General features: G+C 41.7%; 51 protein-coding genes and 1 pseudogene (1 of these 52 running past the window's edge). 26 read left to right on the top strand and 26 right to left on the bottom strand.

Going from position 1 to position 57,671, the window contains the following annotated elements; genetic code table 11:
• Nucleotides 1-215, top strand: partial view of a pentapeptide repeat-containing protein gene (locus TOL9009_RS41865; RefSeq protein WP_221928624.1) — the end only. The gene continues 1,222 nt to the left of window position 1, outside the view; only the last 215 of its 1,437 coding nucleotides appear in the window; its start codon lies beyond the left edge, outside the window; it ends in the stop codon at nt 213-215.
• A gap of 35 nt (nt 216-250) precedes the next feature.
• A complete protein-coding gene (locus TOL9009_RS37460; protein WP_051502737.1) occupies nt 251-1,414 on the top strand; it encodes a pentapeptide repeat-containing protein in 1,164 nt (387 codons plus the stop codon).
• A gap of 146 nt (nt 1,415-1,560) precedes the next feature.
• Here the strand turns inward: TOL9009_RS37460 and mobV are convergent, their stop codons facing one another.
• Nucleotides 1,561-3,384 carry a MobV family relaxase gene (gene mobV / locus TOL9009_RS0101685; RefSeq protein ID WP_029630747.1) on the bottom strand — a complete coding sequence of 608 codons (1,824 nt, stop codon included), beginning with the start codon at nt 3,382-3,384 and terminating at the stop codon, nt 1,561-1,563.
• A gap of 811 nt (nt 3,385-4,195) precedes the next feature.
• Here mobV and TOL9009_RS0101680 point away from each other — a divergent pair.
• Nucleotides 4,196-7,741 carry a serine/threonine-protein kinase gene (locus TOL9009_RS0101680; RefSeq protein WP_242055407.1) on the top strand — a complete coding sequence of 1,182 codons (3,546 nt, stop codon included), beginning with the start codon at nt 4,196-4,198 and terminating at the stop codon, nt 7,739-7,741.
• A gap of 97 nt (nt 7,742-7,838) precedes the next feature.
• Nucleotides 7,839-9,401, top strand: a complete 1,563-nt coding sequence (locus tag TOL9009_RS0101675; RefSeq protein WP_029630744.1) for a phospholipase D-like domain-containing protein — start codon at nt 7,839-7,841, stop codon at nt 9,399-9,401.
• Between the two features lie 219 nt (nt 9,402-9,620).
• Here TOL9009_RS0101675 and TOL9009_RS46765 read toward each other — a convergent pair whose 3' ends face one another.
• Both TOL9009_RS46765 and TOL9009_RS0101665 read right to left on the bottom strand, forming a co-directional pair.
• A complete protein-coding gene (locus TOL9009_RS46765) occupies nt 9,621-9,788 on the bottom strand; it encodes a hypothetical protein (RefSeq protein ID WP_186227450.1) in 168 nt (55 codons plus the stop codon).
• Nucleotides 9,789-9,791: 3 nt separating this feature from the next.
• Entirely contained in the window at nt 9,792-11,000 is a 1,209-nt protein-coding gene (locus TOL9009_RS0101665) for a nuclease-related domain-containing protein (RefSeq protein WP_029630742.1), read from the bottom strand.
• Nucleotides 11,001-11,115: 115 nt separating this feature from the next.
• Between TOL9009_RS0101665 and TOL9009_RS37455 the strand changes: the two genes are divergently transcribed.
• Complete coding sequence (locus tag TOL9009_RS37455; protein ID WP_038295698.1) at nt 11,116-11,763, top strand: tyrosine-type recombinase/integrase; 648 nt, start codon at nt 11,116-11,118, stop codon at nt 11,761-11,763.
• Nucleotides 11,764-11,944: 181 nt separating this feature from the next.
• Here the strand turns inward: TOL9009_RS37455 and TOL9009_RS37450 are convergent, their stop codons facing one another.
• The gene (locus tag TOL9009_RS37450; RefSeq protein ID WP_038295695.1) at nt 11,945-12,268 is read right to left on the bottom strand and encodes an addiction module antidote protein; all 324 of its coding nucleotides are present in this window, start codon (nt 12,266-12,268) and stop codon (nt 11,945-11,947) included.
• Nucleotides 12,243-12,605 (bottom strand): type II toxin-antitoxin system RelE/ParE family toxin, encoded by a 363-nt coding sequence (locus TOL9009_RS0101650; RefSeq protein WP_029630740.1) that lies wholly within the window; start codon nt 12,603-12,605, stop codon nt 12,243-12,245. Before TOL9009_RS0101650 ends, TOL9009_RS37450 begins: the two co-directional genes overlap by 26 nt.
• Before the next feature lie 161 nt (nt 12,606-12,766).
• Between TOL9009_RS0101650 and TOL9009_RS37445 the strand changes: the two genes are divergently transcribed.
• Entirely contained in the window at nt 12,767-12,976 is a 210-nt protein-coding gene (locus tag TOL9009_RS37445; RefSeq protein WP_038295692.1) for a hypothetical protein, read from the top strand.
• 40 nt (nt 12,977-13,016) lie between these two features.
• Here the strand turns inward: TOL9009_RS37445 and TOL9009_RS0101640 are convergent, their stop codons facing one another.
• The 3 genes from TOL9009_RS0101640 to TOL9009_RS46760 form a co-directional block, all read right to left on the bottom strand.
• Nucleotides 13,017-13,478, bottom strand: a complete 462-nt coding sequence (locus TOL9009_RS0101640; protein ID WP_029630738.1) for a hypothetical protein — start codon at nt 13,476-13,478, stop codon at nt 13,017-13,019.
• Between the two features lie 27 nt (nt 13,479-13,505).
• The gene (locus TOL9009_RS37440; protein WP_051502736.1) at nt 13,506-15,905 is read right to left on the bottom strand and encodes a hypothetical protein; all 2,400 of its coding nucleotides are present in this window, start codon (nt 15,903-15,905) and stop codon (nt 13,506-13,508) included.
• Nucleotides 15,906-16,408: 503 nt separating this feature from the next.
• The gene (locus TOL9009_RS46760) at nt 16,409-16,597 is read right to left on the bottom strand and encodes a hypothetical protein (protein WP_186227449.1); all 189 of its coding nucleotides are present in this window, start codon (nt 16,595-16,597) and stop codon (nt 16,409-16,411) included.
• A 1,041-nt stretch (nt 16,598-17,638) separates the two neighbouring features.
• Here TOL9009_RS46760 and TOL9009_RS0101630 point away from each other — a divergent pair.
• The 4 genes from TOL9009_RS0101630 to TOL9009_RS0101615 all read left to right on the top strand — a co-directional run bounded on the left by TOL9009_RS0101630 (nt 17,639) and on the right by TOL9009_RS0101615 (nt 25,321).
• Complete coding sequence (locus TOL9009_RS0101630; RefSeq protein WP_029630737.1) at nt 17,639-17,956, top strand: hypothetical protein; 318 nt, start codon at nt 17,639-17,641, stop codon at nt 17,954-17,956.
• Nucleotides 17,953-20,358, top strand: coding sequence for an AAA family ATPase (locus TOL9009_RS0101625; protein ID WP_029630735.1), 2,406 nt, complete (start codon nt 17,953-17,955; stop codon nt 20,356-20,358). Before TOL9009_RS0101630 ends, TOL9009_RS0101625 begins: the two co-directional genes overlap by 4 nt.
• Nucleotides 20,359-20,533: 175 nt before the next feature.
• Nucleotides 20,534-21,388 carry a hypothetical protein gene (locus TOL9009_RS37435; RefSeq protein ID WP_051502735.1) on the top strand — a complete coding sequence of 285 codons (855 nt, stop codon included), beginning with the start codon at nt 20,534-20,536 and terminating at the stop codon, nt 21,386-21,388.
• Nucleotides 21,389-21,628: 240 nt separating this feature from the next.
• Nucleotides 21,629-25,321, top strand: coding sequence for an NACHT and WD repeat domain-containing protein (locus tag TOL9009_RS0101615; RefSeq protein WP_029630733.1), 3,693 nt, complete (start codon nt 21,629-21,631; stop codon nt 25,319-25,321).
• 129 nt (nt 25,322-25,450) lie between these two features.
• Here TOL9009_RS0101615 and TOL9009_RS48705 read toward each other — a convergent pair whose 3' ends face one another.
• The 5 genes from TOL9009_RS48705 to TOL9009_RS41860 form a co-directional block, all read right to left on the bottom strand.
• Nucleotides 25,451-25,576, bottom strand: coding sequence for a hypothetical protein (locus TOL9009_RS48705; RefSeq protein ID WP_260675814.1), 126 nt, complete (start codon nt 25,574-25,576; stop codon nt 25,451-25,453).
• A 66-nt stretch (nt 25,577-25,642) separates the two neighbouring features.
• Nucleotides 25,643-28,810, bottom strand: a complete 3,168-nt coding sequence (locus TOL9009_RS0101610; RefSeq protein ID WP_029630731.1) for a type I restriction endonuclease subunit R — start codon at nt 28,808-28,810, stop codon at nt 25,643-25,645.
• A gap of 48 nt (nt 28,811-28,858) precedes the next feature.
• A complete protein-coding gene (locus tag TOL9009_RS0101605) occupies nt 28,859-29,233 on the bottom strand; it encodes a DUF5615 family PIN-like protein (RefSeq protein WP_029630729.1) in 375 nt (124 codons plus the stop codon).
• Nucleotides 29,230-29,460, bottom strand: a complete 231-nt coding sequence (locus TOL9009_RS0101600) for a DUF433 domain-containing protein (protein WP_029630727.1) — start codon at nt 29,458-29,460, stop codon at nt 29,230-29,232. Before TOL9009_RS0101600 ends, TOL9009_RS0101605 begins: the two co-directional genes overlap by 4 nt.
• A gap of 43 nt (nt 29,461-29,503) precedes the next feature.
• The gene (locus tag TOL9009_RS41860) at nt 29,504-30,475 is read right to left on the bottom strand and encodes a restriction endonuclease subunit S (RefSeq protein WP_051502734.1); all 972 of its coding nucleotides are present in this window, start codon (nt 30,473-30,475) and stop codon (nt 29,504-29,506) included.
• Nucleotides 30,476-30,706: 231 nt separating this feature from the next.
• Between TOL9009_RS41860 and TOL9009_RS37425 the strand changes: the two genes are divergently transcribed.
• The 6 genes and pseudogenes from TOL9009_RS37425 to TOL9009_RS48700 all read left to right on the top strand — a co-directional run.
• Entirely contained in the window at nt 30,707-30,955 is a 249-nt protein-coding gene (locus TOL9009_RS37425) for a hypothetical protein (protein ID WP_144238110.1), read from the top strand.
• A gap of 450 nt (nt 30,956-31,405) precedes the next feature.
• A complete protein-coding gene (locus TOL9009_RS0101580; protein WP_029630723.1) occupies nt 31,406-31,666 on the top strand; it encodes a DUF4160 domain-containing protein in 261 nt (86 codons plus the stop codon).
• Between the two features lie 3 nt (nt 31,667-31,669).
• Complete coding sequence (locus tag TOL9009_RS0101575) at nt 31,670-31,963, top strand: DUF2442 domain-containing protein (protein ID WP_029630722.1); 294 nt, start codon at nt 31,670-31,672, stop codon at nt 31,961-31,963.
• A 270-nt stretch (nt 31,964-32,233) separates the two neighbouring features.
• Nucleotides 32,234-32,827 (top strand): ParA family protein, encoded by a 594-nt coding sequence (locus tag TOL9009_RS0101570; RefSeq protein WP_029630720.1) that lies wholly within the window; start codon nt 32,234-32,236, stop codon nt 32,825-32,827.
• Nucleotides 32,824-33,219: a hypothetical protein gene (locus tag TOL9009_RS41855; RefSeq protein ID WP_051502733.1), complete on the top strand. Its 396-nt coding sequence runs from the start codon at nt 32,824-32,826 to the stop codon at nt 33,217-33,219. Before TOL9009_RS0101570 ends, TOL9009_RS41855 begins: the two co-directional genes overlap by 4 nt.
• Nucleotides 33,220-33,917: 698 nt before the next feature.
• Nucleotides 33,918-35,219, top strand: a pseudogene (locus TOL9009_RS48700) (IS4 family transposase); the annotation flags it as partial.
• A 476-nt stretch (nt 35,220-35,695) separates the two neighbouring features.
• Here TOL9009_RS48700 and TOL9009_RS0101540 read toward each other — a convergent pair.
• The 8 genes from TOL9009_RS0101540 to TOL9009_RS0101500 form a co-directional block, all read right to left on the bottom strand.
• On the bottom strand, nt 35,696-36,016 hold the full coding sequence (locus tag TOL9009_RS0101540; RefSeq protein WP_029630714.1) for a hypothetical protein: 321 nt from the start codon (nt 36,014-36,016) through the stop codon (nt 35,696-35,698).
• 121 nt (nt 36,017-36,137) lie between these two features.
• Nucleotides 36,138-36,482, bottom strand: coding sequence for a hypothetical protein (locus tag TOL9009_RS0101535; protein ID WP_029630712.1), 345 nt, complete (start codon nt 36,480-36,482; stop codon nt 36,138-36,140).
• 26 nt (nt 36,483-36,508) lie between these two features.
• Complete coding sequence (locus TOL9009_RS0101530; RefSeq protein ID WP_029630710.1) at nt 36,509-37,081, bottom strand: IS630 family transposase; 573 nt, start codon at nt 37,079-37,081, stop codon at nt 36,509-36,511.
• Nucleotides 37,036-37,464, bottom strand: a complete 429-nt coding sequence (locus TOL9009_RS0101525) for a helix-turn-helix domain-containing protein (protein WP_029630708.1) — start codon at nt 37,462-37,464, stop codon at nt 37,036-37,038. The genes TOL9009_RS0101530 and TOL9009_RS0101525 overlap by 46 nt, the downstream gene beginning before the upstream one ends.
• Nucleotides 37,465-37,531: 67 nt before the next feature.
• The gene (locus tag TOL9009_RS0101520) at nt 37,532-37,792 is read right to left on the bottom strand and encodes a hypothetical protein (protein WP_029630706.1); all 261 of its coding nucleotides are present in this window, start codon (nt 37,790-37,792) and stop codon (nt 37,532-37,534) included.
• A complete protein-coding gene (locus tag TOL9009_RS0101515) occupies nt 37,793-38,014 on the bottom strand; it encodes a hypothetical protein (RefSeq protein WP_029630704.1) in 222 nt (73 codons plus the stop codon). It abuts the gene before it with no gap.
• Between the two features lie 266 nt (nt 38,015-38,280).
• Nucleotides 38,281-38,916 carry a hypothetical protein gene (locus tag TOL9009_RS0101505; protein WP_144238109.1) on the bottom strand — a complete coding sequence of 212 codons (636 nt, stop codon included), beginning with the start codon at nt 38,914-38,916 and terminating at the stop codon, nt 38,281-38,283.
• Complete coding sequence (locus tag TOL9009_RS0101500) at nt 38,846-39,232, bottom strand: hypothetical protein (RefSeq protein WP_144238108.1); 387 nt, start codon at nt 39,230-39,232, stop codon at nt 38,846-38,848. Before TOL9009_RS0101500 ends, TOL9009_RS0101505 begins: the two co-directional genes overlap by 71 nt.
• A gap of 192 nt (nt 39,233-39,424) precedes the next feature.
• On the opposite strand from TOL9009_RS0101500, the gene TOL9009_RS41840 reads away from it, so the two are divergent.
• Nucleotides 39,425-39,937 (top strand): hypothetical protein, encoded by a 513-nt coding sequence (locus tag TOL9009_RS41840; protein ID WP_051502731.1) that lies wholly within the window; start codon nt 39,425-39,427, stop codon nt 39,935-39,937.
• A 297-nt stretch (nt 39,938-40,234) separates the two neighbouring features.
• On the opposite strand, the gene TOL9009_RS37400 is transcribed toward TOL9009_RS41840, so the two are convergent.
• Nucleotides 40,235-40,465, bottom strand: a complete 231-nt coding sequence (locus TOL9009_RS37400; RefSeq protein ID WP_038295680.1) for a helix-turn-helix domain-containing protein — start codon at nt 40,463-40,465, stop codon at nt 40,235-40,237.
• Between the two features lie 359 nt (nt 40,466-40,824).
• Here TOL9009_RS37400 and TOL9009_RS0101485 point away from each other — a divergent pair, with 359 nt between their 5' ends.
• Genes TOL9009_RS0101485 through TOL9009_RS0101475 form a run of 3 tightly spaced genes read left to right on the top strand, consistent with a single transcriptional unit; the run spans nt 40,825 to nt 44,377 of the window.
• A complete protein-coding gene (locus TOL9009_RS0101485; protein WP_029630696.1) occupies nt 40,825-41,520 on the top strand; it encodes a hypothetical protein in 696 nt (231 codons plus the stop codon).
• Between the two features lie 3 nt (nt 41,521-41,523).
• Nucleotides 41,524-42,141, top strand: coding sequence for a hypothetical protein (locus tag TOL9009_RS0101480; RefSeq protein WP_029630694.1), 618 nt, complete (start codon nt 41,524-41,526; stop codon nt 42,139-42,141).
• A gap of 46 nt (nt 42,142-42,187) precedes the next feature.
• Nucleotides 42,188-44,377, top strand: a complete 2,190-nt coding sequence (locus TOL9009_RS0101475) for a vWA domain-containing protein (RefSeq protein WP_029630692.1) — start codon at nt 42,188-42,190, stop codon at nt 44,375-44,377.
• Nucleotides 44,378-44,509: 132 nt separating this feature from the next.
• Here the strand turns inward: TOL9009_RS0101475 and TOL9009_RS0101470 are convergent, their stop codons facing one another.
• From TOL9009_RS0101470 to TOL9009_RS0101450, 4 genes are all read right to left on the bottom strand, one after another.
• Nucleotides 44,510-45,157, bottom strand: a complete 648-nt coding sequence (locus TOL9009_RS0101470) for a DUF4276 family protein (RefSeq protein ID WP_029630690.1) — start codon at nt 45,155-45,157, stop codon at nt 44,510-44,512.
• The gene (locus tag TOL9009_RS0101465; RefSeq protein ID WP_029630688.1) at nt 45,154-46,242 is read right to left on the bottom strand and encodes an AAA family ATPase; all 1,089 of its coding nucleotides are present in this window, start codon (nt 46,240-46,242) and stop codon (nt 45,154-45,156) included. The genes TOL9009_RS0101470 and TOL9009_RS0101465 overlap by 4 nt, the downstream gene beginning before the upstream one ends.
• 745 nt (nt 46,243-46,987) lie before the next feature.
• Nucleotides 46,988-48,331 (bottom strand): KamA family radical SAM protein, encoded by a 1,344-nt coding sequence (locus tag TOL9009_RS0101455; RefSeq protein WP_029630685.1) that lies wholly within the window; start codon nt 48,329-48,331, stop codon nt 46,988-46,990.
• Between the two features lie 278 nt (nt 48,332-48,609).
• On the bottom strand, nt 48,610-52,170 hold the full coding sequence (locus tag TOL9009_RS0101450; RefSeq protein WP_051502730.1) for a WD40 domain-containing protein: 3,561 nt from the start codon (nt 52,168-52,170) through the stop codon (nt 48,610-48,612).
• 510 nt (nt 52,171-52,680) lie between these two features.
• Here TOL9009_RS0101450 and TOL9009_RS0101445 point away from each other — a divergent pair.
• The 6 genes from TOL9009_RS0101445 (at nt 52,681) to TOL9009_RS0101420 (ending at nt 57,375) form a co-directional block, all read left to right on the top strand.
• The gene (locus TOL9009_RS0101445) at nt 52,681-53,070 is read left to right on the top strand and encodes a hypothetical protein (protein WP_029630682.1); all 390 of its coding nucleotides are present in this window, start codon (nt 52,681-52,683) and stop codon (nt 53,068-53,070) included.
• A 224-nt stretch (nt 53,071-53,294) separates the two neighbouring features.
• Complete coding sequence (locus TOL9009_RS0101440) at nt 53,295-53,525, top strand: hypothetical protein (RefSeq protein WP_029630681.1); 231 nt, start codon at nt 53,295-53,297, stop codon at nt 53,523-53,525.
• A 170-nt stretch (nt 53,526-53,695) separates the two neighbouring features.
• Nucleotides 53,696-54,034 (top strand): hypothetical protein, encoded by a 339-nt coding sequence (locus TOL9009_RS37395; RefSeq protein WP_038295677.1) that lies wholly within the window; start codon nt 53,696-53,698, stop codon nt 54,032-54,034.
• 46 nt (nt 54,035-54,080) lie between these two features.
• Nucleotides 54,081-55,214 (top strand): tetratricopeptide repeat protein, encoded by a 1,134-nt coding sequence (locus tag TOL9009_RS37390; RefSeq protein WP_260675815.1) that lies wholly within the window; start codon nt 54,081-54,083, stop codon nt 55,212-55,214.
• A gap of 200 nt (nt 55,215-55,414) precedes the next feature.
• On the top strand, nt 55,415-56,170 hold the full coding sequence (locus tag TOL9009_RS0101425; protein ID WP_029630680.1) for a ParA family protein: 756 nt from the start codon (nt 55,415-55,417) through the stop codon (nt 56,168-56,170).
• Nucleotides 56,167-57,375 carry a ParB/RepB/Spo0J family partition protein gene (locus TOL9009_RS0101420; RefSeq protein WP_029630679.1) on the top strand — a complete coding sequence of 403 codons (1,209 nt, stop codon included), beginning with the start codon at nt 56,167-56,169 and terminating at the stop codon, nt 57,373-57,375. Before TOL9009_RS0101425 ends, TOL9009_RS0101420 begins: the two co-directional genes overlap by 4 nt.
• Nucleotides 57,376-57,671 lie beyond the last annotated feature (296 nt).

Raw genomic sequence — 57,671 nt, 5'->3', positions numbered from 1 at the left:
ACATTAATCAGCCAGAAAAGAGGCAACCGCAACGGCTCAGAACTCGTCTTATGACTTTACTGTCAATCGCTGCTATTGTTGGAGGTGCTGTAGCTACAGCTACTGACTTTACAAACAATATCTTTGAATTATCAGAAAAACTAGGAATCCCAATCCCAGTTGAAGTCAGTCAGCCTCAAACTCTAAAACAACCACCTCGATCAGGAACTCAATAGCTTTCGAGAAGTGGCTCATTAGAAAGGAAAATTCTATGGCGAATGAGGAGCATCTTGCCATAATTAAGCAAGGCGTGAGCATTTGGAATAAATGGAGGAGTGAGAATCCTTTAATTAAACCCAATCTTGCTGAAATTAATCTCAGTAACACTAATCTTAGAAACGCTAATCTAGATGAAGTTGATTTGAGCAAGGCTCATCTTGGAGCAGTTGATTTCACAAGAGCTAGTTTAGTGGGCGCTAACTTGAGAGAAGCAGATATTTCGATTGCTTATTTGAAAGAAGCCACTCTCGAAGATGCTGACCTAACAAGTGCAAGACTCATGATGTCCGATCTCAGGATGTCCAATTTCAGTAATGCTTTACTTATTAATGCTAATTTAAACAAAGCTAATCTTACTTCTTCCAATTTTACTGAAGCCAATCTTATTGCTGTCAGCCTGCGAGAGTCCAATCTTACAGGTGCTAATTTCACAAGGGCTAATCTTTCAGAGGTCAATTTCTCAGCAGCAAATCTAACAGCAACTAATTTTTCTAATGCCAACCTTACAGAAGCTAATATCTCCAGAGTTAAAGCACTAGAAACCAACTTCACCAACGCTATCTTGACCGGAGTTTCGTTGGAAGACTGGCTCATTAACAACGCCACAAAGCTGGATGATGTAATTTGTGATTATGTTTACCTAAAAAGCGGAAAGCAAGAGCGTCTACCTATTAATCGAATCTTTGATAAGGGAGAATTCACCAAGCTGTTTCAAAAAGCCTCCAGTATCATTGAATTAATTTTTCATAATGGAGTTGATTGGATAGCTTTTGCTTATTCATTTGGGAAACTAAAGATTGAGAATGAAAGCGCTGAACTAGTTATTCAAAGTATTGAGAATAAAGGAGAAGGAATTGTTGTCGTCAAAGTTAAAACTTCTTTTAGTGTAGACAAAACTAAAATCAATCAAGAATTCCTTGCAGGCTATGAATATGCCTGTAAAATACTTGAGCCACAGTATCGGGCTAGGATCGAAGATAAAGACAAGCATATTAATCAACTGTTTGTTCTATTACAACAGTTACAGGATAAGTTCATTGAGATTCCAAGGCTGATGGCAGAACAACCTAGAGTTCAGCAAAATCTCAGCGGTCAATTTTATGGTGTTACAGGTAACATTGAGAATGATCTTAATGTCAATGCGTCAGAACAGTAGCAACCTTATTGCTAGAGGATGGCGCAGCAGAATGACAAGATGCGTTTGTCCTGGTTTCGGGGTTATCTGTTGATGCCAATCGTAAATAAGGGTAGAAAGTGAAAAACTTTTTAGCAGCAGCACTGCGCCATCTGCACGGTTATTTACTAGCGTTCTAGTCCCCGATTCTTTTTCTTTTCTACATCCGCCCGCCGCAGTTGCATTTGCCGCGAATACTCCAACAGTTCCGCATTCCAATCAAGTGCTTGTGGTTGCACTATATTGGAATGCGGCAGTAATTCTTTAATAGCTTGTGCCATCTCCCGTCCTGTGTCATCGTTATCGCAGGCAACAGTAATGGCTCTTACTTTAGAGAGAAATTCCAACGGCAGGCTTTTAGGACTATCCACCGCCAAAAACATTGTTCGCGTTTGGGACATACCAGAATGTGCAGTAACTCCTAGCGCAGCGCACGAGAGCGCATCGATGGGGGATTTACAGAGGACACATGAATGTACTTCATCCGCTGTTTCACCGCCCAAATGAAAGTGGAACCATCCCCCGGTTCGTTTCGTGCCAAGCGCGTATCCCATAAACGAATTGTCTTCTCCCCGCGTCCCACGCAAAAATGCGCCAGTGGTAGTTTCTCCATCAAGCGATCGCATCACAAAAACAGCATTTTGCTGGTCGTCAGCATAAAGCCATCCCCGTTGGTGAAGGGCATCGATAAAGTTTTCTGGCAGTCCCCTAGCTTTAGTCAAATAATTCTGTACATAAAGCCACTTTGATTCATCCTCAAATGGTAGGACAAACTGTGGTACAGGTTCTTCTGCAACAATTTTAGTTGCCTGTGTTTGTACGTAAGCTCTAGTAGCACGCAGCATCCCCTCTTCATTAAAGCGATCGTGCAACCAGGCTAAAGCTTGTCGAAAATTACAAGAGTTTACGTGCATCACCAAATCAATAGCCCCACCGCCACCTTTTTCTGCTGTAAAGTCGTACCATTTAGAATCAGTAATATTGATAACATTCCCCAGTCCCTTCCAACGTTTCTTTCCAATATCTGCTTTATCTAGTCCTAAATGCCATGCCACATCTTCTAGGGGCAAATCCCTTAATTGGTCAGCTTGCTGCTTCCAGTAAAAGTTTTCTTCCTCCAGTTCCTGGACACGGTTTTCTAACTGTTGCCGTAATTTATCACTGGCGATCGCCTTCTGTGATGCCCGTTTTTCTAACTCAATTACACGAGTGCGCGAGGCTTGTTGGTGATTGATAGTTTGAATTGTGGGGTCTGATTTTATCCGCTCAAATAGTTGCTGTGCTGTTTCACCTGGTTGTGGTGCCAGTCGGTCTAATTCCATCAGCAGGGGGTCTGAGTTGACTGCCGCATAATATTTCTTAACTTTGGTGTGGGTGGCTTTGCTGCCCTTTACCCCACGTTCAATTCCCAAAGGTGCCAGCGCAGTTGCATAAGAATCTTGAAGCTTGGATAATTTGATAGCGGCTGCGCGTCCATCACCCCCAAACATCGCTTTGTGGCTGAGTTGTTTGGTTTTGTCGTTGATGGGAACGATGTAAGCGTGGATGTGGGGGGTCGCTTCATCTAAGTGCAATTCAGCCCTAACGCATTTTGAGCCATAATTTTCTTGCAACCACGTTTTTGAAGCATTGGCAAAATCCCACATCAATGAGTCATCCCACTCTCCATACAGTTGAGGGTTATGGGGACGAAAATATTCTGGGGATGCACTCAAAAATATTTCGCTGCACAGCACTGCATCTTTACGCGGCTTGTGCTTAGTAGATGAGGCTATTTTGGTTAGAACCAATTCGGACAGTGGTAGGTCATCAACGTTGCCAATCAGCCGAATATTGGTTTTAGTGCGATCGGCATTTGGGGTATCCTGAATCCGGGCGGTGTGTGCTTCACTGCCACCAACATTACCAAAACTCTTCAACTTCTCAACGCGCAAGATAGCTAATGCTGTCATCGTTCCCCAAGAGCTGTTGCTCCAACCACTGTTTGTCTTGTATGGAGTATTCCCACTCAAAGCAGCGAAACTACACAACGCGCGAGCTTCACTCAACCCAACGCAAGCACTACAATAACAACAACAACAGCAGCACGCGACAACTGGCAACAACCCCGGAGGGCGAACGAAACTTCTGTGTCACGAGCGATAGCGAGGGATGCCATAGGCACCCGCAAGGGCGCAGAAGTGTAGTGAGTACACTACTATCGTAGTCCACCCACCCGAAATCGTCTTTGCGGTAGCGCCCGAGGCATCCGAGGCATCCGATGCACTTCTGCTTAATGACAAGCAGACAAGCTACATTCCTTGCGTGGAGCATTTTACCGGATTTATCAGGTTTGGAGCACGCGTGCAGTGCTGTATATGCACAGTACTGCACGTGCTTGTTTGTGCTGACACCTGGGGGGATACTACTGCAATGCGGGAGTATAGCCAAAGTATGCGTAACTATACCAGAGTTTTTATAATACTTATGTACTAGGGATATTTCTACTATGCTGGGGGTTGGTGTAGGTGTGGTTGGGGATAGTCAGAGATGACATTTTCTCAGTACAGGTTATGGGTATATGGAAATACCTCATATTACTGATAATCTCTCATTTATCGGTAGGAACTATGTGGTTAATTGTCTAGATTATGCAGCACCTCAGTCACTCGTCTTCATTTTTTTGTTCTATTATATACACTTTTTCTTAAGTCCAGTTTGAAGAGAGGGAAGATTACTCCAGTCCCAGCCCAGATTCCCGAACTTCATGCTGAACTAAGAGGTATGTTACAAAAGAAAAAATCCTCTACGGGTAGCAAAGTTATGCCGCCAGTTCGCTTCATCAACAATCGCTACGCTCTATCTCCCAAACCGCGCTCTGGTGGGATGGCTGATGTCTACCGGGCAATAGACTACGAACAAGAAGAACTACGGGTTGCAGTAAAGCTCTTCAAACATGGGCAGCTTGAAGGCGACATCCTAGAAGAGTCCTTTCGGCGTGAAACCCAAGCACTCAAAGAGTTAAAGCATCCGGGAATCGTAGAACTTCTTGACTCAGGCAAGGATGAAAGTACGGGTGAGTATTTCCTTGTTTTGGAGTGGATGGAAAAAGACTTGGCAACATTTTTGAAAGAATCTCCACCTGAGGGGTGGGATTATTTCTGGCAAGCTGTAGCTCTTCCCGTGCTGGAAGCTCTTGCTTTCTCCCACAATCGCAACTACATCCACCGAGATATCAAGCCCAACAACATTTTAATTAGTAGTGACGGTAAACCAAAACTCGCTGACTTTGGAATATCCAAACTCAGAAGTTACTTTCAACCTAGTGTTACCCTTAGAGAATTTGTATCTCGCCCTTTCACACCGCCGGAAGCGGATGATGGCTCTTATCCTTACACCCGCGATGTCTTCAGTTTTGGTGTATTGGTGCTTAAGTGCTTAACAGATGCAGAAATTGCCGATTACAATGCCATACCTCAAGCACTCGCAGAGTTTGATGCACCGCCTGAAATTGTGGAAGTAATCGAACGTGCTGTTTCCCGAAATCCAGCAGAACGTCCTCACAATGCAGAGGTGCTGCTAGCAGAAATTAATGCGATCCAACAGAAGCGATCGCAAGCACAGCCAAGTAGAAAGCGCACTTGTTACCTGCAACTTACTAACAAAGCTTTGAATAATCTTCGGAATGAGCTTCAAGTGTCAGAACGTCAAGTGTCTGAAAATGAAATCGAGAAGATTATTCTGGAAGATTTAAATAGTTTATGTGGAATCAGTCCTTTTAAGCAATCTAGTGAAGCAAATACAGAGCAAAAATCCTCTCAATACTCCATTTTTGGTAGTTCCTACAGATACCATATAGCGGCAGAAAAAGATTGTTTAGTCATCATCAATGCCCAACAATTTTCCAGCGCAATCCTAGAACAAAATCGAGACCGTTCCTGGGTTACACCCTACGAATTTAAGTTTGGAAAACCCTTAATTAAATGGGAAGCAGAAGAAGTTATTAGAGAAATAAAGCTTCAAGTAGAAACACACGAAGCTAACCTGCGACAAACAATAGCGGAACAAGAAAAACAACGATTATTCCGAATTTGGTCTGATATTCTTAGAGCTAAAAAAGATTGGGAGAAAAACCGAGAAAAGCCCATTAAATATACAAGCTTTACTCGTGATGGAAACCGCATTAAATTTCAAATATCAGAGCTTCCAGAAAATGACATAGCAGGACAACCCCGGCATATAACTCGCAAAGATGGATTTAGTATTTTGGTGGGAGATGTTGTTGAAATCACCCGTAAAAATAAATTTAGCATATTGGAGGGAGAGGTTTCCCAAGTAACAGGTGATGAATTGGTTCTCTATGTTAAATACGGACAACCAGACAAACTGCCAAAATCTGGTGAGTTAGTTTTTGATACTCGTGCTGCTGAAACAGCCTTATCTCGTCAAAAATATGCCCTAGATGCGATTAGATTTGACCGCGCAGTTCGCGCTGATATGCGTCAGTTGCTCGTAAACTCCCAAGAAATCCGTACTCCTGAAATAGAAGCAGATATACAGTTTTTCCAATCACTTAATGAATCACAGCAAGAAGTTGTTAAAGCAGCGCTGGCTACACAAGATTTTCTCATAGTTCAAGGTCCCCCAGGCACAGGGAAGACAACCTTTATTACAGAAATTATTTTGCAAACTCTTAAGCAAAACAGTAATGCACGAATTTTGCTTAGTTCGCAGACTCATGTAGCACTGGATAACGCACTAGAACGAATTCAAACTCAAAATTCTAACTTCAAGTTGGTGCGACTTGGCAACCATGAACGGGTGTCAGAGAATGTTCACTCCCTTTTGCTAGAAGAACAGATGGAGAAATGGAGAGAACAAGCGCTGGCTACAAGTAAAAATTTTATAGCTGAGTGGTCAGCTAAAAGAGGTGTCTCTCCCAGAGAATTGGAAAAAGCCATCCTATTTCAGGAGTTAAAAACTATATTCTCAAAGCTTGAAGATTTGAGGACAGAAGTAGCAACTCGAAAAGAGGAAATAGATGAAATATTGCCTACAGACTACGATATAGAAAATCCAAAATCTCCTTCTCAACTGAAGATACCAAAAAACAGAGTAGATGAATTTCAACGCCTCAGAGATGAAATTGAAGAACTGCGCCAGCAACAAAAACTAGCGCGTGATGAGCAAAAGATAAAAGCAAAACGCCTCCAAGAATTGACGGAAATTTCTACGAATGAATTGTTGAAACTAAATGCTGAACAATTAGAGGAAAGGAGCAATAAACTGATTAATCCCAATGCTACAGACGCGAAAATATTCCAACAACTGATTAGTATTCAAGCCGAGTGGTTTGACTGTTTTGGTCGAAATGATAAATTTAATACCCCATTAATAAAACGTTCTGCTGTAGTAGCAGGAACCTGTATTGGCATTCCCAGATACATTCAGGATATAGAATTTGACCTTTGCATTGTCGATGAGGCATCAAAAGCTACGGCGACAGAAGTGCTAGTTCCAATGTCGCGATCGCATCGGTGGATACTCGTTGGCGACACCAAACAACTCCCACCCTTCCAAGATGAAGCCAGCCGCGATGCAGAGTTTCTAGAAAAATATGAATTAACTCAGGATGACATCCGAGAGACTTTGTTTGATAGGCTATTGAGGACTCTCCCTGAAGGTTGCTGTAAAATGCTGGAAATTCAGCACCGGATGGTTGCGCCAATCGGCAACCTTATCAGTGAGTGCTTTTATGAAGGTAATCTCCAAAGCGCCAGAACCGATGTCGATAAAAACCTGATCGAAATTTTACCACAACCTGTTACTTGGTTAACCACAAGCAACCAGCCTAATTATCAAGAACAATCTGCTAATTCTAGCTTTAGTAATATCTGTGAAGTAAATGTAATAGTTCAGCTGCTTCACAGGCTAAATAAAATGGCTTCCGAAGCTGGAAAAAACTATAACGTTGCAGTGTTAAGTGGGTATTCAGCACAGCTAAAATTATTGAATCGCGGAATTAATGCAGAATTAAACAACTGGAAAGGATTAACAATTGAGTGCGATACAGTTGACGCTTTCCAAGGACGCGAAGCTGATATAGCCGTCTACTCCATCACCCGTTCTAATAAACAAGGCAAGATTGGTTTTCTGCGGGATGAAGCGCGACTGAATGTGGCTTTATCCAGAGGAAAAGTCGGCTTGGTCATTGTGGGAGACCATTATTTTTGTCGTACCTCACAAGACAACCCCTTATATCTAGTCTTAGATTACATTGAACGCCACCCGGAAAATTGCGCCTTAATAGAAGCGGTTCCCAGCAATTAGATAACTTGATAGCTTTGTATACACTTTGTGTTTATATAAGCACAATATCTCTTTTCTAAAAGATAACAAATATAGTTGATAAACACAGTTAAAAATCATGATTTTAAATGAAATAACACCTCTTACAGCCGATGAACTACGTCGTTACAACAACAGAGCTGGTTTTGATTTAGTAGGCTGTAAAGCAGTAGGATTACCTGTTTATAAAATAACAGTTCAAGCTCTAACACAATTACGTAAGCCGATCCCCCCGATAGAAGAATACGTTTTAAAAGCTATTGATGCAGGTCTTTCCTCAGAAGAAGATATTGGTGCTTTCCTTGGTATAGAAAAGCCAATTATAAAAGATGCAATGGTCAATTTAAGAATGAGCGAGAATATAGACCTAATAGCACCTGATGGCTCACTGATGCAAGTTTGGAAATTGACCAAAAAAGGTGTAACAACTCTCCGCGATGCTAAAATAATTGTCCCAGAGGAGCGAACATTTGATATTAACTTTGATGGGCTATTGCGTTATCCTTGCTGGTATGGGCGCTTCGAGTCATATTTTTTTAAGCCAAAAGACTTGCGTGCAAAAGGAATTATAGAAATTGAAGCTTTTCCAAACAAGCCACCAGAATTGTCTGATATCAAAATCAAAGATGTAGACGTAATTATTCGCCAAATTGAGGGAGCTAGTAAAGCAAAATTTAAAGAAGAGAGAGATTTGCTGGCATTAAAAGCCATTGAGGGTAGACAGAGACTTTTTCAACCAGCATTAGCACTACTATATAAAGCAAAAGACAGTGACGATGTTCAAGTTGCATTTGTAATTGATGGTGTTCTCTCTAGCGAACATGAAGCAGCTTTTGCTCGCTCCAATGGTGTCAAAAAACTTCGCATTGTTGAGACTCTAAAGGAAAGCTCACCCAGGAAACTAGCTGAAGAAGTTTTAGGACGTAATTTTGTAGCCTTAGCTCCATTACAAAAAATTGAGGCTATTAAAGAAGAAGTCTATACTGCTCAAGCAAAGATTGAAGCACAAATAGAAATAACTCAAAACAGCCTTGAGCAGACTGAAAATGAAGAAGAAAAAATCATACTTGAACAGCAACTTCAATCTGCACAACAAAAAATCGAGCAACTCCAGACACAGCTAAATTCTCTCCTAACTTCGGTTCCTATGCGTTGGCTAGAAATGTACGAACACCGTCCGCTTTTGGAGGAGGCTCTCCGCAACACCAAAGACCGTTTAATGATTATCTCACCTTGGATTCGAGCTAGTTCTGTAAATAAACAATTTTTTACAGATTTTGAAAATCTCCTCAAGAGGGGAGTGCAAGTTTACATTGGATACGGTTTGGGAGAAGAGGATAACGATAAAAAGTACCCAGCCGATATTCAAGCTGAGAAGACAATACAACAATTAGCCAGCCAGTACAAAAATAACTTCCAACTCAAGCGTTTGGGAGATACCCACGCGAAAATCCTCATCTCCGATACAAAATTCGCTGTCACGACAAGTTTTAACTGGCTATCCTTTCGAGGTGCAAGCGATCGCACCTTCCGGGATGAACGAGGTACGCTTGTATCAGACCCACAGAAAATTAACGAACTGTTCGACAGCTACAGAAAGCGATTTGACGAGTCAATTGTAGGGAGGAAGGTCATATTATAAAGTTTCTGTGCAACAAATCATCGCCGTTATTAGGTCGCTGATGAATGCACGTTCAACAAGCCTTGCTGTTTTACCCCTTGTAAGTAGACGACAAGACGGAACCTTGTTTTTTTTGCAGATGTAACCAACCTCAACAAAGTTACTACTGCAAAAATGCGAAAAATTCAGGACGTAACGGGGATAACAGCGTATAGGGAGCCTGTTTTCAGGGATTCTCTATTATCTCCACTCTTCAAAACGCCCTCTGGTTTGTCGATCAGCTTCGCTGCGCTTTATGCGCTCGCAACCTTCATGATATCCAGCCATGCCGACCAAGAACGCAGTTTCGGGGATATCGCGCCCGACATAGACGGGGATAATCACCTCGAATACTTCAATGATGTTCATAATTTAATTGGTTGGATACTCGTCCTCATGAACTGATTTTTGTTGCGGACTTGCAAACCATCCAAATTCTCTCTGTGCGTACTCCAAATTTTTTTGGTCTTCTTCTGTCCAAATTTCTTTGTTTAGGTAAATTACATCTATTGAAAACCCTTTACCGGGTTGATATCGCTCTGTTGCGATACCAATAACTGTCTTACAACTCTGTTGCAATCCACGCACTACAAAGCATCTTCCATGCAACTCCTTTACGCGGTATTGGCGGTCTTCTCCGTGTGGCTTTGTCAGAAACACATAAGCTACATTCGACTGTGGTGAAACTAAGGTTCTTGACTCGACAATCTCTTGAGCAGCCAAATCCATAAACTCCGCGAAACCTTTTCCTAATAATCGCCGAGAGAATCTACATTCTCTTGCCATAGTGCGAAGCGCAAGTTCGGACTGATCTAAAGTGGAACCAAATTCCAAATTACCTTTTAAGACATCTTGACTTATTATCTCCAGGAGTTTATCCCACACATAACTTTCTTTATCGGCTTCTTTTTTCGCCTTGTATTCTGGCTTCTTAACTATCTCACCCCAAATATCACTTCCAACAATTATTACATCAAAGTTCTCTGGAAAAGAACGTCCATTATATAGGTAATAACCTAAAAGGTCTTCTTCAGAGCCGTCGAAGACAGTTTGCTTACCAGAATTATATAAATTTTCCTTATCAAGGAGGTACTGGACGAAATCCGTTATTGTATCAAGTTCTTTCAATATTATTTCAAAGGAGATTTTATCAAATACATGAACAAATCCCTTGCCAAAATCTCCAAATTGAATTGGAACTTGATTATCCCCACCTAAAGCGACAGCAATACGGTGAATACGTCGCACTTCTGATGATGGAAATGGTAAGCCTTGGGTTCCATCGCTTTGGATTATATGTGAAGTGGATTTAATCCATTTTTCAGCGCCATAAATTTGCTTTGCTGAATCTTCAATAGCTTTCTTAAGCCATCGTTTCCAATCTGTTTCGATATCACCACTATTGGTTAGTTTAATATCTTTTACACTGAGAATAATAATATCTGGTTCGCAAACAATAAGTATGTCGCATAGTTCTTTAAAATTTTTACCTCTAGGATTTGCGTAACTCCATAATGAAAGAAAAGATTTATGACATACTTTATAAACAAATTCTTCAGAATCGTTAACGGGTTTATTCATGGTATTTAGTTATGTAAAAAGTCTATTAATAACATGCTTCACTCCTGTGATAGTAGGAGTACTTCTTGCATAATACCTGCAATAATAAAAGGTTGTTCTCTTCACACAGCAGGGCGTGAAAATCGACGGTCACGGGAAAGCCAAGGTATTGTCCCAGGATGAAATCCAGCGTTTGTTTACCGAAGGGTTGCCGACCTGGAGGGACAAAGTGCTGTGCGCGGTAATGCTGTATACCGCCTGCCGAGTTCGGGAAGCTGTTACCCTTAAAATCGCCGACGTGTACGATCGCAAAGGCAGGGTACGCCCGGAAATGATTATCCGCAAGGGCAATACCAAAGGAAAACTCGCCACCCGGACTATCCCCGTCCTGGAAGACCTGCGGCGGTTTTTAGCGGACTATCACCCACCTAAAACAGCAGAAGGCTACCTGTTCCCCGGACGCTGGGGCAAGGGGCATCTCCATGTCGATTTTGCTGGCATCATCTTCCGCCGTGGTTGCCTGGAAGCTGATATCGAAGGAGCCAGCACCCACAGCTTCCGCCGCACTGCCCTCACCATCATGAGCAATGCGGGGATTCCCCTGCGGATCATCCAGGAAATATCAGGGCATAGAAGCTTGGAACAATTACAGAAATATCTTGAGGTCGAAACTGCCCAGGTACGCGGGGCGATCGCCGCCCTCTCCATGCTTACCCCTGTAACAGGTACGGGGACACACGATAACCATTCATCCGCTCCAGAATCCCTGGAAACGCCCTTCTAGATCGTTATTTTCCAGTATCCCGATCCAGTCAAAAATAACCCACCCACAACCCATTCCGGTCACGGTTCGCACGCATCCTGGTATCATCCCGACATACTAATACTCAGAGGTATTTCCGTAAACTTTGCTGCCTGATGACAAGAGCCTATGGACAATACAACTCAGACCACTACTCGCTTTTTCAAAGCCCCGATGCAGCGCGAATCGGTTGCACACTTAAGCGATAGCCAAGATTATGCAGAATAAGGCTGATGGTTCGCAGTTCAGGGTTCCCTTCTTGCGACAAAGCCCGATAGAGGTTTTGGCGGTTCAAACCCGTTTTTTCCGCAAGGTGCGTCATCCCTTCCCGCGCCTCCACCACATTCCGTAGCGCTGAGAGAAAAAACGCCAAATCGCCGTCCTGCTCGTACTCTTCAAGGGCAACGTCCAGGTAAGCCTTCGCCATTTCTGGGTTCAGCAACTGCTCAAGCACAACTTCGTCATGGTTTCTCAGTTTCTTGCTCATCCGATTGCTCCTGGTAAGCCTGCCAATATTCTTTAGCCCTTTCTATGTCCCTGTCCTGGCTGTCCTTATCACCACCACACAAGAGAATCACCACATCGTTCTCGGCTTCCCCAAAGTAAACGCGGTAGCCACTTCCAAAGAAAAATCTTAGTTCTTGCACGCTCCCACCAACCGACTTGCAATCCCCGTAATTGCCCTGCTTGAGACGCTCTACCCGGCGGATTATCCTTGAGCGGATCACATAATCCTTCAGGTTTTCCAGCCATTCCGTGTACGGCTCTTTGCCGTCTTCTGTAGCATAGACTTGCAGAGCTTTTGGACGAATGATATCAGCCATAGCTTAATGATAAAATGTAGCTTAAAAGCGACAACAAGTCAAGTTTGGCATTACTCATCATCTCAATACCCATGACTTTTTCAATAAAATTGGCTATTTTTTAACAAGCCCGTACAATCATCGCACGGTGGTGCGATCCGCCTGCAAAAAAGGTAAGAAAGATGAAGAATCCACAGCCCACCGATGGTAGCAACCAGCAGAAACGCCCTTTTTATGCAACGGCAACAGCCGAAGAATGGATAACGGCTTTTCAGGAATGGGCGGCAAGCCATTGCCATGATACCCCTCCCCTATCAGACTATGCCGTCAGTCGGGAAAGCATGTACTCAGACGAGAGAATGCAACATTCCAGTAACAGCTTAGAAACCTGAAGCATCGGATAATGGTCGATGCCACCTTGCGATCGACAAACTATTCTTTAAAACCACGGGCATCCTTCTTTTGCTTGCGCTGGGGTGTTGAATCCGGTTTTGATGCCAACGATCCCTCTATCAGATAGTAAGTAATGCGCCAGCCACCTCCTTCTGCCCTGCCCGTTTTCCAACATTGTTTTTTGATATCCTCGCGTCGCTGCTGATGCCGTCGTTCTAGTTCCTCAATGAACTTTTGCGGTTCATCATCATATTCCGCGCCGAGACGGCGGATATCGTCCCGCATTTCGTTGTCAAGTTCCAAAGAGATGAGGTTTCCCACGGCGTACATACAGTCTTCCAAGGTGCCATCGTCAACCAATTCCCAGTTTTCCTCGTCATCATTCTTATCCCCATCGCCCAAATATTCCCATGCTTCCCAGTCCTCACAGGTGGCAAAGGGATAGTCGTTTCTGGATTTGTCCAACGCCCGGACTTCCCGAAGTGAATTTCTTTTGGGCATAACCGAACAACAAAGCTACCGTTTGCCTTATTGTAGATTCTTAATGTATTCCCAGGAAACTCCAAGAGCTTCTACCTGTGCTTTTATACCTGGATGGGCAGCAAACCACATTTGAGCCTCCTGTTGCAGGACTTCAGACGGCGATCGCTGCATCAGGTGGTGCTTGACAACTTGTTCCAGTTCCTCACGTTGCGCTGGCATCAGACGGATGCCTTCGGTGGTGCAGAATACCCGTACCCAGTGTTTTGCCTGGGACAAAGCTTGAAGTTTAAAATGGATGGCTTCCCGGTACTGTTCTGGCGTAAACGTCTCTTTGGGCGGTTCAAGGCTGTCAACAGGTGCGTCCTCGCCCTGCGCCGCCAATGGTGACGCTCCTAAGGAAACCACAGGGGGGCTGTCCCCAACAGAGAAAACAGGCGTATCAGGCTCTAACGAGAGGACAGAAGGCAGTATAGAAACTGGTACAGACGGTGAAACATCCGGTGGTATAGAGCCTGGTACAGATACTGGGGTAGAAACAACAGGGATATCCGCGCCAGCATTGATATCAAGGTCGCTATCACAAGGCAAATAACGGTCTTGAGGATCATCAACAAATGCGTCTGTCTGGATTTCCGGGACTGATAAGGTCTGCTTATCGTCAATTCCCGATTTTTCACGCTGCGCCGCCGGAGAAGAGGGGTATAAAGAAGACTTATGAGTTAAATCTAATTGATTTAATTGCGTTGAATCTGTTGTTAGATTTAATGGAATTGTTTGTGCTGTTGAAGCTAATGCAGTTGTTAGAAAAAGAATTGTGAGAAAATTAAAAATTCTTTCTTCTGGTAGATTTTGAAAATCTTCCCCTAATGGGATAATCCCAGCCTGCGGCTGGTCATCCCCTGAAGACGCTGCGCTTTCTTCAGGAATTCCCCCAGCAGGGGGAAGCAAAAAACCTTCATATAGGGGGACAACGTGTAAATCGCTAGAAACCTTTGATGGCAATGGGTTTAGGCTCTCTTCTACTAAGTCCCAAGGATCGGGTAAAATGGGGTATTTTTCCACGGTAGAATAGGCGTTTACACGTTCTTCAGGTTGTGTGTTTTCATGGGCGGGATGCCACAAGGGAAGATATTCGGGTTTGTGCAGGGTGGTCTGGCTGCCCCCTACCCCGTAAGCTTCTTTGGATTTGGCAATAATAGCTCTGGTTCGCTGATATACTGTTGCCGGAAACTCCCCTGCGCTTTTGAGCATGGCAACGACGGCGGTAATCCTCTCTAAGGTTTCCTCATGGCGCTTTTGGCTGGGATGGGTGAATGCCACTACTTTGCTTTTCTCTTCTGCGCCATCAAAGTGTTCTTTATAGGTTTTGTCTCGTGGGGGATTACCAGGATAGGGATAATAATAACGTTCGGCACTCCGTACTACGTCTCTGACCCGAATTTCTATTTCATGCTGATGACGGCAATACTGGCGATAGCCAGGGGCAGTTGTAATCGTTTCCAGCACGTAGTCGTAAAGGTCGATTCCTCCAAGTTTGAGAAAGACGATCGCGTAACAGGCACAGACTCCCAACAATGTATTTGTCTGACTAAAACTTGTAAATCCCTGTCTTATTTGCTCTAGGAGGTCACAACACCATTCATAAACATCTCTTTTCCCACTTCGGTAATATTCCTTCTTGATGCGATGCCGGGTCTGTTCCATCGCTTCTAGGAGGGTTTCCATGTCTTGCCCGGAGGCTGTGCAGTCTGCCCAGTTCAAAAGGGTTTCAACATTGTTGCTGATGGGCTGCAAGTCCCAGTCCAGTAAAAAGGAGCGTTTTTGCAGGGGCAGGCGATGGGCTTTGAAGCTGGTGGGTTGGCTAGGGTTATAGGGCTTGGGGTTGGGGAATAACTCTAACTGCCCATCCTGCACTGTGTACCCTGCTTTTTGCAGGGTATGCTTGACGGTCGCCGCTAGGGTAAAGGAATGTACGGTCTGGGGCAAAAAATAGTATTGGTGTATGCCATCGCTATCGCTGGACAGTATAGGCACGGGGCGGCACAAGCCGATACTTTCCATTGACTCCTCAATGCCGTCATAGCGTTCTTGATCGTTCTTTGGATGGTTGGCGCTCTTACGGTCGATGTCGAGGAGCATGTAATTTGTTTCTGAAGAAAAGCTTAAGCCCAGCAATGTCTCGTCGTTACAGTATTGTGACCACAGGTTGCGCGGCTGCAAGGGATAGCGCTTCTCGGTGCGCCAATCGGGGCGTTCTCCTGGGTCTGGCATTGGGGCTTGGATAAAGCTCCAGCCATGATGAAAATATTGGATGAAACGCTGCCCTGTCGGGTCTTGGGGAAGTAATAAGGGTCTTGGCGATTCGTCGTCCTGATAATAAGCTGCTGCATTCATAAAAAAAACAAGTGCTAATTTTTTCTGTCGCGCAGCAGAGACAGTGACCACAGAATATGCTAGGCTTAAACACAGGAATACGGCTGACAGTCACACTGCCAGTCTTCCGTTTAGTAGCCGCACTAACGTGATAACAAATTTTATTCTGTTGTCATCGCCCTGCTTTTAAAAGTGGTGCATGAGCGTCGTTACAACTTATTTTTTGTTGTTTCTGTCCTCCTTTTGGTGTTGGTGTTGGTGAATAAGGCGTAAAGAATGTTAGAAGCATTCTGTAAAGCCTAAAGCCCTCAAGCGTGGGATTGTTCGAGTTTCTGAGGCTGTCGCAATCCCTGCTAAATTCATGAAGACAACTAAATATCATTAGAGACATTCAATTGCCTTTAGTCATGATACTCCCTGAAGGGTTCTTTCTTTCAGGGAGATTTGACATTTTTAGCAAAATCTGTCCGCAGTAGGATTACGGATATTTTCGGCTCTGTTCCCACTCATTTCTCTTTTGCTGCTCTTATCCGGGCAGGAGTCATCGTCCCAGCCATACGGGTGCATTCCGCATACTAGGAAATTCCCTTCATACGATTGCCCGTGGTTATGACGGCAATCCTGACAGGCATGGAGAGTGCCAAGGGATGTAACCGCAATAGAGAGTTGCTGCACTTGCTTGTGACGCTCATAATTCCTTTTCCGCCACTTGTTTTCCCAGATGTGTTGGGCGATCGCCCGTCATTTGGCTTTTCAACTAGCATTTGAAATCTGTCCCTGACGCAAAAAAATTTTAAACGTAAATTTGCCTAATTTGTGATACTTATCATTGGACATTTCCTAATAAAAATCAGCGCGATTAAGACAGATTTGTTCATAGGAAAGAGTGTCCGGTGGTTGTTCGATGTTTACAACATCAGGACAGATGTCCTCTAGGTGTTACTAGGCTGTCCTCAAGGCGAGACAAGCTGTCCGGCAAGATGTCCCTGAGTCCGGGACATCTGTCCTGCCTATCGGGGACACCAGAATAAACACTTTTCATCTGTCCCGGACAACTTCACATTTTTAGCAAACGGATGTCATTGCCACCGCGTGACTCGCCTATCTTTGCTTGAACAATCTCATCAATGGCATCCTTTGTTTCTTGAGCATTTAAGGTTCTATCATGCCGATATATGTCCCGTGCGGGTAGAAAGTGTGATGCCGTATAGTGATTAAGGCTGTCGTTAAGGATTTCCTTAACCGCTTGAATGACCTTTTGGGCTTTTTCGGAAAGCTTGGACTTAGTTTGTTCTTGGGGAGAGGTTAGGCGATCGCTTTGGGGGACTTCCAGCTTGAGCAGGTTCTCCAGTTGTTGCTTCGTAGTTGCTGTATGGCTATCGGCTGGTTGTACAAGTTACTAGTGTCAGTATCGATAATGCTGAAATCGCATCCTGTCTAGAATCTAGCAAGAAACCTCCATTATCAAGCAATTCCTAAAAATATGTGTCAAAAATTCCCAGAAACTAAGCAATACTTGCAATAAATCTTAAAAAAAAGAAAAAGCAGAGATTATAGATGCTCTCTGCGGTAAATCATTGTATCTTTATAGAAAGGCGATGCTCGGTGCTGATACACCGAGCATCTAAAAACCGCTCCACACTAAAGTAGAGCAAACACACAAAACTAAAAACAAAAACTAGACATTTTGTTCTCCTATTGGAATTTTACATTGGAACTTTCAAAAGTCCAACAAAAATTTCAAAAAATTTGTGTTGTGTTTGCATACGAAGGTGGGAGTTACACTTACGTAACTTTAGACACATATGGCAAACTCGTCATTTTTTAGCATCTGCTACGCTCCAATCGCTGAATTCCTTGAAGACACTAGAGCAGCTTTGATACTGCAACGTCTAGACTATTGGTTGAAAAATCCAAACTCTGGGTATATTCTCTGTGATGGATATAAATGGATATACAATAGTTACAGAAAACTGGCAGAACAGTTGCCTGGTTTTAGCGAACATCAGATTGGTAGGTTTATCCGCCAAATGGAAAATCTAGGATGGATAATTAGTGAACGCTTCCATGTAGACTCCCAGATCGCAAAAAGCTTGAAATTGGCTGTGGGAGGTGCGGCATGATAATGCATCCACCTTTTACAACATCTCAAGTAAGCGTCCAAAGCCATAAAGAGCCGATTCTTTGGGTTGAAGATATAATTGCAGCTTTTCCGCTAGCGCAGTTATTCCAGATATCAGATTACAGGCAAATTAACGGCACAATTCCCAAGGGCGAACATTACATTTTGGCTCATAAGCATACCCCGGAAGCGCTTGTCAGGGGATTAGCTTGGAAAATAGCGCTTTCCAGCGGATGCGAGTGTAAAGTTTACGGTTGCCAGTTGCCTATAGAAAGTTTACTCGCAGAAACTAGTGGAGTTTCTGCCAGGGAATTAACAATTCAGATTATTGAATTTGCACAGTTCTTTGAGGATTGGGCATCGCGTCAAGACGAAGAGCCACTAAAACTAAAAGAAGCTGCCGAGATAGCCAAGCTAGCCATCGCTTTACTTCCTGAGCCTCAAAAGTCCATTGAACTCGGTACACTCAGAGAAAGGTGTAAACACAGTTCATACGACTGGAACAAGCTTATGGGCAAACTGGAAGAAGAATTCCGCATAGAAGTAGAGCGTCGTCAGGGGATAAATGTAGAGGCAGACCCTGACGAGCGGTTACGACTGGAACTACTAGCGCTGCTCAAAGAAGCAGACCCAATTAAAAAAGCTCGTAAAAAAGCTAAAATAGCCACCCACTACAGCATCAAACTTCATGAGATTGATAAAATACTCAGCCAGTTAAAACGGCAAAGTACAACTCCAGAAGTTAAGATTTATGACATTGATGACTTGTTTGCCTTGGAGTCGGTGGGGCTAGAGTGGCTTATTCCCGAATTATTACCAAAAGGCGAAACAGTAATTTTAGCCGGAGATCCCAAAGCCGGTAAATCTTTACTTTCAATAGATGCGGCTTTTGCCATCGCTACTGGCGAAAGTAGTTTTCTGGGAGAAACTACCAAGCAAGGCAAGGTACTTTTAGTCTGTCCTGATGCCTCCATAACAAGTGTAAAAAACCAATTACTGAAACGTGGTTTCCGCGCTACTGATAAAGACCACATCAGAATTATCCCCATGTGGACAATCGACCAGATTGACATTTTGGAAGCGCAATTAGAAGATTTTCGCCCAGACGTAACCATTATTGACAGTCTGCGCCGAATTAATCACGGTTCACCTGTAAGCGAGAATAGCGCAGAATTTGCTGATAATATCTACACCTTGAAAGAGACGATCGGTAAATATGGCTCTTCTGGAATATTAATCCATCATACCAATAAAAATCAGGATGCAATGGGCGTGGGTAAGCTGCGTGGAAGTAGCGCAATAGCCGGTGCCGTTTGGGGGACATGGCAGCTGTCACACATTCCCAAACGCGACCCCAACAACAAGAATAAGCTGATTATTGACCCTGCTGACCCCCGACGAATTTTAAGTGTATTTGCCCGTGATACCGAGGGTCAATCAATAAATATTGAGTTTAATCCTGAAAATAATAGCTGGGAAAAAACAGAAGGCGAAATTGAGGAAGAAAGGACAACCATTAAGGAGCGCATACTTAATCTTTTAGAACTAAATCGTTCTGGGTTAAGTGGAAGAGAAATAATTGACCTTTTGGGTATGACTCCAGAAGAGGGTAGAGGGGTTTACACACAATTAAACAGGATGGTTAATAAACGCCTAGTCTCGTGTAAACCAGCACCAGGAGACAAGCGATATAACATTTACAGTTTACCCACAGAAACTTATAGCCCCCCCCCTCCCCCACCTAGCGTACAAAATGTTGAGTATAACTCTGAAAGCATTACTGTACAAGGATTAGACAATACTCAACAAAATACTCAACAACCACTTAACAATTACTCAACAACTTTTGAAGATAATAACCATGTTGAGGATTTAAATGTAGACACAGTAAGTAATCCAGAGATACTCAACACCTTTACCGATAAACTTGGGGGGGGGAGTAAACTTGATGAAAATTCAAGTGTTGCACTACTTAATGGCACATGTAATGATGAATACCCTACTGAAGAAATCCTAAGAGATTTAATTGCGCTTATCGGAAATAGCAAAAGTTGGTTAGAGTTTGTGGAACTGATGGAAGGCAGCGAGAAAAAAGTAGCAGCAGTTGTTGAGAAAGCGACAGAGAGGCAAATCAATTATTTGGCTAAATTGCTGAGGACTCATCTGGTTGAAAGTAAAAACTTCAACGATTTAATTTGGCTCCCTGAAGCACTAGCTAAGTTGGCTTTATCAAAAATTACTTTCGTCGTTACTCGCAAAAAACCTGGCAGCTTAGAACTTGAAGAAATTCGTGGATGTCGAATGGTAGATATTAAGAGTGAGCGTCAAAAATTCTGGACTTTTTCAGCCCCAGGTATTCTTCTCGCGATTCATAACGTGGAGGATTTTGCCGTTGAATCTTAACGCTGGGGTAATGTAACTACTGCTGAAAAGAAGTGCAATCCTTGCTAAAGAGGGAAGGTTTCGCAGCACAAAAAGCTGCGGATTTACGTAAAGCTCGCCGGACAGAAACTTCTGTCCGGCAGACTTTACGTTTTGTGTCAGCAACAGTCCTCAAAGAAACAAAAATCATCTCTATATGTCAGACAATCAACCACTATTTCAGGCTGTTGGAATCATTCGCGGTGACATCAAATTCGCATCCGAGAGAGGAAAAACCTCTACTGTATCAATTCAGGGTAAAGACTATCCACTTCTTTACATTCCAACCAGGCATGGATTTAAGGCATTTGAAGCTTTAACTAAAGAAGTAGAGGGTACCGGAACTAATCAGCGATTGATTGTTTACCCAAAATTTACTCATTTTCCCGGAAGAGATAAACAGTACGAGATCGCTTTTCAACTAGTTGGGTTTGACCGAGGCTTACAATCAGAGGGTGTTACTGCTGATTTAGCCGACTTTGAATTTAAGCTCTGTGGATTGTGGCAGTTTATCCCAGTCTGCCAAACTCCGTGCATTTCCGTCTTTAAAAATTTCACGGATGACAGATTAGAGTTTGTCAAGCAATCTGAACTATATAAGCGGGTAAAATTCATGAAAGGTAGTCACATTCCTCTAATCTGGAAAGATGCTCCCGTAAAACCTTTTAGGTTTAATCCCAAAATAGAGAAAGAGCAGCAGGGCAAACCCCTATTTGTGAGTATCAAAGCTAAATTTCTGCCGAGTCGTCAACTATTCGGTTTTGATTCACTACTCAGTCTGCCTGTTGAAGAAGCTCCTAAGTTTTTCAAGGCAAGCAAAAAAATGAAGGCTGAAGCACTGCAAGAGTCCAAAAACTTTAAAAAGACTAAAACTCCTGAAAAAGTTGAAAGCGATTTGAAATCGGTTCCCATGCCCAAAAAGCGTTCGCTATTAGTGCCGCAGGTTAAGTTAGTTGAGAGCGCTAAAGAGCCTTTACCAATGCCCAAGCCAAAAACGCTCAAATTGATGTAATTGCAATGCTTTTATAGTCGCATACTTTCAAACGCAAGTAGGGATATTTTATTTTTTGGATCTCCCCAAGAATGTGCGCGATCGCTCTTACTGCCAAACATGGCTCTTGGAGCCAAATTGCTTATATACTTATGTAGAATGTGTAAGTCCTAATTACTCTATCTGTAAAGAGTAGATAAGCTGTTGTAGTGTAAGGGGTGATAGTACGGGCTTCTACAAACCATTACGCTTCTTCAAGCAATGAATAATAAAGCGCGGGTCAAAACGATTTTGCTCTTGGCTGCGAATCCCAGAGATACATCTAAACTGCAACTTGATGTAGAAGTGCGGGAAATTGATGAGGGGTTGCAACGAGCGAAGAAGCGGGAACAGTTTAAATTAGAGCAAAAGTGGGCAGTGCGATTGCGTGATTTTTACCGCGCTATTCTCGACACTAAACCGCAGATAGTTCACTTTTGCGGACACGGGACTGTGGAGGATGGCATTATCCTGGAAAATGAAATGAAGCAGACGGTGTACGTACAAGCTGACGCGCTGGCAAGTATGTTTAAGCTGTTTGCTACTAAGGGTGTAGAGTGTGTTATTCTCAATGCTTGTTATTCAGAAGTGCAAGCAGAGGCTATTAGCCAACACGTAAAATATGTCATTGGCATGAATAAAGCTGTGGGTGATAAAGCAGCTGTTGCCTTTGCTGTGGCATTTTACGATGCGCTCGCTGCTGGGGAAGATGTGGAGTTTGCCTATGAGCTAGGCTGCTCTATGATGATAGGTTTTTTGGAGCAGCAAACTCCGGTTCTGAAGAAAAATGAGTTAGCTCATGTCTCAATTGATGACTTAACTGATGTCTCAACTGATGTCCCAACTATTTTTGAACGTGAAGTTATTCCACCCAACCCTTATCAGGGATTATCTGCTTTTGGGGAAGAGGATGCAGATTTCTTTTTTGGTCAGGAGACTTTTGTTAATGAGTTAGTTCAGACGACTCGCAAACAGCCTTTGGTAGGTGTGATTGGTCCGAGTGGTAGTGGTAAATCTTCTATGGTGTTTGCCGGATTGATTCCCCAGTTGCGAAGTGAGGGAAACTGGCTAATTAAATCTTTCCGTCCTGGTAATCAACCATTTTATCAACTTGCTTCTGTGTTGGTGCATCTATTAGAGCCAGAACTGAGTGAAACTGGACAACTGCGAGAAGCGGCTCGATTAGCAGGTGATATGCAGTCCACTATAATTACCTTGCAGCAAGTAGCGTCTCGCATTAAAGAACGCAACGGTGGTAAACGTCTGTTGTTAGTTGCAGATCAGTTTGAAGAACTTTATACTCTTTGCCAGAAAGAAGAACAAGAAAGCTTTGCTGATGCAATTCTCTCGGCTATTTCTCTAGAAAATCTAACACTGGTTTTCACCTTACGAGTTGACTTTTACGGTTATGTGCTTTCCTACCGTCCGTTTCGGGATGCGTTGCAGCAGTTTACACCTCAGTTGCTGAGTTCAATGAAACGGGAGGAACTAGAAGCAGCGATCGCGCAACCGGCACAAAAGTTAGAGGTGCAATTAGAAGCGCAACTGACGCAACGAATTTTGGATGATGTCGGACAAGAACCGGGTAACTTGCCTTTATTGGAATTTGCTTTAACTCGACTATGGGATCAGCAGGAAAATCGGGTGTTAACTAACAAAGCATACGATGAAATTGGCGGAGTTAAGAAGGCGATCGCTAATCATGCAGAATTTGTTTTTCAACAACTTAATGAGTCACAGCAAAAACAAGCAGAGCGAATTTTTGTGCAATTAGTGCGTCCTGGAGAAGGGACGGAGGATACTCGACGCATAGCGACTCGTGCGGAAGTTGGGGAAGATAATTGGGGCTTGGTGAGTTATTTAGCAGGGTATCAAGCACGCTTGGTGGTGACGGGACGACGCGAAGACCTCACCTCGTCCTCTGGGACACCCCTCTTCGAGGCAATAAGAGGGAATGGGGGTGAGGTTTCTTTCGCGGAAGATACAGTAGAGGTAGTGCATGAAGCGCTGATTCGGGAATGGGAAACTTTGCGAGAGTGGATAAATGCTAACCGTCAGTTTCGCACTTGGCAAGAAAGGTTAAAGGTGGCATTAAGAGAGTGGAAAAATAGCAACCATGACTCTGGGGCTTTGTTGCGTGGTGTGCCGTTGACTGTGGCATCCGATTGGTTGCACAAGCGTGCAGAAGAAATGACGCAGGAGGAGCGAGATTTTATTCTCTTTAGCGTACAGCAACGGGATAGAGAGAAGCTCCAACGGGATAGAGAGAAGCTTCAAGGGGAACGCACACGGCGACTAATATTTATCGGGCTAGGTAGCTTCTCTATAGTATCCTTGGGTTTAGCAGGTTTAGCTGGTGTGGGCTGGTGGAATGCTGGGATACGTCAAATTAATTTTCTTGCTCAAACGTCTGATGCGCTTTTAAGTTTAGATGGGGCAAAAGCTTTAGAAGCAAGTTTAAAATCTTTTATGCAAATGCAGCGTACACCTTGGGTAGACGCAAATACCCAGACGCAGGTGAAACTGGCATTAATGCATACAGTTAGCAACGTTGCAGCACCAAACACCTTGGGAGGACACGCAAACTCGGTTAATGATGTCAGTTTCAGCCCCGATGGCAAGATGCTGGCAACAGCTAGTTATGACAACACGGTGAAACTTTGGGATACATCCACCAAAAAAGAAATCAAAACCCTAACTGGGCATACAGACGCTGTTTGGGGTGTCAGCTTCAGCCCGGATGGCAAGATGCTGGCTTCTTCTAGTGCTGACAACACGGTGAAACTTTGGGATACATCCACCAAAAAAGAAATCAAAACCCTAACTGGGCATACAGCCCCTGTTCATGGTGTCAGCTTCAGCCCGGATGGCAAGATGCTGGCTTCTTCTAGTGCTGACAACACGGTGAAACTTTGGGATACATCCACCAAAAAAGAAATCAAAACCCTAACTGGGCATACAGACACTGTTTTTGGTGTCAGCTTCAGCCCGGATGGCAAGATGCTGGCAACTGCTAGTTTTGACAAGACGGTGAAACTTTGGGATACATCTACCAGAAAAGAAATCAAAACCCTAACTGGGCATAAAGACAGTGTTTTTGGTGTCAGCTTTAGCCCGGATGGCAAGATGCTGGCAACTGCTAGTTTTGACAAGACGGTGAAACTTTGGGATACATCTACCAGAAAAGAAATCAAAACCCTAACTGGGCATACAGACACTGTTTTTGGTGTCAGCTTCAGCCCGGATGGCAAGATGCTGGCAACTGCTAGTTTTGACAAGACGGTGAAACTTTGGGATACATCTACCAGAAAAGAAATCAAAACCCTAACTGGGCATAAAGACAGTGTTTTTGGTGTCAGCTTCAGCCCGGATGGCAAGATGCTGGCAACTGCTAGTTTTGACAAGACGGTGAAACTTTGGGATACATCTACCAGAAAAGAAATCAAAACCCTAACTGGGCATACAAACACTGTTTTTGGTGTCAGCTTCAGCCCGGATGGCAAGATGCTGGCAACTGCTAGTAATGACAAGACGGTGAAACTTTGGGATACATCCACCAAAAAAGAAATCAAAACCCTAACTGGGCATACAGACACTGTTTTTGGTGTCAGCTTCAGCCCGGATGGCAAGATGCTGGCTTCTTCTAGTGCTGACAACACGGTGAAACTTTGGGATACATCCACCAAAAAAGAAATCAAAACCCTAACTGGGCATACAAGCGTTGTTTATGGTGTCAGCTTCAGCCCGGATGGCAAGATGCTGGCAACAGCAAGTTATGACAACACGGTGAGACTGTGGAGACTGGATTTTGATTATTTAGTTAACGAGGGGTGCAATTTTATCGGTAATTATCTCAATTCTAATCCGAATGATGAGGAAGCGCAGGAGATTAAAAAGGACTTGTGTAAGAGTTGAATGTTGGTAGCGACAGCTTAAACGAAAGGGCGCGATGGTCGAAGACCCGCACCAAGCGCGATCGCGCTTGATGCGGGTCTGAGTCCTACGGACACGCTCAAGGGCGAACGACCATTGCACTTATTGTCGTTACCATAGCTTTAACAAAAGGGCGCGATCGCCTTTCACCAACGCGCTGGCTGAGGGCGTTGGTGAAGTGCGTTGAATCGGAGAGTGAGGGTTGTCGTGATGTTGCACTTTAAGAGCGCTCTTCATGTATGCGGGTGTAGACGCACGTCTACACGGTAATATGGATGAGACAAAATTTGAATTTTGCAACATTCAACCAGCATCATAGATACTCCCTTGTCCAGAGTAGTTCTCATAAACATGTTGATAAACTGACTGACATTTCTGTTCATACAGTTCAGCAGAATAACTCTGGGGTAACTTATCCAAATTATCCTTAATTGCCACTTCCACCGATGCTCTGGTTTGCTGTCTCTTCTTCCAATCCAAAACTAACTTCTCTTTTTTGAGAGTTTTCAGTAATTCTTTGGCAACTTGTTTAACTTCCTGTTCCTCTTGCTTAGTAAGTTTAATTTCTGGTTTAGTCAGCAAGTCAAAAATTGCTAATTCTTCTTCAATCAGATTTTCCGCGATCGCTCTTTTATCTTCAACACCCAATTCTTGAGCAAAGTTAATCAAATCATTGAAGAATATCTGGACGTTGCATGAGTCAGCATTGTATTCTGCTATCATCTGCTGGAATTTGTCCAGGTAGTTGATGCGAGTTTTATTTAACCGCACCATCTGCTGGAGTTTTTGCGCGATCGCTGTTTTGAGTTTTTCTGTCTCTGTTCTCTGGTAGTCAGTACTAGTAAATTTATTTTTTAACGCTACAAAGTCGATTTGGCTTAAGTCGATGCGTTGACTGTGGGATTCCTGAATCACAAACTCTCCAGCAGTGATGGACAGATCCAACAGTTCCTCCACTTGTTCCATCACTTCGGACACATCAACTTCTGGTACTTCTGCCAGAATTTGGTCTTTGATTGTCTGCAAATGAGCATTAATAGCAGTAAACTCATTAGCAGCATGATCTGGGAGGATAGCTTTGTAGAGTTTGTTAGCGTTACCAGCTAGGGAAAGATAAGTTTTTTTGGCATCATCATTAATAATGATGGATTCCACTGCATCTGCCCAAAATTTGGTGCGTGCAAAACCTTGTGCTGACTCCAGTACAGCAAAATTAATGCCTTTTTGCGTACAGAATGTTGTAGTTTCTGCGATCGCTTCTCTCAATTGTGCCACTAAAGCTGTTTTTGCTTTAACTGGGGTATCTTCTTCTTTAATCCCACCACCAGATGCGGAACCATAAATAGCTAGTGCTTTCTGTAAATCTCGGAAGACACCAATGTAATCAACAATTAAACCATTGACTTTACCTGGAAAGACACGATTTGCTCTGGCAATGGTTTGCATGAGAGTATGGTTCTTCATGGGTTTGTCTAAGTAAATGGTGGAACAACTGGGGACATCAAATCCAGTCATCCACATAGCGCAGACAAATATAATGCGTAGGGGATGAGATGCATCTTTGAATTTTTCATCGAGTGGGGGAGATTCACTCACTAACCTTTTACGGTGAGGAGTAATGTCTAATTCTTTTTTCTGAAATGCTTCTACCTCGTTTTGAGACTGAGATATGACCACTGCCATATCTGTTTCTGACATATATTTAATTGTGACTGATAATTTTTTTTGTTCAAATTCGCTTAAATTAGATTGAGCAAGTTGATTTTTAAGCTGCTGGAGGTGCTGTTGCCAGTGGTACTGGACTTTGTTGTACATTTTGACAGCAGTAAATCTGTCTATGCTGACAATCATTGCTTTCCCCTGGTATCCTCTACCCAGCAAGTGGGTAACAATATCTTGAGCAATTTTCTCTAATCGGTCATCTCTGGTAATTAATTGATATTCTCTGGCACATTGTCTTTCTAGTTTTTTCTCTTCTTCCTCATCCATTGTTGCTGATTCGATGATTTCTGCCATATCTTCATTGAGTGCATCATTAGTGACTTGCAATTCAGGAATTCTGTTTTCATAGTAGAGAGGAACTGTGGCGCTATCTTCTATTGATTGCCGGAAGTTATAAATGCTGATGTAATCACCAAAGGTTTTTTTGGTTTCTTGCTCTCCTAACATTAGAGGTGTACCAGTGAAACCAATGAATGCTGCATGGGGTAAAGCATTCCTCATGTTGAGAGCGAATGTGTCATACTGACTGCGGTGTGCCTCATCTGCAATGACGATAATATCTGACCTATCAGAAATTTGGGGATAGGTTCCGCCTTTTTCAGTGCGGAATTTTTGAATCATCGTGAAAATGTAGCGATGGTCTTCATGCAGGAGTTGTTTGAGGTGTTCTCCACTACTAGCACGGACATTTTTTTCGATTTCTGTCACTGCACCAGCATAGGCAAAGTTTTTGTAGATTTGTTGGTCTAAGTCTTCTCTATCGGTGATAATCACAAATGTCCAGTTCCCATAGAGTTTTCGCACCACTTTTTGGGAGAAGAAGACCATTGAGTAACTCTTACCGCTACCTTGGGTATGCCAAAATACTCCTAATCTGCCTTGGTTGGATTTAATTTGCTTTACTGCGGTAACTGCTTGGTTAACTCCTAAATATTGATGATTTTTGGCAACGATTTTCACTAAACTGCCTTTAGCAGCGTAAAAGAAGATAAAATTTTCAACTAAATCCAGTAATCTGGTAGGTTCACAAGTGCCTCTAATAATGGTGTCTAGAGAAATTATCCCTTCTTCTCCTTCAGAATTTATTTTCTTCCACTCTGAGTAATGTTCCCATTTGGCAGTTAAGCTACTAATGCGACTTTTTTTCCCATTGGAGAGGACGATAAATGCGTTATACCAGAAGAGTTGGGGGATAGTTTGCTTGTAATCTGTGAGATTGTTTTTATAGGCAAGTTCTAAGCGTTGGTGATGTGCTTTTAGTTCAATGAAGACTAAGGGTAAACCATTCACAAACCCTATTAAGTCTGCTCTTCTGGTGTAAATCTCTCCTGTCACCCAGAATTGAGACGCGAGAAAAAAATTATTATTTTCTGGGTGATTCCAGTCAATGACTTTGACTGTTTCTGTTTGGTCTTCACCCTCATCATTTTTAAAACTGACTTTCACCCCATCTTTGAGGAGTTGATAAATTTCTGCATTCGCATTGGCTAAACTCAGCGTGCTTCTATCACGAGTTAATTCTTCAATGGTAAGTGGGATAGCTTCTGCGGGTAAGTCAGGGTTTAAGTTTTGTAAAGCTGACTGGAGTTTGGGAATTAAAACTACCTCACCCTTTGTCTCTCTCCCCAGTGTGCTGTTTGTACCAAAGGCTTCATGGTAACAGTTGGCTGTTTGCCATTGCAGTTGAGAGAATAGTTCAATGGTGGCATTCTCTAGTGCTGCTTCTGAGTCTGGGTGAGGTGGACGCATACGTATGGAGTATAGATTTACTCCATTTTTAACTTAAAAATTCTGTATTTAGGAATTGCGCTGAATTGGTAAAATTCTAACTTTTGCCTTTGCTTCATCCACTGTTACCAAAGCACCCATTTCTAGTTCCTGCTGAAATTGACGCAAGGCATTGATAACTAAATTACCTAACTTAGCTGGTAGGATATCTTGGGATCTGACTTGAATTACGCTGGGTGCATCAGCTTGAGTCATTGCCAGCAGTGTACCAAAATCTAAGTCATGGGTGAAAACAATGTAGTCGTTTGTAAGTGCCCATGCCATGATTACTTTATCTGTAGCGCTGGGATTACCAATTGTTGACCAGTGGACAGCTTCAAAACCCGCACTTTCTAAGACTGGAACCCAGTCAGGAGAAAGATTCATATCAAGTAAAATTTTCATGCAGAAGCAAGGGGTACTTCAATTTCTTCTACCCGCCATGCAGCATAAGCTAAAGCTTCATAAATATCTTCACGTTCTAGGTATGGGTAGGCGTTGAGAATATCTTCTGGGGTATGTCCTGCTGCCATTAAACCGACAATTGTACCTACAGTAACACGCATACCTCGAATGCAAGGTTTGCCACCCATGATTTCTGGGTTGAATGTGATTCTTTTTAGTGGCTTCATGTGTAGGTTATAAGGTTTATTTTTAATTATTCCACTTGTCTATTTATGCTGCTATGTCCTCTGTGATGATTTCTAGATGTTCTACGTCAATTTCTCCTGAGATGAGTTTGGGGAGGAGTAAATCGCGGGTTTGGCGAAGATTTTGATTCTTGACTTTTAAGTTCTCAATTTGTTCGTAGGTATTGGCAAAGAAAGAAGTAATTTTATTTTGAATACTAATTGGTGGCAAGGTAAGTAATATTTCTTCAATTCTAAAAAGAGCAAGTTTAGGTTGAGAAGTTCCAACAACTTTAGAAGCTATTTGTGCTTGACCTGCTTCAGTACGCAAATAACTTAATAATAACCGATAATCTATTTCCTTTATTTCACAAATTTTGGCTGCATTCTCAGTGAGATTAGCACCAGACAAAGATTTTGGGATAATACCAACTCTACCAATTGTTCCAGCTATGCTTATGTATATATCTTCATTAGAAATGATGTAACGTTTAATATATTGATGAATTTCTTCATCAATATATTTTATATCTGATGTATCTAATCCAGAATCACTCATATCTTTTACACGGATATAAGGATGAGCAGTCTTGTCATTTAAAAGTGTCTTACCTTTTGGTAATCTTTTACCTCCTTTAACTTTTGCAATTTTTCCAATATCTATAACTTTCCAATCTTCAGGGATTAACCCCAATTCAGAATCAACCATTTTGGTGTGTTCATGACCAGGGAAGCGGAATTTGACAAACCACTCATGGTAGAGGGTTTGTGCCATTTCTTCTAATATTTTGATGCGTCTTGTGTTGTTTTCTATTAGGTCATCATACCCTGAGAGTATGCCAGCGATTTTCTTCTGCGTGGAGAGAGGGGGTAAATGCAATGGTAAATTCTTTAGTCTATCTGTCTGTAATCTTTTAGTACCATGAGCAGCTTCATCAGCTAGACCAAGAATTTCGTATGATTTACCTCTTAGCCAGTGGAATAGAAACTGTGGCTCAACTTCAGGAGAACATTTCAAAGCTTTTAAATCTTGATTAAATGCTACTGTACGTTTGGTTATCGCGACGGGAAAGTATTATAAACTAAAAAACCTTACCCACAATAGCTTATATTAACAAGCCAAATAACACTATATTCATTTGTGTATTCATTTTTAGGAAATATTGAGCTTTGTTCACTAGTATATTAGTGAAAAGGTTGATTTTAGTAAGTTTTGCTTTCTTCACGTTATTTTGAGGTATGTTCAGATGTGTATTCACTCACTGGTATCCTCATGAAGAAGCGAAATAAACTGGATAATTTGAAACCATTTAAGCCATTAGGGGAACACGCTCTGGCTGAAAATCCACTGTGTGTCAAAGTAGACCCTGAAATAGACAAAGCAATTCGCGCTATGTCAGAGCGTTCTGCATGGCTCAGAGAGGCTATTGAAACAGCAGCAATAGAGCAAGGGTTAATTCCCTCTAAAGAAGACATTACAGAAAGCGATCGCCCTTAACTTCAACAAGAATTACTACTCAGGTAGCAGGGCTTGTTAGAGTTACATTTAAAAATCTCCCATAAATAGTTTATCTAATAAAGTTAAGTTGCTATGAGCATATTTTTTATAGCAACTTTTTTATGAGCAACATTGACATGATTAGATTTAAGAATGTCTGCATAGAGTTTTTAGAGGCATCCGGGCATAAGGTAACTTCTGCAAAGATAATAGAAAATGAAATACATCTCCAGTACAAGGAGGCGAGTACAGGGGATATTTGTATAGTGATGAATTATCCCTTAGCGATTCCCAGTACCATAAATTAATTCGCGATCGCAAGGCTGGTGTACACTCTAAATTTGTACATCCTATGGCAGGCGAGGAGGAATTACTTAAGTTACAGTTTGAAAATAAACAGCTTAGTTTCATTGGGATAAAAGCAAATCAATTGACATTAATTTGAGGGCGATGCCAGAAATTAGCCGATTTCTAGGAATTATTATCACCATGTATTATAACGACCACCCACCGCCACATTTCCATGTTCGTTATAATCAACAAAAAGCGATTATTGATATCGAAACCTTATCGATATTAGAAGGTAAACTCTCGAACAGAGTATTAGCACTTGTAGTTGAATGGGCTTCCTTGCATAAAACCAAATTGATGGACAACTGGGAAAAAGCTAGACTCAATAATCCTGTAGAAAAAATTGAACCACTGGAGTAAGCCATGCTCAAAGATATTATTGCAGTCGAACCAAGAGATGGTTATCAACTATACATCAAATTTGAGGATGACAAACAAGGCATTATTGATATTAGTAAATTAATTTCCTTTACAGGGGTGTTTGCACCACTCCAAGATATTAACTATTTCAAACAAGTAAAAATCAACCCGGAATGGGGAACTATTTACTGGGAAAACGGCGCAGATTTTGACCCCGATGTACTTTATGCAGAAATTACCGGGGAAGCTATCGGTAATTATCAAATATTCAAGAATTTAAAGACAAATTCTAAATGACTCTTGAGCGAACCAACACTAATGAAACTTTTTTGATTAAAAGGATTAGACAAACAGACTAGAGTCTGCCAGGGATGCACGACACCCCTGGCTTCAAAGCGATCGCCCAACACGGGGTGTGAGTAGCACCAAGGGCAACAATTTTTGAATTGGCGAAAATATGAATTATTGAAAATCTATATTGCCGACAATATAACCATTTATAAATAAACCAATACAAAATTCCGCCCTTTCAATAAACTAGCTGTATCCTCATTATGAGTGCAGTCCGTGATTATTACCCTTGCTAGCTTTAAGGGTGGTGTAGCTAAAACAACAAGCGCCATCCATATTGCTTGCTATTTATCTCAAATCGGCAACACGTTGTTAGTTGATGGCGACCCAAACCACAGTGCCACAGGTTGGGCAAAACGAGGAACATTACCCTTTAAGGTTGTGGATTTATTGCAAGCTCCCATGCACAGCCGTAATTTTGACCATGTGGTAATTGATACCGCAGCCCGACCAAGCCAGGAAGATTTAGAAGCACTAGCTGATGGGTGTAATTTATTAATCCTGCCCACTACTCCTGATGCCTTGGCGATGGACGCGCTGTTGCAGACAGTCGGCACACTCAAATCATTGGGCAGCGATCGCTATCGGGTGTTACTCACAGTTATTCCCCCAGCACCAAGGCAAACCGGACAGCAGGCACGGTCAGCATTAGAAGATGCAGGAATGCCACTGTTTAAACAAGGAATCCGGCGATTTGCGGTTTATGAAAAAGCTGCCTTAGAGGGACGACCTGTTTATGAAATCAAAGACCGCAGCAGCAAAATCGCATGGCGGGAGTATCAACAGGTGGGTAAGGAGATATTGCAGTGAGTAAGCCTAGCCCTTTTAAAAAGTTATTTGAAACCAAAGAGGAAGCACAACAAGAGCCAGAACTTCCGACTGAGCCAACCACAGAGAGTAACGTGACACAAACTTCAACACCACCCACACCAGCACCAACTCCTTCTTCTACCCGTAAGCGTGGTAGACCTGCAACTGGTAAGCGGTCAGATGATGCTTGGATTGGGCGTACTTATTATGTGAAACGTGAGACAGATTTAGATGTAGAGGAGGAGTTGCTAAAACTCAAAAGGCGTAGCGTGGAGATTGACAAAAGCGAATTGGTAGATTTTTTAATGGCTGTCTGGGTGAAAAGGCAACAAGGTGAAAATATAGATTTACTGATTGACGAATTTACGAATTGGCGAAATTCTAATATTTGATTGAAGCGTTGTTGTTCGGGTCAGGCAAATTCTGAGGTAGGCGATCGCATTTAGAGACTTCCAATAAATAAAATCCCCAATGTATAAGAATGATAATCATTGTAGGTGGTGGGAAGTCAGGGCTGCCGATGGCAGCCCTGACTTCCCTTTTTTGTAGTAAGTTCAATGTATGGTTCGAGTTTTGGGGTGTGTAGAAGTGTCAATTGAATTAACTGACTCATTAAAAATTTTGCTTCAAGAAACAGCAAATCAATTGAAAGGTGCAGCTAGAAGACGTTTTCAAGCGCAGAGTGTTAGGGAGAACCATAAAAATAAATACCCAGCCGTGTATTGAAATTTTTCGTTGGTATCGCGGATCTAGGTTTGACGGCTGGGTATTTATTTCTTGGCAAGTGCCTTATAGGATTAGGTCATGGACATCAGTGAGAGGTTAAGATAAAGAGCATTTTGTCAATCGGTTAAAATACTCAAAATACTCTTCCTAAGAATGATAATCATGTGTGGGGGATAAGGGGAGGAGGCGAGCGTCGCTCGCCTCCTCCCCCTCGATTTGATTATCATTATCTTTAAGGTCTTTCACAACTTAAAATAGGGTATGAAACAGTATTGTAACGAGAGAATAACTTTGTCAAAAGTGGGCTTAATTCTTAGGTAAATTCAAGTTCGCAAACGAGGTAATAAAAATTTGGTTTACCGCCATGCCCAAGCGACCAAAACAAAACTCTGACCACGCACACCGACAGAATACTCCTACTATAGATAATGAAGCGATCGCAAAACACTTAGAAGCTTTATTAACCCCAGCAGTTTTTGCTCAACAAAAATATTATAAGCAGTTAGGATGTCGAGACAGGATTCTTAATTTATCGTTAATGGTGGCAGCAGTTTTAACCTTATTGTGGCGACAAGTACAAGAGCGTTCAAGAGTTAAATCGTCTGTTAGCACTCGTATGGTTTCTTATGGTGTCAAATTACCAAAGTTAGCCAACAATCACTTTCAGAAAGATTTTTAGTTTTCCCATCTGAATTATTTTAACGTGTCTTGAAAGATTTACTACCTCAATTACAACTGAATTGGCAACAACGACAAAAGCGACCATTGCCAGATAGTGTAAAATTTGCACTCTGTAATTTTGAACGAATTTGGATTGCTGATGGCTCAACAAAAGACGCGCCTTATTCCGTAAGTTAAAAAGCCTGGAAGACTTGAAAACAGGGCAACTAGCAGGTAAAATCTGTACAGTTATTGATTTGGTTACACGTTTACCTGTCGAGGTTTGGTTTCACACTAATCCTGCCGCTTCAGACACCAATTTTGAATCTACATTACTACATTTAGTGACTGCCAAGACTTTAATTTTACTCGATAGAGGTTTCTATCATTTCCAGTTTTTACAACAACTGATTAATCAAGAAGTCCATTTTATTACTCGTTTAAAAGCTAAAGCATCTATTAAATATCTAAAAATTTTTAGCTATGGTCATTCTCTTAAAGACCGATTGATTCAACTTGGTACTGGTCGTGGTGGCGCACCAGTACTGACTTTACGTTTAATCGAGATAAAAGTTGGTAAAACCTGCTATTCTTACATTACTTCTGTCCTCGACCCCCAAATATTACCTCAGAGCCGTTGTCGCAGATTTATATCGCCGAAGATGGAGAGTTGAAGAAGCATTTTACACAGTAAAACGCTTGCTGGGGCTATCTTATTTATGGACTGGTTCTATTAATGGTATCAAGCTACAAGTCTGGGCTACTTGGTTATTTTATGCTGTTTTAGTTGACTTAGGAGATGCGGTTGCAGACGAATTATCTCTGCCATTTGACCGCATTTCTTTGGAGATGATATTTCGCGGTTTGTACCATTTTAGTGTCGCAAATGACAAAGGTAAAGCGGATGACCCGATTAAGTACTTCGCTGCCCCAGAGAATCAAGACGCAAGAAGTGGTTAAATATCTCCGAAAGCCAGTCTCAAAGCTGGATTTAGCCCCTTTTCCTGCACCCTCTTGACAAAAGTGCAATTACCTTAACCTCTCACGGATGGCGATCGCCTAAGCGCAACGAGTTCTTAAATCCTGGCTTTGAAATAATGTGACGCACCATAGAGGATGAAGACTTTGCATCCCTCTAGAACACCGATTCAGTAATCAAATAGAAGAAGAGGCAGCATCAGTACACTCAGTAAAAATTTTGGCAAGAACATGAAGATTATGAACAACTGCTGTGCGAACTCAGCCCAATAAGGGTTACTCTACTAGGGGTTCAGCCGGGATACCCGCAATTTGGGACACGTTGTAAAGTTTTGTAACGCATAGAAAGCGAAACCCTTGATATACGCTTGTTTCAATACCAAACTTTACTTGACTCATTTAGTTGAAACATTCCCAAAAATGATTGTTTATGGGCAAGCTTGAGGAATTGAAAGGGTCAAGAGTTGATTTTAGCGTGCAAAACTTTGATTGTCCCAATATCATTTATGGGCAAGTTGGTAAATCAATAAAATACGCTCTGCAACAAAAATTTACAACGCGTCCTGTTTTGCAGGTATCCCGGCTGAACCCCTCAGGGATTTCGTCAAAGCGTTCGATGACTTCTTCTATCTCTTCGTCATGTTCACTGTCTGCTTCTGAATTTGGGTCTTTTTCAAAGAGGTTTACTGCTAACGCTCTTAACATCCACAAGCGTTGCGCGTTGTTCAATTTCTCGAATGTTCCTCCCCAAGCCTCAACCATTTCTTGAAGTAGTCCGTCTTCGTTGGGGAAGTTTCCGCAGTAGTACCCTAAAAATTTAGCCATGTTTTAAAATCAGTGTTCAGTGTTGTTTTCGCTTTTTGAAGACTGCATTCTGATAGAGGCGATCGCTTATTCTTGGTCGGAGCGGCGATCGCTTCCAGCGGGCGCTCCGCGCCATCGCTTATTAATCATCCGAGCCACAGGCAACATTAAGCACCACAGCGGCAAAGCCAGTGCCTAACAGTCCAGAAAAGGTCAAGATTGCTACTCCCGTGTTAAATTTTGTAGCATTGGCAAAATATTCAGCTTTGGTAATTTCGCCGCTTCCGGATGCCATCAAATGTAGTCCGTAAGTGCCAACCGCACCGATACTAAAAGCACCCGTACACGCCAGGGACAATGCAGCAATATTGGCTAGGCAGCGATCCATAAAAGCTGCTTTTTTTAGTTGATGGACTTCGTAGATCAAGCAAGGTTTGCAATTCGTATCGTCCGTCAAGCTGTTTACAAATTCATCGCTAGTAGTCATCTTTCCACCTCAAAATATAGCGGTTCTCAGTTGGGTGCAATATAGTAACAACAGTGAGTGAACCATCCAATAATGTCCTTTTTCGTTACTGCATCTAGGGCATCTGTGATGGCTTGATCTAATTCTTCGTAGGTTCTGGCTGCAAGCGATCGCAAAAATTCTTTCACTTTTGACCAACAGTTTTCAATCGGTGAAAAATCAGGAGAATAAGGAGACAAATACACCAGCCTTGCACCAACGGCTTCAATCGCTTCTTTAATACCTGTGACTTTGTGAGAACTAAAATTATCCATGACAACAGTTGCGCCCGGCCACAGATTTGGAACCAAAACCTGAGTAACATAGGTTTCAAATGCTGAGGCATTGGTACCGCCAGTAAAAGTCATTGCAGCAATGATACCTTCTAACGATATTGCTCCAATCATCGTGACATTTTTTCCCCGACCGTAAGGACGAGTACCATAAGCACGACTACCTTGGGGTGAACGAGCAAACAGTCTGGTCATAGCGATGTTAACTCCCGCTTCATCAATAAACACCAAATCTTTTAGGTTTACCTCCCCAATAGTTGTCCAATACTCTGCCCTGAGTTTTTGCACTCGTTCTGTGTATTTTTCACTCGCGTGCAATGTTTTTTTTTGCGCGTCAGATTCAACTTTTTAGTAATTCTGCCCATTGTAGCTCGACTAACTTTCACACCTATTCGCTCCTCCAATCGTTTGCACAACTCCACCAAAATTGCATCATTTTCTTCTTCCACCAAAGTCACTATCAATGCTATCTGTTCGTTATTGAGTTTAGCCGTATTACCGCCACCATGTGCCTTTGGCTCAACTGTCCCGCTAACTCTATATCGCTTTATTAGCTTCTGGATAAACGTTAAACTCACACTAAATCTTTTTGCCAGGTGTCTTTGAGAACCTTCTTGATTTTTATACGCATCAATTACTTTTTGGCGAAGGTCAGTGGAGTATGCTTTCATCCCAGATACACTTTGCTACAGCATTGATCATCTTCCCACATTTTGTATTTCACTCAAGCGAGAACCGCTATAGTTTCATTTGAACGGCGTTGTTATCAACAACTTCGGCTTTGATTGTCATTCCCTCGACTTCGTAACAACGGGTAGTTAACTTGTTGCGATTCAGCTTTAAATCCGTGCTTTTACGTTGTCCTGGCTGGGGACGGAACACATATTGAGGATGTTTTATGGAGTCGGTTTTGTACAAATATCGGTACAAAACACCGTCTATCTGATAGCATTTGCTGCTGCTTAAAAGGGTACTGTCCCATACCTGATGGAGTTGCATTTAATTACCTCCCTCTGCTACATAATTGGATGCCCAATCCAATGCGCTTTCAGCATCACCCAGACTCATTTCACCAGTAGCAATGGCACTCTGGCATAGATGCTGTAAAATTTGTGGGTTCTTCACTTTGAAATCTTGCAGTGCTTGCAAAATTTTCTCTAAGTCCTCTAATATTCCTCCTTCTGTACGGTTATCGAGTTCGAGCGAGCTATTAAGTGTCATGTTTTCCCTCCTTTTAAAATGTGAAGGTTTGGTGTTGACTGGAAGCAGCAAAAAAAATTAAGGCAGTAGGTATACCAAATCGAATATTCTCTCCAGTCCGCGATTAAACCAGTCAAGCGGTGAAACAATCGCATACAGAAAGCGATACATAAGCTTTTTCTCCTCTTGAGATAAATTGGGATTCAGTTGTTTAATGATGTGGCTTTGCTCTTCGATAGGAAGTTTTTTTGCAATTTTGAGTAATGCCAACAGAGCGATGGCATCAGCTACAGCGGTAACTCGTTCGCTTGCCGCATAATCTCTTGTGCGGTCAAAAGATGGCTGTTGGCTTGCTGTCCTAGCTTTCCCAATGCCTCAGACTGAGATTGGATATTGTTTTTTGATTGAGCCTGTAATCTGGTAAACTTTTCTTGGATGTCTACGGATAAGCTGCCAGCTAGTTGGTTAAACCGTAGGTTTGTTCTTTGGCTCAGGGATTCCAGCATTGAGTACCAGACGGTATCCGCTATTTCAATGCCGTCTAAGTGTGCATTGACTTGATGAAGTTCCAGCAGGGTTTCCTTAACACCTGATAAGACTTGCTGGCTGTATTGAATTGGCAGAATCGTATCACTTGGTTGCGTTGGTGCGAAATTTGTACTTTGCGACTGGTCAACGGTTTTGATCAATGCTTTTGGCTGGTTTAAGACTTGTTTTACAAAGTCTCGGTACTGCTTTAAAATAGTCTTGCTTATCGTCGTTTCGGCTTCTGGATCATTGAGTTCTTCTGGAACTTCTGCTCCTTGTTGACTTAAGGCTTGAGCAAATTCCAACAAACCCAAATTCAAATCGTCAAGCGACTTCAAGCCCAGAAGTTCCAGTGCGTCTTGCTTGTCGATGTTGTTGCTGTTCGATGTATTCATTAAAAGCTGCCTCACTAAATATTTGTTGGTTCTGAAAAATATGCTTCTCTAGTCCTTTTTCGGTACGGTACTTTTTGCGAAGCGATCTCACCTTGAGTAAAAGCCAAATCAGATAGGGAGATAATTCAATGCCCTCAAGCTTCCCTTCTTGATTGCAGTAGTAAGCTTGAGCATCATCAACCCACTGCTTGATGAGTAGTTCATCATTGCGAATGGAATTGATGTGACATTTCAGCTTTTGGGCTAGTTGCTTTCGCGTGATTGGCTTTTGGTTTGGTTCGTCGCTTGGCTCGATGGTTACTACTATGTGCATCAATGCCAAAGCCTCATTCAAGAATTTGAACGTGGGTCAATGTCCGTAATGTGAATTCGAGAGTGGGTTCTCAAAGAGGGAAAAAGCTCTATTGTTTGCCTGGAAAGGCTTTGAGTTTCATATTGGTTAATAAATGTGTGTTCGCTATGCGTTCACATCTTGCTTATATTTTTAGTTTACTGTAAAGGTTGCCGAATGGCAACCAATTGGATTGTTTTTCCTTTTTTATTGCCACCCATAGACCGTATAGCTGCCAGTTGGCAACCATTTGCGGTGTTGATGAAAACCAGCGATAGTAAGAGATGTAGCCATTTAGTGACCGATAGGAAACCGATGAGCAAGGAAGAAAGAAGTCCAAGAGTGACAGTGAGTTTGCCTGAAGGTTCAATAGACAAGCTAGACAGATATGCAAGTGTAATGAAAACGAAGCAAGCAAGCGCTGCTGCTTACCTGCTGCAAAGCAAATTGGATGAAATGGAAAGGAATGGTGAGATCCCACGACAAAACTTAGCGGGAATATCTGAGGAGGATTTTGATCAATTTAAGGAATTCATCAGCTTGTTACTAGGCGATCGCACAGAACGAAATAGGGTAAGCTTCACGTTACTGGGTCAAATACTGGGATTAGAGGCAGAACGACTAAGCGAACTCTATCAACTCGTTAAAGATTGCCGTGAAGGTCACGCTAAAGGAAAAGTCAAACGATGAATGTCGGAAAATCGCTGTTATGGAAAACGTTGGATTCCATTTCATTCCACCCAACCCACGAAATAATGAGATTTTAGAGTATTAAGATATATTTCACCAACAGCATCCATTGATACTTACGCCTCAACACTAAATAAGATTTAGGTTTTAAGTAAGGCGGGTGATGTCGTTTCTTACTTTCTACTTAGAAGTCAGATAAAAAAAGCAATTTAAAAGGCATTGCTGTGTACCGATGTTGTAAGGCACTGGCTGTTGATTCCCAACCAGGGTTGGCATTGATCCGCAGATTTTTCACCTTCAATGGCTAGCTGCTGCATTACCATTCGGCAGACGTTCAATCAGGTCAGTTAGTTCACATCTCAAGGCATCACACAGTTTTTCCAACATATTTCCATCAATCGATGGCATTTCGTCAGTTCGACGGAGCCGATAGATGGTATTTGGATGGACATTGAGTTCTTTTGCTAAGTCTTTTCCTGAAATACGTCGCTCTGCCATCAAGCGGTTCAGTCTCCATTTAATACTCATCTCAATCTCTATAAACGAAACACATATAAGGTATATAGGGTTGAGCAAAGCGCTCATCTACATTACCATTTTCCCTCTATGGAGGTGAAAATTAACAACAAAATGAAAATATTAACCAGTTCTATAACCCAATCTTCACAATATTGTCTATTATTGTACTAATAACTATAAATTTTCCTTTCAATGGCTAGACAAAGGTTACAGCCTAAATTTCCTGTCAAGCCGTGGGAATTGCAGATGTATCAGGTTGCTTCTATTAAGAATTGAAACTGAAATAAATTATTTCAGTTAAGGATTTAAATTTTATTAGTATATCGACTTAGCTCCGTATTCATTCTAGGAAATAGCCAATAAAACTTATGAAATCTCTTGGCTTTTACGAAAAGAGACTAGAGGATTTGGAAAATAATATTACTGAAGACCAGAAACTACTTAAGCAATACGAGGATGTGTTGCGCTATGAAAGTGACCCTCGTGCTATAGGTAAGTGTGAAAGAGAAATTGAGCGGCAGCGAGAGTCTGTTACTCGCTATCAGCAGGAGTATGCCGAGCTAAAGCAGGAATTAATAAACTATCAGCCAACCCAATTGCTGTATGTGGAGAAGCAATTACAGCAATTGGATGACAAAATAAACGTTTTGCTAAAAGGGCAGATCGCAATTTATAAAAATCAGCAGCAAATTCGTCAAGCACTCTTGAAACGCTACAACGCTTCCGAAAAAGCTATTATCGGCTCTATTACCCAACAACTTAACCAGACACAATTAGTTTTGACCGAAAACTTACTACAGGCACTGGAGAACAATATGCTTTCGGAACCAGAGATGCAGCAGATGCTGGCAGTTCTGGAGGAGCGCTTGCCTTCTTTACCTCCAAGTCAGGCAGCGATCGCTGAAATTATTAAAGATCCTGAAATGGATGCTAGACACAAATTAAAAGTAACGCTGCCTATTATTCCTATGCTTGTGGAATATGAAGGTGAGTTGGAATTGGGAAGCGGGTTCAACATCAAGTCAGCTTGGCAGCAATTGATGACTAAGCTACGAAGGAGGTAGAGATTGAACCTGCGTCAGCACCACGAGGAACAACTGAAGAAAGATTACGATTTACTCAAGAAGCTAGAAGATAAGCGACGCTTTGAAAATGACCCACGCGAGCAAGGCAAATTAGAAGCAGATATTGAAGAAATAAAGCAAAAAATCCATGAGCGTGAGATAGAAATAGATTCTATCCACATTGATGTCAAACCTAAAAATCAGCTTATTTTAGAAGGATGTGAGTTATTGAAAAATAAAAGGTTTGATAGAGCAGAAGACAAATTTGATGAAGCCAAGAGACATGACAATCAATCACCAGAACCTTGGTATTGGAAGGCTCAATTAGCTATAGTCAAAGATAACAAACCGGTTGCACTTAAGTATATCCAGAATGCTTTGCAACTAAATTCCAGCCATCTACCTAGCATAGTCTTACAAATTAAACTCCTATTATTGATGGGCGGTAATTACAGGGTAAAAGCGAAAGAAATAGCCAGTCAAATGGATGACATATCCAGTGAAATTAATTCCTGGTTAGACTGCTTGGATAAAGAAAACCTATTTTCATCAATAGTTATAACCAGTTATGAATTAGACAGAAAATGTCCAATTACCATAGCTGAAGGGAAAATAGTATAGCGGTAAGTATTAAAAACGTTATTCAATATCTGATGGTAGGTAAATTGTGGTAAATATTAAGCGCATTAAGGAATATATTCAAAGTCACCCTAATCAAACTATTTGGAAATATATTCAAAAAAATCCCCATGAAACTCAGTATCTCATAGGTATGAGCTATGAGGAATTGCAAGTTATTATCTTAAAAATAATATCAATAAATGAGCAAAATAGATTAACAGACGAAAACAGAGTAGTGATACTGGTTGAACGAGATGAAAAATTAAATAAATTCAAACATTCTGTAGAAGCAGAAATTTTATTATTAATTTTTAGATGTATACCGAATTTTATTTCATCAGAGCCTCAAACTCTGTCTATATTATTTAAAGTTTCGGAATTAACAATTATAAGTATTTATGAATACTGGAAACCGTTAGAAGTATTTTTATTTGAAGAAACATCAGAATCAGTAATATCTGAATGTAGCTCAGAAGTTTGGTGTTTTCCTGAAAAGCAGAAAACCGAACTTGAAAATCAATCTAGTAAGTTTGGAGTAACCTTAGGTCGAGATAAATGGGATTTTGGAACCTTGAATTTAGAGTCAATACAAGGATTTTCTAATCAGATTTGTGGGAACATAGTTGGCAAAGATTCATCTAATTTACAATTTAATACAAAAAACCAACCTTTGCCGCATGATGGTTTGTTTATAAGAAGAAACAACGAGTTTGGAACTAGACTAAATATTGGGATAAAAGACTTAATAGATCAAGGAATATTGATTGACCAAACTAATATTCGCTTCGACGATTTTATCGCTTTAAATACTGAGCGAGTGCCATCCCCTGAACCTAGTTACTCTCTAGCAGTCAGCTACGGAATAGCTCCAATTCCATTGAGCCAGAAACGCGATGAACGAGCTACACATTATTTAGAAATTGCTTTGAAAACTTCAGACATTAGTCCATTAGAGCATCCTAAAAATAAAGCACCATCAGCAAATTATATTTTTGTTATAGATACTAGTGGCTCTATGTCAGGTGATAAATTAGATGATGTTAAGGCTTCAATCCGAGAATTATTTCAAAAGATGAAAGAAGATGATGTGATTGGAATTGTTATTTTTAATACACAACCTAAAACTTTATTAAAAGCAACCCGTATTAGTCAAATTAATATTGATAAATTTAGTCAAATTATAAGTGGCATGACCGCAGACGGCGGAACAGATATTAACGTAGCGTTATCATTCGGTATAGACGAGATAAAGCGTTACGGAAGTAATAATACTTTGAATCATATATATTTATTTTCAGATGGCAATCCAAATTCAGGAGTAACTGACTGGATTAAAATTAGACAAAATATAGATTCTAAAACACGCGGAAATATTCGATTATCAACATTTGCATTTGGGTCAGATGCTAATACTAAGGAACTTGATGCCTTGGCAGGTTTAACAGGTGGTAAATCTACTTTTGTAACTAATATCGATGATATTAAACTCAGTCTTCAAGACGAATTGAACAGAAGAGAGCATTTAGCGGCTCTTAATGTTCAAATTAAACTAGATATTGAACGAGATATTGAAATTCTTTACTTGTATGGTCATGATTTAATTACAGAACCCGCAAAAAGGGCTGCTGTATTAGAAAATGTTGAGAGGGCAAAAGAGAAAGCACAAGAAGAGTTTGGGGTTACACCAGAAGTCGATTTAATAACAGAAGAAGAGGGAATCAAAATCTTTGTTCCAGATTTAGCTGTTGGCGAAACATACTGGCTAGTTTTTGAGCTTGGTATACCTAAAGAAAAAAGCGAAATACCCATTGGTCAAGCAACAGTACAATATGTAGATACATTTGCTCATAAGAATCAAAAGTCAGAATTTACATTAGCGTTTGCAGGCAATTTACCACTAGATTTAGTTGTTGAACATTCCCTGGCATTATGGACAAGTGAAGTAGCTTTTTATGTACTTGATGACCTTTATGAAAAAGATACCAATACAGCTCAAAAACGTATTGAAAAACATGTCTCTTTACTAAGAGCAGCGAGTTCTAATTTAGCATCACATTATATCGTTGATGATGCCGTTACACTTAGTAAATTTGCATCGCTTCTTGGAAATCTTGGTAAAGTACGATTAATTTCAGATGTCACTCCTCACCAGTACCAAAGTTTTTTGGTTCATGAGATTAGCGACTTTGGCAGAGCAAGAAACGGTTTCCGACGTGTAGATTATTACTCTGTATAGCTCTCGATGTCTTTACAAATTTATGGAGCCTGCTGAAACTCCTTTTATTTGGTACTTTAGGTGGGCAAAACGGTTTCTGTTTTTCAAGGTTACTCACCCAAAGTAGGTATTATTATTTATTATCGTCTCTGGTTATAAAATTATGTTCTCAAGACGCAATAACCATTGATTAAAATGCTGACATTGCTGACGTATTAAATCCAGCCCAATATCGATGGCAAGCAGCGAACCATGCATTGGTTTGTCGTATCCATTACAACAATTACGAATTCGTTTTGATGGTGCTGTTAATGGATTATCGTTAATATGCTCAGGTGAAGGAAAAGCATTACGCTCCGCTTGCAAGGTACTAACCACACTTTCACTAAACCACTTAGAAAAAGCCTCTGGATTGCTGTACAGAAGTCCTTCAAACTCGTGAACCAGTAAATTCGGGATAAAATTCTTGTGACCGATATCCTTGCCCATTTCCTGTTCAAGATATTCAGCTTTTTGAAACGGGTCGCTAGTTTTAAGCAGGGAACTGTTTCCCGGAAAATCATTGGGCAAGGCGTACAAATCAAACATTGTGGTGACGATCGCCTTTCTGTCTTCAAGGCACTTGCGATTTAACTGCGGCTTGATTTTGGCGTAGCTCACTACCCCACCCTTGCCAGTCGAACTGGTTTTCACAAGAATCGGGTTAAGGTATATATTTTTCGACTGAAAATAATTGTAGAGCAGTTCTCTGACGAACGTTTCCTCGGTTTGCCCTTCAACGAAAACATTCACTCGGATCATCGCGAAGGTCTCCCGCCGAGGACATTCTTCTTCCACAATTCACCTAGGCTATAGTCCTCAAGCCACGCCTCCAACCCGTTATGATCAAGTCGGCGAAGTGATGATTTCCCTTCATCGCGGTCTACAACAATTACATCACTTGCATCAAATTCGTTAAGGAGTTCCACTGACTGGGTTGAAACAATCACTTGTTTTTGGGCACTGCGTATCAATGATGCCAAGACAGTGATAGCATACGGATGGAGACCTAGTTCTGGCTCATCAACCAGAATTGTCTCAGGCTGAAGCTCTTCGGGTTGCAGGAAAACGGTTGCCAGACACATAAAACGCAGTGTGCCATCCGATAACAGATGTGCTTTAAACGGTACATCCTGCCCCCGCTCAAACCATTCCAGTTCAATAACCTCCTTGTTTTGTGGAGAGGGACGTAGGTAAAAATCGCCAAAGAAGGGAGCAACAAGCCGGATGGTTTTGACTATTTTCTCATAGGATGCGGGGTAAGCATCACGCAACAGATACAGGAAGGATGCAAGATTACGGGCATCAGTCCGTAGGTAAGCGTTGTCGTTAATACCATGTGACTGCTTCACATAAGCCGTATCGCTGGTGTCATGAAAATGGTAAACTCGCCATTGCTGCATGGTGGACAATACGTACTTGTCAATACCTGTCCCAGTACCGACAACAGCCTTTGTCTCGAAATGCCCCGTACCTATTTCACGCTCACCACCCATGTTCCACCAGAAAGATTCTCTGACGAACATTAGGCGATTGTCTTGGGTTGGTTCTAACGTGGCGAAGTACCCATTATTGCCAAAGTATAACTGAAACTCCAGTTGTTCCGTTGTTTTGCGCCCAAAATGCAATAGCGAATCGGGACCACCTTGACGGCTGACGAAAACTTGCAGGTTCTGCTCAAGCAACTGCTGAACCATGCGGAAGAAGCCGATAAAATTGGATTTTCCCGCCCCGTTAGCTCCAATTAAAACGTTGAGTCTAGAGAGTTCAAGGTCACATCTGGCAATAGATTTGAAACCTTTTAAAACTATTCTCGACAGTTGTTTGTCACTACTCGTCTCCGTCATGGAAAAATCTCCCGGTATCCAGGCAGGGCAAACGCGTCTTAAAGTGTAACAAGAAATATTGACTCTGTACTTGAGGAGTATTCCCTTAGTGCTAACACCCTACACAATTGAGTATTTTTACCTAAACAAATTTCTTGATTAAAAAAGATTTGAGAAGATTTGAGAAGACTGGATTTGTAAAATAATGCGTACAGTAAGCATCCAGAAGATTTTATAAGACCAATGCCCAAGAAAAACCCGATACTAAATACTTCAGTTATGCTTCTAATCTCAAGTTTTATGCGAATAGAATCTTTTGTATAACTATTGGATGCTTATGACAACCACGCGATTTGAGATAGTTTCTGGGGTAGCCTAGGTGAAGTTTGGAACTCAGCAAGCCATATTTTTTCTATATCAGGTTCAGGCAAACGCTATTGCAAGTGTGAACCACACAGCTTCATTTTTTGCCGTGACTGGATTTTTTGAGGTAGCAATCGCTCCCGCGTGAAGTTATGTGAACCGCACTTTGACCCAAGAGATTGCACAGGACGGGACAGGTGCAGGGCAAGCTGATAGCGCGATCACCCATTGCTTCATAGGCATCTACTACCAATCGCATCGCCAACTTCAAGGCGTATTGGCTCAGTTGTAAAATCCCATATTCATCCATCTTCTTCTAAAAGAGCAACGAGCTGCTTCAATGTCACGTATATGAAAAGATTACCACTATTATTTATTCAGCAAAGCCTGAAATAGAAGTGAATTAAGCTGGCTGCTTAGTTGAACTTTGTGTTTTCAAAATTTCCTTTAATTTATTCTCATAGAAAAATTCCTTTTGTCCCATAGCTGGAACTAAATCAGTTAACCAGGTTGCCTTCTCGTTGTAACTTGCAAAAAAAGGACGTTTACACCAATTGGGATCGCGTCCTTGCAAAAAAGAAAGTACAAATACTTTCTCGCCATAAATCTCAGTTACGCCATCCACTGCAACTTTACCCGGTAGTGCTGACATAACTGGGCCGCGAGCCGTGCGAGCTAACCCAGATACTTTTTGTATTGCTGTTTGATAAATTTCCCAAGCTCGAATAATTGGCAATTCAAAACAATGTTTTGCGCCAGTATCTCGTTCCATAAACATATAGTAAGGAATACAGCCAAGGCGAACTTGTTCTTTCCACATTTGTATCCATACTTGCGAAGAATCATTAATTCCCCGCATCAGTGGCCCTTGGGTGCGAATTTGTGCGCCTGTACTACGAATGCGTTGGATCGCTGTTTGAGCAATTTCAGTTTTGATTTCTGTCGGATGATCGTAGTGCGCCATAATAGCCAAATGTTTGCCTGAGCTAGTCACTTTTTCAAACAAACGTAAGACATCATCAGCATCTTCATCTGTAACAAAGCGATAAGGCCAGTAAGCTACCGATTTAGTACCAATCCGAATTGTTTGGATATGTTCAAAACCCGAATTTAGTAGTGGTTCAATATATAAAGCCAGATGTTTCGCTTTCATTGTCATTGGATCTCCGCCAGTAATTAAAACATCTGTGACTTCCTGATGTTGTCGGAGATACTCTTGAAAAAGTCCTGATTCACGAGTAGCAAATTTCATTCCGTCCATTTTCACAAACTGGGGCCAACGGAAGCAAAATGTGCAATATGCATGACAAGTTTGACCTGCTGTCGGAAAAATTAAAACTGTTTCGGGATATTTATGTTGAATTCCAGGTACTTGTTTTCCATCTAAAGTGGGGATATTATGTTCTGCTTGTCCGGCTGGATGAGGGTTGAGTTGCGATCGCACTGTATTTACTACTTGACGCAGTTCTTCTGGTGTAGAATTTTCCAGATGCCAAATAACCTTGTCTAGAGATTCAGGAGCCAACATTTCTTTTTGAGGAAAGGTGAGGCGGAAAATGGGATCGTCGGGAATTTTTTCCCAGTCAATCAATTCTTCTACCACGTAATTATTGACACGGAACGGCAATACTTGAGCAACTGCTTTCATCGCCAAGCGGTCTGCTGTTGAAAGTTTTTGCAGTTGAGGAAGCCGATCTATATCTTTAATTTCATATAACTGAAGTTTTTTCGGGTTAAGTTGCGACATTTAATTATGATTATTTTTTAATTGATCTATCTATTTTTTTTAACGAACCGCCAAGGACGCCAAGGACGCCAAGGAAGAAATACTTAATTGAACTATGTTGAAATATAGTGACGCTTTCGCAAGCGTAAGAACAAGTTTGTTTTGAAAAATCATCCGAACTATATAATTTGGCATAATGGCAATCCTTACCAAAAAATAATGATATTTAAGAATAATAAATTAATACACATTTCCAAGAGTGCAATTAAAGAGGATCGTTATTATTTTTAATTAACGGATTAATCTTCAATAGCACCCAATTCTTTAAGTGTATTTTTTTGTTCTTCCCCAAGACCGGAAACACCCTTGATATTCATTCCCTCATAGGGTCTTTTTGGCATGAGGGTTTTGATACACTCTCCAGTTGTGACATTCCATTGCTTAATAGCTCCATCCTGGGAACCGCTAAACAAAGTTCCATCTGGACTGAAGGTAACAGAACGAACCCAATTATTATGTCCTTGCAAAATATTCAGACGTTGACCTGTGTCAACATCCCAAATTTCTACAGTATGATTAACACAAGCACAGCCAAGTATCTTACCATCAGGACTAAAAGCAACAGAACGTATCCAATCATTATTGACTAAAGTTTTGCAACATTCGCCAGTCTGAACATCCCACAAATGTACTGTTTTGTCATCACCGCCACTAGCTAATAGCCTTCCAAACTGCCCTTGTAAAGGGAGAATCGGGCTAAAAGCAACAGACCAGATTCGCATAGTATGCCCTTCTAAAACCCGAATACATTCACCTGTATAAACATTCCACAACCGCAGTGTTTGATCGTCACTTCCACTGGCGAGAATTTCACCATCAGGGCTAAAACTGACAGATTGCACCCAATTTGTATGCCCCTCTAATGTTTCAAAGCATTGGCCAGTCCTAATGTTCCATAGCTTGATGTTGCAGTCAATACTACCACTAGCCAGAATTTGACCATCATGACTAAAAGCAATAGAGCGGATGCGATCGCTACTTTCCAAAACTTTCACGCACTGTCCACTCAGAGTATCCCAAAAGCGGATGGTTTGGTCATCACCACCACTAGCTAATAGTCCCCCAGCTAGCGGACTAAAAGCAACAGACCAAAGGCGGCCAGCGTGTCCTTCCAAAGTGCTGATACATTCTTCAGTCTCAACATCCCACAGCCTAACAGTTTTATCATCATTGCTACTAGCAATTATCTTCCCATCTGGACTCAGGGCCAGATCATGTACCCAATTGGTATATCCCTGCAAGATTTGGATACATTGATAATTTTCGATCTCCCAAAACCGAACGGTTTTATCATAGCCACCACTAGCAAGTGTTTTTCCGTCGGGACTAAATGCAACAGACAAAATAGAATTACTATGTCCTTCTAAAGTTTTTAATAATTTCCCCGTTTGGATATCCCAGAGTTTCACTGTTTTGTCGTCGCTACAACTGGCGAGTATTTCTCCTCCTTGTGAAGAGGGGATTGGACTCAAGGCTATAGAATGGATTAAATTAGTATGTCCTTCTAAAGTTTTTAATAACTTCCCTGTTTGAACATCCCAAAGTTTTACAGTTTTGTCGTCGCTACAACTGGCGAGTATTTCTCCATCAGAACTAAAAATTACGGACTGGACTAATTTTGTATGTCCTTCTAGAGTTTTCAAGCATTTACCTGTTTTCACATCCCACAACATCACTGTTTGGTCAGCACTACCACTTGCGAGTATTTTTCCATCAGGACTAAAGGCAACAGAACGAACAAAGTTGCTATGTCCTTTGAAAACTTTCCAGCATTTTCTGGTATCCAAATCCCAGAGTCTAATAGTTTTATCACTACTAGCACTAGCGACAATTTTGCCATCAGGACTGAAGACAACAGACCTAACCCAGCTAGTATGTTCTTCAAAAGTTATGAGAAGTTTTTGGCTAGCAACATCCCAGAGTTTTACAGTATGGTCATCACTACAACTAACTAAAGTTTTACCATCGGGGCTAAAGGCAACAGTTCTTACCCAATTAGCATGTGCTTTCCAATGAAATAGTTGCTCACCATAAGTAGCTTGCCAAAAGCTAATCCGACCATCAGCATCACCTGTAGCAACAATTTCTCCATTTACAGGATGAAATGCCACTGATAAAATGCTATCGAAGATTCCTGTAAATACAGATTTAGATAAGTCAGAGTCAGCAAAGTTTACATTATGTAGGTTCACATTGATTAGGTATGCTTGCCATATCTTTAAAGTAGAAAAATCACATCCACTTAAATCAATTCCCAGATGACAAAGGAGGTTAATAATATTTCCCCCAGCATAACCGGATGTCAATGGAGTGTTTATTTGCAGCAATTTGATAATTTTTAAGAGATGTTCTTTAATCCGGTCTTTATTGCCAAATTTATTAATTAGCTTTTCAATAACTGGTTCTAGAATTAAACGAATTTGAGCATTTCTAGTCTTTCCTTCTGTTTGCGCCTTGAGTAAGGCATGATTTTTTAACAAGGAAATATTTTCTAGAGTAACCTCGGAAACAATTTCTTCACAAACCTGATTAACAAATTGACTAATGATATATTCCATGACTACAGCTTGGAGCATAAATTTCGCCAAACCCTTCTCGTTAAAGATTAGCGATCGCCGTCGCAGTGATTCTAAAGCTTCAATTAATTCTGGTTGTGATGTCGTTGAAATAATATCTGCTTGTAATTCTATAAATGAAGTCGGCTTGCAATTAATTCCTAACCAGTATAAAATTTCCTTTTCTAAATTGGATAATCGATTAAATTGCTGTTCTAATAGATTGCGGATATCCCCAAATAGCACGGAAATATCACAACTAATGAACTCTGATATATTGCTACCAAAAACTTCTTGAATCGTATTGCAAACGATTTTTAATGCTAAAGGATTACCTGCATACTGATTAATTAACTTGTTCCAGTCTTTCTCTGAACCTAAAAAATCACCTTTGCCTACAAATATACTTTTTGCGGCGATGTTTTCTAGCCCACTTAGCTGGAAGGATTTAACTTTAAGATTGTTTCCTTCTAAGGTGATAATTTCTTTGGGACTTTCACGACTGGTTAAGACTAAACAGCTTTGATGAGGAACTTCCCCAACTTGCCGGAAAAATTCTCCATATTCTTCATATCCTTCTCGATATTGACCGACATAATCACCTCCAAGCAAAACTGACTCGACATTATCCAGTACCAATAAACAGCGATGTTTCCGCAAAAACGCAATCAATTGCGAAATTCCTATTCCTACTTCTTTAGGCTCATTCTTTTTGGAGAAAAACTCAATCAGGTCTGCAAAAATCTCCTTAACAGAGGGTGCATGACGTAGCGATCGCCAGATAACATATTCAAACTGTTCCTGAATTTTCTGTGCCAGCTTGATAGATAACGCTGTTTTGCCAATTCCCCCCATCCCAAATATTCCCACCAGTCGGGAACGATCTTTATTTACCCATTGCTCTAAAACCTCTAACTCCGACTCACGCCCAAAGAAAACGGGGACATCAGGCGCTTCGCCAAAATCATAACAAGATGAGGCATTAACTACTGTTGATAACTGATATCTTTCCTGGAAGATACTCCTGATCACTTCTAATTTCCCAGGAGTACTCCCAGCAATATCAAACTTTTGGTAAACCGAACCAAGCCGCTTCCGTACTGCTGCTGCACTAATTTCGAGAGTGGTTGCAATAGATTCTGCCGTTTGACCAGCTAAAGCTAGAAGTAAGGCACTTACCTCAGCCTCAGATACATTGTGTTCGGCTGTAACCGCTCTCAAGAAACTTTCAGGAATTTCCGTCATGAAGTAAATTTCTCCAGCCAAAACTATTTATCGATATGTGAGGTAGATGTGAGATATATTTCTACTTATTTATACTCAAATCTTCTCTTTTTATTCTTACTCCCCAACGCTAGTAGGGAAAGGGTTGGGGGTTAGGTCTGTATTGGACTCAACCGCAAACCTCTATAAATTTATGGGGTTTCCCATTCCCCAGTCCCCCGCGTTGGCGTAGCCCGTCGTAGTAGTCTGTCAAGGACTAATTGAGGGATAGATTTTCTGTAGAGACGGCGATTTATCGCGTCTCTCTAACCATCATTTAGGAGTTTGACAGACTAGTAGACATCGCCTAGCGTCTCGGAGAGAAGCGCATTGACAAGACACACACTACTAACTATACTCTAAATTATCAACTTGTCAATTTCACTTATCAACTGTCTTGACAACATTAATAAAGTAAATGTAGAATCGATAACAAATTAGGTGTGAATCGCGAGGATAGCTGAAGTAACTAGCACTGAGGTACCCCACACTATGCCAACGCCTGACGCTTCAAATTCTGCTCAGGAATTATTTGACTTGCTTGAGAAAGATATTCTTGCCTGTCACACTTGCAAGGATGGAATGATTGAAGTGACTATCCGCAAGATAGGAACCGAAGAGTTGGAACTGCGTGTCATCTCTTTCCGAGGTTCTTTTCGTTGCGTTCATGCGGATCTAAATAGGTATTTAGAGGAGTTATCGACAGATACAACAGATACACAAAGTCAGGTGTCTATCTATCGCGATCGCTTTCGAGTGGGGTTGAGGGGATTGTTAAAAAACGGGTTTGGACTACTCAGACTAGACTTTTCTCGATGCAAGAAGGGAAATACCGCGCCAATATTTGGCTGGATGGTATCTGAATTGTTGGATAGGGACTGAGTTTGGTTGTTTTTTGTTGATTATTCTAAGTAATTACCAAAAACCACTGATTTCACCTCAAGGTTTAGAGAAACAGTAGAAAATTGTTTTCGTTATTGAGGTTAACAAGTGAATAGTTTTCCAGCTCAAGAGAGTCTACAAAAAGACTACAACAGGGTTGATATGGTGCTTACTGGCACTACATCAACCCTGTTATTTTTTTATTCAACTATCAGGAGAAAAATATGACTACGAATCGTCACAGCTTGTTATTTCGTTTGACTTCCAAGTTCATTAAATATTTTTTGTTGGCATTATTTGGTCTAGCGATCGCTTACGTTTTATCAGCTATTTTCGGAGGCTTACATATTGCTATTAATCTACTACCCTTTGTTTTATATTGGGTCGTTTTACGGTGTGGACTTCTTCTGGTTTGCTTGATATTGACGACAGTAATTTTTGAATCTGTTCGTTAAAATATCACAAAAAATATTCGACTTTCACATATTGCATCATTCTCAATTAATATCCTCGCTCATCCTCAATGAAAAATCTTGCTGCTAGTGTGAAAGTCTGAATCTCTTTTAAAAGCTTTTTAGAGTCGTGAGAAACTTCGTCTCTAAGTATCCCTAAGTGTATTTAGGATGTGCTGCAAGATTTTACCAATCTAACACATTACCCTTTTTGTAAAAAATCAGCCGAAAAATTAGAAATTGGAGACGGAATAGTGGCAAAAAAACATAGTAACTTTTCTGCACAAGAACAGTTTCATCCTATATTAGTTATCTTAGTAGCAGGTTCGCTCTCTTTGGCAATTGTTGATCAGACTAATCGCCCTGCATACTTTGATATTGTGAAAATTGCAGTCGTTTATTTTTTTGGCACAACAAAGTCCCAAGAAAATATTAATAAGTCTAACAACATAGATGATTCAGAAATGCCAGACAGTTCAGATAGTGCAAAATGTAATGATAGTGATGATTAACCTAAATGAAGAACTGAACTAGTGAAAGAAACGGAAAGCTCTCCCCATTCAACAAGAAATCGGTGATCGCAACAACCAAGCCAATGTGCTGGAGAAGTTAGGCGATGCCTATCGTTCCCTGAGACAGTATCAGCAGGCAATTGACTACTATGAGGAAGAACTCGCTATCCGTCGAGAAATCGGCGATCGCGCTGAAGAAGCCACCTCCCTGAGCGATATGGGAGTTGCCTACTATAGCTCAAAGCAATATCAGCAGGCATTCAACTACCTTGAACAATCCCTTATCATTAGGCAAAAGCTTGGCAATCGCGCTGAAGAAGCCACTTCCTTGAGCAAGTTGGGGGATGCCTACTACTTGCTAAAGCAGCATCAGCAGGCGACTCCGTACTATGAACAGGCTCTCACTATTCAACAGGAGATCGGTGATCGTGATGGTCAAGCCTGTTCTTTGAATGATTTGGGTATTTCCTACTATTCTTTGGAGGAATATCAGCAGGCAATTACTTGCTACGAGAAACTCCTCACCATTCAGCAAGAAATGGGTGATCGCGCTGGCGAAGCTTCTTCCTTAAATGAATTGGGTGATGCTTATATGGCTCTAAAGCAATATCAGCAAGGAATTAACTACCGTGAACAGGCTCTCGCTATTAGACGGGAGCTTGGCGATCGCGCTGGTGAAGCTTGGACATTAAAAGGTCTGGGGCTTAACTACCACTTCTTGGGGCAAGAGCAGCAGTCGATTTATTGCTACAAACAAGAGCTTACCATTCGACAAGGGCTTGGTGATCGTCCTGGAGAAATCACTACCCTACATGATCTAGGTGCTGCCTACAGATCCTTGAAGCAATATGAGCAAGCAATTACCTATTACGAGCAGTCCCTCGCTATCGCACGGGAAATCGGCAATCGCAACGGCGAAGCCAATGCGCTCTACAGCAAAGCCTCAAGCTTGAAAACACTCAATCATCGCGCCGATGCACTGCAATGTTTTCAGCAGGCATTAATCATTTATGTAGATATCAAACTTGATCGCGACGTTGAAGATTGCAAAATGCAGATCGCTCAATGTCAAAAGTCTTGGTTTTCACAATTGCCCCAATTCCTGCGATCACTCCCCTTCTGGCTCTACTTCACCATCGGGTTGGTAGTGGTGCTGCTCGTCTGGTGGTTCAAAAAGTGAGATAGTAAAGATGATTATAAAAGGACAAACTTCTTGGTGTTGCTCTCATGAGATATCCAAAAGCAAGCCGAAAATGAGGATTGTCTGTCCTCAAGCAGTTTTTGCAATACAACCGCAGCCCCTTCCCCAAAATAAACAACACCAATTGACCCATCAACAGTTATCTTTAATTGTAATGGGGCAGATAAACAAACTCGCTTATGAGCCGAATCATCGCAATCTTCAACCAGGCGGGAGGTGTTGCCAAAACTACTCTTATCCAAAACCTGGGCTACCACCTAGCACAACTGGGACATCGCGTCCTGCTCATCGACATCGACCCCCAAGCCAGCTTAACTATATTTATGGGCTTGGTTCCGAGAGAATTAGAGCAAACCGTTCACAATGCCATTGTGGAGGAACAACCCCTGCCAATAATATCGGGAATTTATGGTATGGATTTAGCTCCTGCCAACATTTCTCTCAGTACGGCAGAAATGCAATTGGTTAGTGCTTCAATGCGGGATTTCCGCCTCAAAGAAGCCATCGAGCCAATTGAATCAGATTACGATTTTATCTTAATAGATTGCCCTCCCAGCTTAGGGCTGTTAAGTTACATCTCCCTTGTAGCCGCCACCCACGTTCTTGTACCTCTGGAAACCCATTTCAAAGCCTTTGAGGGCACAGGCGAACTATTAAAAACGGTCGCTACAGTTCGCAGCAAAGCTAACCGCAAACTACAAATAGCCGGGTTTGTACCTACAAAATACGATGCCCGCAACTCCCAAGACACTCGCACCCTAGCAGCCATCACCGAACAACTATCGAAAGCCGGAACAGTCTTTGCCCCCATTCCTCGCTCTACTGCTTTTGTTGATGCATCAGAAGAGCGAATACCTCTTGCGGTTTACGAACCAAAGCACCCATCTGTCGAAGTCTTGAAAAAAATAGCCATCGAATTAGAATCATTAAAATGAGACGCACTAAAACCAACCAACCCCTCAAAAGCAAACTTGAAGTACCTTGGGACACTACAGGCAAATTAAATGCTGATTCACAAGCGTCTATCCCGTTAGAGCAAATTCAGCTTCCACCGACTCAACCACGTCGTTATTTCGACTCAGAGGCATTAAAGCAGTTAACCGAATCCATCAAACAGCATGGCATCCTGCAACCCCTATTGGTACGCCTCATCGATGGAGAAAAACACGAATTAGTAGCAGGAGAGCGCCGCTATCGTGCAGCATTAGAAATTGGACTTAAAGTTGTCCCCGTCGTCGTCAGAGAATTAGATGACAACGCAGCTTTTCAACTTGCACTGATAGAAAACTTACTTCGAGAAGACCTCAACCCAGTCGAGGAAACCGAAGGTATTCTGCAACTGCTGGCTCTCAAACTAGGTCGAAACGTTGAGTCAATTCCAACCGTACTTTATCGCCTACAACGCGAACAGAAGAAAGCATCCACAGTTACCCATAACGTTATGGGCAAAGATGAAGTCGAGGGTGACGCAACCACCCATAACGTTATGGGCGAAGTTGAAAATGACTCCATACCCAATAACGTTATAGGTCAGGATGAGGATGATAGTGAGGGTGATGGTGATACGTCTACCCATAACGTTATGGGCAAAGTTGAAAATGACTCCACAACCAATAACGTTATAGGTCAGGGCGAAGTCGATAGCACTCGGACTACCCATAACGTTATGGGCGAAAGCGAAACTGATAACTCAGACCTAAATCAGGAGCAGCCGGAAAACCCAGACCGAAAAATCGTTGATGAGGTGTTTGATGGCTTAGGGTTAATGACCTGGGAATCTTTCGTCAAAAATCGCCTGCCATTACTAAACCTTCCATCAGATATCCTTGAGGCACTACGAAAAGGGTCACTTGAGTACACCAAAGCCAAAGCGATCGCTACTATTGCGGATACTTCGGAGCGCGTTGCCTTTTTAGAACAAGCTATTGCCCAAAACTGGTCTTTAAGCGAAATCAAACAGCGCCTTGCCGAGAAGAAAACTCCAAACTCTACCCAAAAAACCGAGTCTAACGATTACAAAGAGCGCTTTACTGCTGCGACTACCAAACTAAGAAAGTCGCGTATTTGGTCAGACCCCAAGAAGCGCAAACAGATAGAAAAATTGCTCTCTCAACTGGAGACGCTGACACTTGAAGGGTAAGCTCCCTTATCCACTTGACTATGTACGAGCGGAACCGCCCATAACGTTATGGGCAACTTCGGCAATATGGAAAAATTCGCTCACAAAAAGCTTGAATAACCTCGTTTCAATATTGTTGGTTGGCAATAGTTGTCCACTAGACTTTCCCCTAGTCAACTCAAAAGCTACCTTTCTTCTTGTATAATTGGGAGCCTCTTAATGACAGATATGAACCTCGATCCAGTTACAGGCGTTATCAAAGCGATCGCCAGTATGGCGACTTCCCCCATTAAAAACCAGCTTGAGCGCAATGAGAG

Source organism: [Scytonema hofmanni] UTEX 2349, assembly GCF_000582685.1.
GTDB lineage: Bacteria > Cyanobacteriota > Cyanobacteriia > Cyanobacteriales > Nostocaceae > Hassallia > Hassallia hofmanni.
This window is presented reverse-complemented; position numbering and strand designations above follow the sequence as displayed.

Coding starts and splice junctions, on each gene's coding strand:
- TOL9009_RS37460 (WP_051502737.1), top strand. CDS start 251: ATGGCGAATGAGGAGCATCTTGCCATAATTAAGCAAGGCGTGAGCATT.
- mobV (WP_029630747.1), bottom strand. CDS start 3,384: ATGACAGCATTAGCTATCTTGCGCGTTGAGAAGTTGAAGAGTTTTGGT.
- TOL9009_RS0101680 (WP_242055407.1), top strand. CDS start 4,196: ATGTTACAAAAGAAAAAATCCTCTACGGGTAGCAAAGTTATGCCGCCA.
- TOL9009_RS0101675 (WP_029630744.1), top strand. CDS start 7,839: ATGATTTTAAATGAAATAACACCTCTTACAGCCGATGAACTACGTCGT.
- TOL9009_RS46765 (WP_186227450.1), bottom strand. CDS start 9,788: ATGAACATCATTGAAGTATTCGAGGTGATTATCCCCGTCTATGTCGGG.
- TOL9009_RS0101665 (WP_029630742.1), bottom strand. CDS start 11,000: ATGAATAAACCCGTTAACGATTCTGAAGAATTTGTTTATAAAGTATGT.
- TOL9009_RS37450 (WP_038295695.1), bottom strand. CDS start 12,268: ATGAGCAAGAAACTGAGAAACCATGACGAAGTTGTGCTTGAGCAGTTG.
- TOL9009_RS0101650 (WP_029630740.1), bottom strand. CDS start 12,605: ATGGCTGATATCATTCGTCCAAAAGCTCTGCAAGTCTATGCTACAGAA.
- TOL9009_RS37445 (WP_038295692.1), top strand. CDS start 12,767: ATGAAGAATCCACAGCCCACCGATGGTAGCAACCAGCAGAAACGCCCT.
- TOL9009_RS0101640 (WP_029630738.1), bottom strand. CDS start 13,478: ATGCCCAAAAGAAATTCACTTCGGGAAGTCCGGGCGTTGGACAAATCC.
- TOL9009_RS46760 (WP_186227449.1), bottom strand. CDS start 16,597: ATGCTAGTTGAAAAGCCAAATGACGGGCGATCGCCCAACACATCTGGG.
- TOL9009_RS0101630 (WP_029630737.1), top strand. CDS start 17,639: ATGGCAAACTCGTCATTTTTTAGCATCTGCTACGCTCCAATCGCTGAA.
- TOL9009_RS0101625 (WP_029630735.1), top strand. CDS start 17,953: ATGATAATGCATCCACCTTTTACAACATCTCAAGTAAGCGTCCAAAGC.
- TOL9009_RS37435 (WP_051502735.1), top strand. CDS start 20,534: ATGTCAGACAATCAACCACTATTTCAGGCTGTTGGAATCATTCGCGGT.
- TOL9009_RS0101615 (WP_029630733.1), top strand. CDS start 21,629: ATGAATAATAAAGCGCGGGTCAAAACGATTTTGCTCTTGGCTGCGAAT.
- TOL9009_RS48705 (WP_260675814.1), bottom strand. CDS start 25,576: ATGAAGAGCGCTCTTAAAGTGCAACATCACGACAACCCTCACTCTCCG.
- TOL9009_RS0101610 (WP_029630731.1), bottom strand. CDS start 28,810: ATGCGTCCACCTCACCCAGACTCAGAAGCAGCACTAGAGAATGCCACC.
- TOL9009_RS0101605 (WP_029630729.1), bottom strand. CDS start 29,233: ATGAAAATTTTACTTGATATGAATCTTTCTCCTGACTGGGTTCCAGTC.
- TOL9009_RS0101600 (WP_029630727.1), bottom strand. CDS start 29,460: ATGAAGCCACTAAAAAGAATCACATTCAACCCAGAAATCATGGGTGGC.
- TOL9009_RS0101580 (WP_029630723.1), top strand. CDS start 31,406: ATGCCAGAAATTAGCCGATTTCTAGGAATTATTATCACCATGTATTAT.
- TOL9009_RS0101575 (WP_029630722.1), top strand. CDS start 31,670: ATGCTCAAAGATATTATTGCAGTCGAACCAAGAGATGGTTATCAACTA.
- TOL9009_RS0101540 (WP_029630714.1), bottom strand. CDS start 36,016: ATGGCTAAATTTTTAGGGTACTACTGCGGAAACTTCCCCAACGAAGAC.
- TOL9009_RS0101535 (WP_029630712.1), bottom strand. CDS start 36,482: ATGACTACTAGCGATGAATTTGTAAACAGCTTGACGGACGATACGAAT.
- TOL9009_RS0101525 (WP_029630708.1), bottom strand. CDS start 37,464: ATGAAAGCATACTCCACTGACCTTCGCCAAAAAGTAATTGATGCGTAT.
- TOL9009_RS0101520 (WP_029630706.1), bottom strand. CDS start 37,792: ATGCAACTCCATCAGGTATGGGACAGTACCCTTTTAAGCAGCAGCAAA.
- TOL9009_RS0101515 (WP_029630704.1), bottom strand. CDS start 38,014: ATGACACTTAATAGCTCGCTCGAACTCGATAACCGTACAGAAGGAGGA.
- TOL9009_RS0101505 (WP_144238109.1), bottom strand. CDS start 38,916: ATGAATACATCGAACAGCAACAACATCGACAAGCAAGACGCACTGGAA.
- TOL9009_RS41840 (WP_051502731.1), top strand. CDS start 39,425: ATGGCAACCAATTGGATTGTTTTTCCTTTTTTATTGCCACCCATAGAC.
- TOL9009_RS37400 (WP_038295680.1), bottom strand. CDS start 40,465: ATGAGTATTAAATGGAGACTGAACCGCTTGATGGCAGAGCGACGTATT.
- TOL9009_RS0101485 (WP_029630696.1), top strand. CDS start 40,825: ATGAAATCTCTTGGCTTTTACGAAAAGAGACTAGAGGATTTGGAAAAT.
- TOL9009_RS0101470 (WP_029630690.1), bottom strand. CDS start 45,157: ATGATCCGAGTGAATGTTTTCGTTGAAGGGCAAACCGAGGAAACGTTC.
- TOL9009_RS0101465 (WP_029630688.1), bottom strand. CDS start 46,242: ATGACGGAGACGAGTAGTGACAAACAACTGTCGAGAATAGTTTTAAAA.
- TOL9009_RS0101455 (WP_029630685.1), bottom strand. CDS start 48,331: ATGTCGCAACTTAACCCGAAAAAACTTCAGTTATATGAAATTAAAGAT.
- TOL9009_RS0101450 (WP_051502730.1), bottom strand. CDS start 52,170: ATGACGGAAATTCCTGAAAGTTTCTTGAGAGCGGTTACAGCCGAACAC.
- TOL9009_RS0101445 (WP_029630682.1), top strand. CDS start 52,681: ATGCCAACGCCTGACGCTTCAAATTCTGCTCAGGAATTATTTGACTTG.
- TOL9009_RS0101440 (WP_029630681.1), top strand. CDS start 53,295: ATGACTACGAATCGTCACAGCTTGTTATTTCGTTTGACTTCCAAGTTC.
- TOL9009_RS0101425 (WP_029630680.1), top strand. CDS start 55,415: ATGAGCCGAATCATCGCAATCTTCAACCAGGCGGGAGGTGTTGCCAAA.
- TOL9009_RS0101420 (WP_029630679.1), top strand. CDS start 56,167: ATGAGACGCACTAAAACCAACCAACCCCTCAAAAGCAAACTTGAAGTA.